The 54,379-nt window shown below is 65.1% G+C and carries 57 protein-coding genes and 4 pseudogenes; 36 read left to right on the plus strand and 25 right to left on the minus strand.

Annotation, left to right across the window (positions count from 1 at the left end; all coding sequences use genetic code 11):
• From ACLQI9_RS02635 to ACLQI9_RS02645, 3 genes and pseudogenes are all read right to left on the minus strand, one after another.
• Nucleotides 1–418, minus strand: a pseudogene (locus ACLQI9_RS02635) (type III polyketide synthase); the annotation flags it as partial.
• Between the two features lie 2 nt (nt 419–420).
• Nucleotides 421–2,211, minus strand: a complete 1,791-nt coding sequence (locus ACLQI9_RS02640; RefSeq protein ID WP_442390931.1) for a fatty acyl-AMP ligase — start codon at nt 2,209–2,211, stop codon at nt 421–423.
• Nucleotides 2,208–2,435, minus strand: a complete 228-nt coding sequence (locus ACLQI9_RS02645) for an acyl carrier protein (protein ID WP_442379491.1) — start codon at nt 2,433–2,435, stop codon at nt 2,208–2,210. Before ACLQI9_RS02645 ends, ACLQI9_RS02640 begins: the two co-directional genes overlap by 4 nt.
• Before the next feature lie 528 nt (nt 2,436–2,963).
• Here ACLQI9_RS02645 and ACLQI9_RS02650 point away from each other — a divergent pair.
• Nucleotides 2,964–4,229 carry a glycosyltransferase gene (locus ACLQI9_RS02650; RefSeq protein ID WP_442390933.1) on the plus strand — a complete coding sequence of 422 codons (1,266 nt, stop codon included), beginning with the start codon at nt 2,964–2,966 and terminating at the stop codon, nt 4,227–4,229.
• 248 nt (nt 4,230–4,477) lie between these two features.
• Here ACLQI9_RS02650 and ACLQI9_RS02655 read toward each other — a convergent pair.
• Nucleotides 4,478–5,098: pseudogene (locus ACLQI9_RS02655) on the minus strand (amidohydrolase family protein); the annotation flags it as partial.
• 8 nt (nt 5,099–5,106) lie between these two features.
• Between ACLQI9_RS02655 and ACLQI9_RS02660 the strand changes: the two are divergent.
• Nucleotides 5,107–5,223 (plus strand): annotated as a pseudogene (locus ACLQI9_RS02660) (DNA-binding response regulator); the annotation flags it as partial.
• 20 nt (nt 5,224–5,243) lie between these two features.
• Here ACLQI9_RS02660 and ACLQI9_RS02665 read toward each other — a convergent pair.
• Entirely contained in the window at nt 5,244–5,786 is a 543-nt protein-coding gene (locus ACLQI9_RS02665; protein ID WP_442379621.1) for a hypothetical protein, read from the minus strand.
• 52 nt (nt 5,787–5,838) lie between these two features.
• Nucleotides 5,839–6,906, minus strand: coding sequence for a 2Fe-2S iron-sulfur cluster-binding protein (locus ACLQI9_RS02670; RefSeq protein ID WP_442379623.1), 1,068 nt, complete (start codon nt 6,904–6,906; stop codon nt 5,839–5,841).
• Between the two features lie 155 nt (nt 6,907–7,061).
• Here ACLQI9_RS02670 and hsaA point away from each other — a divergent pair, with 155 nt between their 5' ends.
• The 8 genes from hsaA to ACLQI9_RS02710 all read left to right on the plus strand — a co-directional run bounded on the left by hsaA (nt 7,062) and on the right by ACLQI9_RS02710 (nt 14,327).
• Nucleotides 7,062–8,246 carry a 3-hydroxy-9,10-secoandrosta-1,3,5(10)-triene-9,17-dione monooxygenase oxygenase subunit gene (gene hsaA / locus ACLQI9_RS02675; RefSeq protein ID WP_442379495.1) on the plus strand — a complete coding sequence of 395 codons (1,185 nt, stop codon included), beginning with the start codon at nt 7,062–7,064 and terminating at the stop codon, nt 8,244–8,246.
• 100 nt (nt 8,247–8,346) lie between these two features.
• A complete protein-coding gene (gene hsaD, locus ACLQI9_RS02680; RefSeq protein ID WP_442379497.1) occupies nt 8,347–9,219 on the plus strand; it encodes a 4,5:9,10-diseco-3-hydroxy-5,9,17-trioxoandrosta-1(10),2-diene-4-oate hydrolase in 873 nt (290 codons plus the stop codon).
• A complete protein-coding gene (hsaC, locus tag ACLQI9_RS02685; protein ID WP_442379499.1) occupies nt 9,220–10,122 on the plus strand; it encodes an iron-dependent extradiol dioxygenase HsaC in 903 nt (300 codons plus the stop codon).
• A 37-nt stretch (nt 10,123–10,159) separates the two neighbouring features.
• Complete coding sequence (gene hsaB, locus ACLQI9_RS02690) at nt 10,160–10,699, plus strand: 3-hydroxy-9,10-secoandrosta-1,3,5(10)-triene-9,17-dione monooxygenase reductase subunit (RefSeq protein WP_442379625.1); 540 nt, start codon at nt 10,160–10,162, stop codon at nt 10,697–10,699.
• Between the two features lie 70 nt (nt 10,700–10,769).
• A complete protein-coding gene (locus tag ACLQI9_RS02695; protein WP_442379501.1) occupies nt 10,770–11,222 on the plus strand; it encodes a helix-turn-helix domain-containing protein in 453 nt (150 codons plus the stop codon).
• A 10-nt stretch (nt 11,223–11,232) separates the two neighbouring features.
• A complete protein-coding gene (locus ACLQI9_RS02700) occupies nt 11,233–11,664 on the plus strand; it encodes a VOC family protein (RefSeq protein WP_442379503.1) in 432 nt (143 codons plus the stop codon).
• An 81-nt stretch (nt 11,665–11,745) separates the two neighbouring features.
• Complete coding sequence (locus tag ACLQI9_RS02705; protein WP_442379505.1) at nt 11,746–13,347, plus strand: FMN-binding glutamate synthase family protein; 1,602 nt, start codon at nt 11,746–11,748, stop codon at nt 13,345–13,347.
• A 50-nt stretch (nt 13,348–13,397) separates the two neighbouring features.
• Complete coding sequence (locus tag ACLQI9_RS02710) at nt 13,398–14,327, plus strand: C1 family peptidase (RefSeq protein ID WP_442379507.1); 930 nt, start codon at nt 13,398–13,400, stop codon at nt 14,325–14,327.
• Nucleotides 14,328–14,342: 15 nt separating this feature from the next.
• Here ACLQI9_RS02710 and ACLQI9_RS02715 read toward each other — a convergent pair whose 3' ends face one another.
• Entirely contained in the window at nt 14,343–15,611 is a 1,269-nt protein-coding gene (locus ACLQI9_RS02715; RefSeq protein WP_442390935.1) for a hypothetical protein, read from the minus strand.
• Nucleotides 15,612–15,624: 13 nt separating this feature from the next.
• On the minus strand, nt 15,625–16,068 hold the full coding sequence (locus ACLQI9_RS02720) for a YybH family protein (protein WP_442390937.1): 444 nt from the start codon (nt 16,066–16,068) through the stop codon (nt 15,625–15,627).
• Nucleotides 16,069–16,279: 211 nt separating this feature from the next.
• Between ACLQI9_RS02720 and ACLQI9_RS02725 the strand changes: the two genes are divergently transcribed.
• From ACLQI9_RS02725 to ACLQI9_RS02735, 3 genes are all read left to right on the plus strand, one after another.
• Entirely contained in the window at nt 16,280–17,479 is a 1,200-nt protein-coding gene (locus tag ACLQI9_RS02725; protein WP_442390939.1) for an FAD-dependent oxidoreductase, read from the plus strand.
• Entirely contained in the window at nt 17,479–18,570 is a 1,092-nt protein-coding gene (locus ACLQI9_RS02730) for a methyltransferase (RefSeq protein WP_442379514.1), read from the plus strand. Before ACLQI9_RS02725 ends, ACLQI9_RS02730 begins: the two co-directional genes overlap by 1 nt.
• 69 nt (nt 18,571–18,639) lie before the next feature.
• Nucleotides 18,640–20,109 carry an HNH endonuclease signature motif containing protein gene (locus ACLQI9_RS02735; protein ID WP_442390941.1) on the plus strand — a complete coding sequence of 490 codons (1,470 nt, stop codon included), beginning with the start codon at nt 18,640–18,642 and terminating at the stop codon, nt 20,107–20,109.
• On the opposite strand, the gene ACLQI9_RS02740 is transcribed toward ACLQI9_RS02735, so the two are convergent.
• The 5 genes from ACLQI9_RS02740 to fadD3 are packed head-to-tail and all read right to left on the minus strand — an operon-like array spanning nt 20,088 to nt 25,854.
• A complete protein-coding gene (locus tag ACLQI9_RS02740) occupies nt 20,088–21,269 on the minus strand; it encodes a pyridoxal phosphate-dependent aminotransferase (protein ID WP_442379518.1) in 1,182 nt (393 codons plus the stop codon). The two genes, ACLQI9_RS02735 and ACLQI9_RS02740, sit on opposite strands and share 22 nt — an antisense overlap.
• Before the next feature lie 10 nt (nt 21,270–21,279).
• A complete protein-coding gene (ipdE2, locus tag ACLQI9_RS02745) occupies nt 21,280–22,221 on the minus strand; it encodes an acyl-CoA dehydrogenase IpdE2 (protein WP_442379520.1) in 942 nt (313 codons plus the stop codon).
• Nucleotides 22,218–23,177 carry an acyl-CoA dehydrogenase family protein gene (locus ACLQI9_RS02750; RefSeq protein WP_442379522.1) on the minus strand — a complete coding sequence of 320 codons (960 nt, stop codon included), beginning with the start codon at nt 23,175–23,177 and terminating at the stop codon, nt 22,218–22,220. Before ACLQI9_RS02750 ends, ipdE2 begins: the two co-directional genes overlap by 4 nt.
• Complete coding sequence (locus ACLQI9_RS02755; RefSeq protein ID WP_442379524.1) at nt 23,174–24,307, minus strand: acyl-CoA dehydrogenase family protein; 1,134 nt, start codon at nt 24,305–24,307, stop codon at nt 23,174–23,176. The genes ACLQI9_RS02750 and ACLQI9_RS02755 overlap by 4 nt, the downstream gene beginning before the upstream one ends.
• The gene (gene fadD3 / locus ACLQI9_RS02760; protein ID WP_442379526.1) at nt 24,307–25,854 is read right to left on the minus strand and encodes a 3-((3aS,4S,7aS)-7a-methyl-1,5-dioxo-octahydro-1H-inden-4-yl)propanoate--CoA ligase FadD3; all 1,548 of its coding nucleotides are present in this window, start codon (nt 25,852–25,854) and stop codon (nt 24,307–24,309) included. Before fadD3 ends, ACLQI9_RS02755 begins: the two co-directional genes overlap by 1 nt.
• Before the next feature lie 73 nt (nt 25,855–25,927).
• On the opposite strand from fadD3, the gene ipdE1 reads away from it, so the two are divergent.
• The 4 genes from ipdE1 to fadA6 are packed head-to-tail and all read left to right on the plus strand — an operon-like array spanning nt 25,928 to nt 29,626.
• Complete coding sequence (gene ipdE1, locus ACLQI9_RS02765; protein ID WP_442379528.1) at nt 25,928–27,073, plus strand: acyl-CoA dehydrogenase IpdE1; 1,146 nt, start codon at nt 25,928–25,930, stop codon at nt 27,071–27,073.
• Complete coding sequence (gene ipdF / locus ACLQI9_RS02770; protein WP_442379530.1) at nt 27,070–27,858, plus strand: (5R,7aS)-5-hydroxy-7a-methyl-1-oxo-2,3,5,6,7,7a-hexahydro-1H-indene-carboxyl-CoA reductase; 789 nt, start codon at nt 27,070–27,072, stop codon at nt 27,856–27,858. The genes ipdE1 and ipdF overlap by 4 nt, the downstream gene beginning before the upstream one ends.
• Nucleotides 27,855–28,481, plus strand: a complete 627-nt coding sequence (gene kstR2 / locus ACLQI9_RS02775; RefSeq protein WP_442379532.1) for a TetR family transcriptional regulator KstR2 — start codon at nt 27,855–27,857, stop codon at nt 28,479–28,481. The genes ipdF and kstR2 overlap by 4 nt, the downstream gene beginning before the upstream one ends.
• A complete protein-coding gene (fadA6, locus tag ACLQI9_RS02780) occupies nt 28,478–29,626 on the plus strand; it encodes a steroid 3-ketoacyl-CoA thiolase FadA6 (protein ID WP_442379534.1) in 1,149 nt (382 codons plus the stop codon). Before kstR2 ends, fadA6 begins: the two co-directional genes overlap by 4 nt.
• Here the strand turns inward: fadA6 and ACLQI9_RS02785 are convergent.
• The gene (locus tag ACLQI9_RS02785) at nt 29,610–30,215 is read right to left on the minus strand and encodes a TetR/AcrR family transcriptional regulator (RefSeq protein WP_442379536.1); all 606 of its coding nucleotides are present in this window, start codon (nt 30,213–30,215) and stop codon (nt 29,610–29,612) included. The two genes, fadA6 and ACLQI9_RS02785, sit on opposite strands and share 17 nt — an antisense overlap.
• 83 nt (nt 30,216–30,298) lie before the next feature.
• Between ACLQI9_RS02785 and ACLQI9_RS02790 the strand changes: the two genes are divergently transcribed.
• Nucleotides 30,299–31,012, plus strand: a complete 714-nt coding sequence (locus tag ACLQI9_RS02790) for a DUF899 domain-containing protein (protein ID WP_442390943.1) — start codon at nt 30,299–30,301, stop codon at nt 31,010–31,012.
• Nucleotides 31,009–31,398 (plus strand): VOC family protein, encoded by a 390-nt coding sequence (locus tag ACLQI9_RS02795; RefSeq protein ID WP_442379540.1) that lies wholly within the window; start codon nt 31,009–31,011, stop codon nt 31,396–31,398. The genes ACLQI9_RS02790 and ACLQI9_RS02795 overlap by 4 nt, the downstream gene beginning before the upstream one ends.
• Nucleotides 31,399–31,412: 14 nt before the next feature.
• Here ACLQI9_RS02795 and ipdC read toward each other — a convergent pair whose 3' ends face one another.
• The 4 genes from ipdC to echA20 are packed head-to-tail and all read right to left on the minus strand — an operon-like array spanning nt 31,413 to nt 34,862.
• A complete protein-coding gene (gene ipdC, locus ACLQI9_RS02800) occupies nt 31,413–32,474 on the minus strand; it encodes a (3aS,4S,5R,7aS)-5-hydroxy-7a-methyl-1-oxo-octahydro-1H-indene-4-carboxyl-CoA dehydrogenase (protein ID WP_442379542.1) in 1,062 nt (353 codons plus the stop codon).
• Nucleotides 32,471–33,226: a cholesterol ring-cleaving hydrolase subunit IpdB gene (ipdB, locus tag ACLQI9_RS02805; RefSeq protein WP_442390945.1), complete on the minus strand. Its 756-nt coding sequence runs from the start codon at nt 33,224–33,226 to the stop codon at nt 32,471–32,473. Before ipdB ends, ipdC begins: the two co-directional genes overlap by 4 nt.
• Nucleotides 33,223–34,107 carry a cholesterol ring-cleaving hydrolase subunit IpdA gene (gene ipdA / locus ACLQI9_RS02810; RefSeq protein WP_442379546.1) on the minus strand — a complete coding sequence of 295 codons (885 nt, stop codon included), beginning with the start codon at nt 34,105–34,107 and terminating at the stop codon, nt 33,223–33,225. Before ipdA ends, ipdB begins: the two co-directional genes overlap by 4 nt.
• Complete coding sequence (gene echA20 / locus ACLQI9_RS02815; protein ID WP_442379548.1) at nt 34,104–34,862, minus strand: (7aS)-7a-methyl-1,5-dioxo-2,3,5,6,7,7a-hexahydro-1H-indene-carboxyl-CoA hydrolase; 759 nt, start codon at nt 34,860–34,862, stop codon at nt 34,104–34,106. Before echA20 ends, ipdA begins: the two co-directional genes overlap by 4 nt.
• Before the next feature lie 94 nt (nt 34,863–34,956).
• Here echA20 and ACLQI9_RS02820 point away from each other — a divergent pair, with 94 nt between their 5' ends.
• The 3 genes from ACLQI9_RS02820 to ACLQI9_RS02830 are packed head-to-tail and all read left to right on the plus strand — an operon-like array spanning nt 34,957 to nt 37,368.
• Entirely contained in the window at nt 34,957–35,715 is a 759-nt protein-coding gene (locus ACLQI9_RS02820; protein ID WP_442379627.1) for an SDR family oxidoreductase, read from the plus strand.
• Between the two features lie 14 nt (nt 35,716–35,729).
• Nucleotides 35,730–36,635 carry an SDR family oxidoreductase gene (locus ACLQI9_RS02825; protein ID WP_442379550.1) on the plus strand — a complete coding sequence of 302 codons (906 nt, stop codon included), beginning with the start codon at nt 35,730–35,732 and terminating at the stop codon, nt 36,633–36,635.
• A 22-nt stretch (nt 36,636–36,657) separates the two neighbouring features.
• Nucleotides 36,658–37,368 (plus strand): MBL fold metallo-hydrolase, encoded by a 711-nt coding sequence (locus tag ACLQI9_RS02830; RefSeq protein ID WP_442390947.1) that lies wholly within the window; start codon nt 36,658–36,660, stop codon nt 37,366–37,368.
• Here ACLQI9_RS02830 and ACLQI9_RS02835 read toward each other — a convergent pair.
• From ACLQI9_RS02835 to ACLQI9_RS02850, 4 genes are all read right to left on the minus strand, one after another.
• A complete protein-coding gene (locus ACLQI9_RS02835; protein ID WP_442379554.1) occupies nt 37,343–38,317 on the minus strand; it encodes a histidine phosphatase family protein in 975 nt (324 codons plus the stop codon). The genes ACLQI9_RS02830 and ACLQI9_RS02835 overlap by 26 nt on opposite strands.
• Before the next feature lie 78 nt (nt 38,318–38,395).
• Nucleotides 38,396–38,857 carry a nitroreductase family deazaflavin-dependent oxidoreductase gene (locus ACLQI9_RS02840; protein WP_442390949.1) on the minus strand — a complete coding sequence of 154 codons (462 nt, stop codon included), beginning with the start codon at nt 38,855–38,857 and terminating at the stop codon, nt 38,396–38,398.
• A 10-nt stretch (nt 38,858–38,867) separates the two neighbouring features.
• On the minus strand, nt 38,868–39,245 hold the full coding sequence (locus ACLQI9_RS02845; protein WP_442379558.1) for a hypothetical protein: 378 nt from the start codon (nt 39,243–39,245) through the stop codon (nt 38,868–38,870).
• Nucleotides 39,245–40,405: a steroid 3-ketoacyl-CoA thiolase gene (locus ACLQI9_RS02850; protein ID WP_442379560.1), complete on the minus strand. Its 1,161-nt coding sequence runs from the start codon at nt 40,403–40,405 to the stop codon at nt 39,245–39,247. The genes ACLQI9_RS02845 and ACLQI9_RS02850 overlap by 1 nt, the downstream gene beginning before the upstream one ends.
• Before the next feature lie 119 nt (nt 40,406–40,524).
• Between ACLQI9_RS02850 and ACLQI9_RS02855 the strand changes: the two genes are divergently transcribed.
• From ACLQI9_RS02855 to ACLQI9_RS02865, 3 genes are read left to right on the plus strand one after another with little or no spacing between them, the layout of a single operon-like run.
• Nucleotides 40,525–41,787 (plus strand): cytochrome P450, encoded by a 1,263-nt coding sequence (locus ACLQI9_RS02855; RefSeq protein WP_442390951.1) that lies wholly within the window; start codon nt 40,525–40,527, stop codon nt 41,785–41,787.
• Between the two features lie 21 nt (nt 41,788–41,808).
• Complete coding sequence (locus ACLQI9_RS02860) at nt 41,809–42,822, plus strand: alcohol dehydrogenase catalytic domain-containing protein (RefSeq protein WP_424072989.1); 1,014 nt, start codon at nt 41,809–41,811, stop codon at nt 42,820–42,822.
• Between the two features lie 14 nt (nt 42,823–42,836).
• Entirely contained in the window at nt 42,837–43,391 is a 555-nt protein-coding gene (locus ACLQI9_RS02865; RefSeq protein ID WP_424072991.1) for a YceI family protein, read from the plus strand.
• Here ACLQI9_RS02865 and ACLQI9_RS02870 read toward each other — a convergent pair.
• Nucleotides 43,364–44,452 carry a DUF7159 family protein gene (locus ACLQI9_RS02870; RefSeq protein WP_442390954.1) on the minus strand — a complete coding sequence of 363 codons (1,089 nt, stop codon included), beginning with the start codon at nt 44,450–44,452 and terminating at the stop codon, nt 43,364–43,366. The genes ACLQI9_RS02865 and ACLQI9_RS02870 overlap by 28 nt on opposite strands.
• 609 nt (nt 44,453–45,061) lie before the next feature.
• Between ACLQI9_RS02870 and ag85B the strand changes: the two genes are divergently transcribed.
• A complete protein-coding gene (gene ag85B / locus ACLQI9_RS02875; RefSeq protein ID WP_424076344.1) occupies nt 45,062–46,054 on the plus strand; it encodes a diacylglycerol acyltransferase/mycolyltransferase Ag85B in 993 nt (330 codons plus the stop codon).
• Between the two features lie 59 nt (nt 46,055–46,113).
• Here the strand turns inward: ag85B and ACLQI9_RS02880 are convergent, their stop codons facing one another.
• Nucleotides 46,114–46,668: a hypothetical protein gene (locus ACLQI9_RS02880; RefSeq protein ID WP_424076345.1), complete on the minus strand. Its 555-nt coding sequence runs from the start codon at nt 46,666–46,668 to the stop codon at nt 46,114–46,116.
• Between the two features lie 42 nt (nt 46,669–46,710).
• Here ACLQI9_RS02880 and ACLQI9_RS02885 point away from each other — a divergent pair.
• The 6 genes and pseudogenes from ACLQI9_RS02885 (at nt 46,711) to ACLQI9_RS02910 (ending at nt 50,952) form a co-directional block, all read left to right on the plus strand.
• Nucleotides 46,711–47,277, plus strand: a pseudogene (locus tag ACLQI9_RS02885) (chorismate mutase).
• Between the two features lie 123 nt (nt 47,278–47,400).
• A complete protein-coding gene (gene rpfC / locus ACLQI9_RS02890; RefSeq protein WP_442390957.1) occupies nt 47,401–47,814 on the plus strand; it encodes a resuscitation-promoting factor RpfC in 414 nt (137 codons plus the stop codon).
• Between the two features lie 24 nt (nt 47,815–47,838).
• Nucleotides 47,839–48,312 carry an SRPBCC family protein gene (locus ACLQI9_RS02895; RefSeq protein WP_442390971.1) on the plus strand — a complete coding sequence of 158 codons (474 nt, stop codon included), beginning with the start codon at nt 47,839–47,841 and terminating at the stop codon, nt 48,310–48,312.
• Nucleotides 48,309–49,145 carry an SDR family oxidoreductase gene (locus tag ACLQI9_RS02900; protein WP_442390959.1) on the plus strand — a complete coding sequence of 279 codons (837 nt, stop codon included), beginning with the start codon at nt 48,309–48,311 and terminating at the stop codon, nt 49,143–49,145. The genes ACLQI9_RS02895 and ACLQI9_RS02900 overlap by 4 nt, the downstream gene beginning before the upstream one ends.
• A 1-nt stretch (nt 49,146) precedes the next feature.
• Nucleotides 49,147–49,572: a lipoprotein LpqH gene (locus ACLQI9_RS02905; protein ID WP_442390973.1), complete on the plus strand. Its 426-nt coding sequence runs from the start codon at nt 49,147–49,149 to the stop codon at nt 49,570–49,572.
• A gap of 54 nt (nt 49,573–49,626) precedes the next feature.
• The gene (locus tag ACLQI9_RS02910; RefSeq protein ID WP_442390961.1) at nt 49,627–50,952 is read left to right on the plus strand and encodes a cytochrome P450; all 1,326 of its coding nucleotides are present in this window, start codon (nt 49,627–49,629) and stop codon (nt 50,950–50,952) included.
• 96 nt (nt 50,953–51,048) lie between these two features.
• On the opposite strand, the gene ACLQI9_RS02915 is transcribed toward ACLQI9_RS02910, so the two are convergent.
• Entirely contained in the window at nt 51,049–51,957 is a 909-nt protein-coding gene (locus tag ACLQI9_RS02915) for a dienelactone hydrolase family protein (RefSeq protein ID WP_442390963.1), read from the minus strand.
• A gap of 61 nt (nt 51,958–52,018) precedes the next feature.
• Between ACLQI9_RS02915 and ACLQI9_RS02920 the strand changes: the two genes are divergently transcribed.
• The 4 genes from ACLQI9_RS02920 to ACLQI9_RS02935 all read left to right on the plus strand — a co-directional run.
• Nucleotides 52,019–52,480, plus strand: coding sequence for a nuclear transport factor 2 family protein (locus tag ACLQI9_RS02920; RefSeq protein ID WP_424076351.1), 462 nt, complete (start codon nt 52,019–52,021; stop codon nt 52,478–52,480).
• A 69-nt stretch (nt 52,481–52,549) separates the two neighbouring features.
• The gene (locus ACLQI9_RS02925; protein ID WP_442390965.1) at nt 52,550–53,449 is read left to right on the plus strand and encodes a tyrosine-type recombinase/integrase; all 900 of its coding nucleotides are present in this window, start codon (nt 52,550–52,552) and stop codon (nt 53,447–53,449) included.
• 487 nt (nt 53,450–53,936) lie between these two features.
• Nucleotides 53,937–54,191: a hypothetical protein gene (locus ACLQI9_RS02930; RefSeq protein WP_442390967.1), complete on the plus strand. Its 255-nt coding sequence runs from the start codon at nt 53,937–53,939 to the stop codon at nt 54,189–54,191.
• On the plus strand, nt 54,188–54,379 hold a 192-nt coding region (locus tag ACLQI9_RS02935), incomplete at its 3' end, for a hypothetical protein (protein WP_442390969.1). The genes ACLQI9_RS02930 and ACLQI9_RS02935, both read left to right, overlap by 4 nt.

Consider the following 54,379-nt stretch of genomic DNA (forward strand, 5'->3'; position numbering starts at 1 on the left):
GGCCGGGATTGATGTAACCGGTCGAGCAGGCCATCACGAAGCTGCCGACGCGGGCCTTATCGAAACCCTCGATCGCTTGGCTGATCGAACGCGAGGCCACATCTATGGCGGCATCGGCATGGGCTGCCATTCGGTCGCCGGTCAGCATGGTACAGACTTCCGGCAGCGTATCCGGATCCCACATGATGTGGCGCTTCTGCACTGCAGTCGACTCAACGATTCGCTGCCCGAACCGAACCTGCGGCGACATGTGCGCAAACAAGCGCTCCCAGCTCTCCTGCATGGTGATCTCAAACGGCGGATGCGCCGACGCGATGCCCAGCAGGGTGGGCCGCAGGCGCACGGCATTGGCCGTCCGGTGCGCCGGCGACGGCGCGCTTCCTGAGTGTGAATCAATGGTTGTGTCTGTCCGGTACATGGCTATCGTTCCCTACTGCTCGGTGTAAGCGACGGTGTGTTGTCCGCCCGCCGTGCGAACCTCGCGCGCGCGTGCGACAGCTCACCGTGGGCCGCGGCGGTCAGTAGCCTTGCGGCGGAGACCTTTTTGGGCGGCGAGAGCGTGCCTGCCAGCCACTGGGTGCGCGCCTCGCGCCGTCGCAGCTTTCCGCTGCTGGTGCGCGGCAGCGTGCCCGGCGCCAGCAGCTCCACGCGTGCGGGTCGGATCTGCGTGTGCTCCTGGACTCGCGACGCCACCTCGTCCGCCAGGGTCGAGGGGGCGTTGTTAGTAGTCTCGACGAGCATGGCCAGCGCCTCGTCATCCTGGCCAGCGGGGACGAATCCCACGGCGACGGCGCATCCGGTACGAACGCCGGGCAGCGACTCCAACGCTGCCTCGAATTCCTCGGGCGCGTGGTTCGCGCCGCGCACGACGATGATGTCTTTCTGGCGTCCGCACACAAAGAGCTCGCCGTCCTCGGTGAACCCCAGGTCGCCCGCATCCAGCCAGCCGTCGTGGATCGCCTGATCGGTCAGGTCGGTTCGGGCGAAGTAGCCGGCCATGACGCTGGGTCCGCGAACGAAGATGTGACCGACGCGGCCGGGAGGCAACGACACCCCGGCCGCGTCGCGGATCTCTACCTCCACACCGGCCAGCGGGCGGCCTACGCTCACCAGTTCTTTGGTGCCCGGTGCGACGACGCCGTCGAGGGCCAGTCTCTCGGCGTCCACGCCAAGGGTGCGAAACGAGGTGCCGGCCGGCTTGAACGTCACGGCCAACGAAGCCTCTGCCATCCCGTAGCACGGCGTAAGCGCCGACGCGCGCAACCCCCAGCGCGCGAATCGCTCCTCGAATCGCCGCTGTGCCGCGGAGCTGACTGCCTCCGCTCCATTGAGCGAGACCCGCCATGAAGACAAGTCGACCCCGTCGAGTTCCTCGTCGCGAATACGTTTCAGGCACAAACCGAAGGCGAAGTTGGGTGCCGCCGTGACCGTGCCCCGGTGTCGTGAGATGGCGCGGAGCCATGCACCCGGTACCGCGACGAACAGCTCCGGCGGCAGCAAGACCAACTTGCGCCGCATGTAGAACGCGCAGAGCAGGTTTCCGATCAATCCCATGTCGTGGTAGAGCGGCAGCCACGTGACGCCGACCCGGTTCGGCGCTCCCTCGTCTATGAGGTAGCCCTCAATCGCGGCAAGGTTCGACAGCAGATTTGCATGCGTTAACGCCACCGGTTTGGGGTCGTTGGTTGTGCCCGAGGAGAATTGGATCAATGCCACGTCGTCGGGGGCAACTTCGACCTCTTCCCGGTTCGGGCCGCCCAGGCCGGATGCCGTCACGCATCCCAGGCGAGGAGCCGAGTCCGCAACGGCGATCCCTAGAAAACGCCGGATGCGTTCGTCGGTGACGACCATGGCCGCATCGACCGCCTTCAGCATGGCCGCTGTCCGCCGGTGATACTCGTCGAGTTTGCCGAGCCGGAGCGGTGGATACAGCGGAACCGGGATGGCTCCCGCGCAAAGCGCGCCGAACAAGCACTCCACGAACTCCGGGCAGGTCGGCAGCACGAGCGCGACGCGATCGCCCTTGCGCACTCCGCGAGCCATCAGATCCGCAGCGATCGACAGCGCGCGCTCCCGCACGCGAGCCATCGGGACTTCATAGTCTTGCTCTTTCCGGTTGACGAAGAACAGGCTCACCTGAGTCTGCGCCGCCGCGGCGAGCATCTCGGTCAGAGTCGCATCCTTTGGACGGATCGCGGGAGCACCTCTCATGGTTGTTCCTCAACTCGCCGAACGACTAAAGCCGCTAGATCGCCGACGGTCCGCAGATCGTCCGCGTCCGCCTCGTCTAGGACGATGTCGTAGTGCTCTTCTATCTTGAAGACGAGTGACATGACCTTCAGCGAATCCAGCCCCTGACTCTGCAACGACGTATCGGCCGTGAGATCAGCGGCTGCCACGTCTTTTTCGACGAGGTCGATGATCTGCTGGGTCACAGCGTTAAGGGTTACGACGGAGTTTCTTATCGACATGTCCCCCAGTGTCGGGCACGAAACGTTCCGTGTCGGCACCGCTGGCAACCATATGGATTGGATGCCAGCACTACCTGCCACCCGCGACAATCGCCCCACGAGCAGTGAAAGCCGTTGTAAGAGAACGGCCGCGTCGCGCAGTTGAGTACTGCTTGCAGATAGTCGATGACGCGCTCGGTGTGCCAGCGCCCACGGGCAAAGCCGTCATCGCAGCCGCGCCGTAGCGCTCGAGCGGTACCAATTCTCGTACTGCGGTGGATACGTGTTCCGCCATCTCCGGTGACTGCTAACCGCTACTGTTCCCGATCGGCGGGACCCAAGGTGAACACCGTTCTTCTATAATGGCTTTCATTGGTCTCGAGGGATTTGCAGCGGCTGGCCGTAGTGCTGGCACCCAATCCATATGGTTGCCATCGGTACCGACACGGAACCGTTCATACCCAACAATGTGAGGTGCCAGATGCTCAAGCTCCAAGAGAAGACGTGAAAACAATGGCAACGATCTTGGCCTACACTTCGCCGGCACTCGGCCATCTGTTCCCGTTCAGCGCCCTCCTGCTGGAATTGTCCGCCCGCGGCCACGAGATTCATCTTCGGACCTTATCCACGGGTGTGGAGATGGGGCGAAAGCTGGGTTTCACCACCGACATCATCGATCCGCGAATCGAGGCGATCGCCAACGATGACTGGAAGGCTTCAAATCCTCGCGGCGCCCTGAAGAGGGCGGTGGACGTGTTCTGCCGACGCGCCGCCTACGAAGTCGCCGACTTCGCCGATGCGGTCGAGCGAACGCGCCCCGACGCGTTGCTCGTCGACGTGAATTGCTGGGGTGCGCTGTCGGTCGCCGACGCGCGTGACATTCCGTGGGCATGTTTCTCCCCCTATACGCCGGCTCTGCAATCACGTGGAGTGCCGCCTTTCGGACTGGGTCTGGCTCCACTACCGGGCCTGCGCGGCCGGCTCCGCGACGCCGCGCTGCGGCCGATCGCGATCGGCATGATGGAGAGGGCGGTGTTGCCGGCAGGCAACAAGATTCGTGCGATCGCCGGTGCGCCGCCGGTTGCTTCGGCGGATGAATTCATGCGACGGGCCCCGCTGATGCTGGTGGCAAGTGGGAAGCCGTTCGAATATCCGCAGACTGACTGGGGCGATGCCATACAGATGATCGGCCCCTGCATGTTCGAACCGGCCATGGATACTGTTCCCGACTGGCTCGCGGCGATTGACCGGCCGATCGTCCTTGTCACAACGTCATCGCAGCAGCAGGCCGATGAAAAGCTCGTCAAGACCGCGATGACCGCGCTCGCGGACGAGCCGGTACACGTGGTTGCGACACTACCCGCCGGGCTACCAAGCGACATCGCACTGACACAGAACGCGACAGTGGTCCAGTTCGTACCGCACGGCCCCGTATTGGACCGCGCGGTGTGCGCTATCACCCACGGTGGCATGGGCGGCACCCAAAAGGCCCTCGCCCGAGGGGTTCCGGTGTGCGTGGTGCCATTTGGGCGCGACCAATTCGAGGTTGCGCGGCGGGCAGAGGTGGCGCGCTGCGGAACCCGTCTACCGGCGAAGAAGCTGACGGCGGCTCGGCTGTCGGCTAAAGTTCGACAGGCGATGACCATGACAGACGGTGCACGACGGGTCGCGGCGGGTTTCGCAGCGACCGGCGGGGTCGCCCGAGGCGCCGACCTCATCGAGCAGCGCGTGCTCAGAAGCGCGTTCAGCTTCAGTACATCAGCCGGCGTGAACGCGTGACTGAGATCGGCACGCTGCCCATACGGTCGTTGTGATTCGACACCGAATCACAGCGTGATCCGGGAGTCGGAACACATGGCACCAGGGACGATCCTCGACTCGTGCTGATCGCGGTTGCGGCGTTGACCCCACAAGTGACTGACGATAATCAACCCAACTGCTCGATCGACGAGTCGGCCCAATGCGCGTTAGACCAGTGAAGCCAGCCGCGAATGACCAATTCCGACCATTTACATAGTTCTACGTTGTTACCTGGTGGTGATGAGTCGAGCGATTCCGCGCATTACCGCCCGGCTTGCGACGTGGCGGGCGGTCTCGATGTGCGATCTGGGCGCGGGAAGCGCCGTGCCCAATCGAGGGAACAGTGCGAGGGCGTTGTGATGGTCGATGGCGTCGCGCGTTTCGGCGTTCATGCGCGAGTAGGTTTCCAGTCCGGCGGCAAAGAGCTTGGCCGCGGCGATGGGTGCAAACGGCCAGTCGGACCCGAAGGTAATGTGTCCGGGTTTGGCGAAGGCAAGCAGCGTGGGTAACGCAGCGGCGCTGGACGAGAGTGCGGTGTCGAAGTAGAAGCCGGCGAAGTCGTCGAGGCTATCGGCGGGGCTGCGGCCGGTGTCGCCCGTAATCGCCACCGCCATGCGGTGACTGGCGTAGGGGACGAACCCGCCGGCGTGGCTGAGGATGAATCGGATGTTCGGATACTTGCGACGGATGCCATTTCGCACCAACAGGTACGCCGCGCGAGTGGTGTCAAGCAGGAAGTCAGCGGCAAACGGCGCGACACCGGGCACGGTCGGGCCGGGCAGATCGGCGGGATGGATGAACACCACCGCCGAACGCTGCTCCAGGGCGGAGAACAGGTCGTCCTGGCCCTGTGGCTACCGAAGGCACCGTCGAGAAGCACGTGCGAAGCATTCTGAGCAAGCTGAACCTGCCCGAGACCGCTGACGATCACCGCCGCGTCCGAGCGGTGATCACTTTTCTCGAGTCTCGTTGACAACGCCACGCAATGGTCGCTCAGGAGAAGTTGGCTTGTGCGCAGGTGCTCGGTGAGGTGATATTGACCCCGCTGTAGACCACCTGGATGTGCGTGCAGGCGATGACGTTGACGTCAAGACGAGGTTGCCCGGTCCGCCAGTCCGTCGAGTCGATCCGGCCGACGGTTTGATACTTCTCCAGCGGACCTTCACCCATGTTGATCGTGGTGACTTCGTCGGAACCGCCGTCTTTGTTGACCCGGTCGTATTGGGCGGTGGCGTGCACGTCCAGGTACGCCAGTCGGTCGGTGGGGCGGATCGTGGTGCTCTGCCGCGACCACAGATCGTTTGGGAACCCGGTCACGCCGTCGGCTGTCTTCCGGTCGGCCCCCACGGTGAAGTCGCAGCTGCCGTTCGCGTGATGGCAATCGAGCCGGGCGTAGGTCTCCAACTGGTTCGGCCCGTCGAGCGGAAACGTCGTGGTGGCATTGTTGCTGGCGGCTGACGAATCCGCAGGATCGACGAGAGACGACGAAGCCAGCACCAAACCGACGCCCGCCACCGCCGCCGCCAGCCGCATCATCGCCATTGCCCTTCGCTTCCCTCGCGCAGCCTGAGCGGAACTTACGCTGCGGCTACTCGTCGTAGGTAACTTCGACCGAATCGGTTTCCGGGTGAGACTGGCAGGCCAGGATCAGCCCGTCGTCGAGGTCCTGCTGTTCCAACACGTCGTTGACCTCCATGCTCACTTTGCCGCCGCGCAGGGTGGTGGCGCAGGCGCCGCAGTGGCCCTCACGGCAGGAGAAAGGCGCGTCCAGGCCGGCGTCCAGGAGCACGTCCAGCAGCTTGGCCCCGCGCGGCCACGACACGGTATGTGTCTGCCCGTCCAGCTCGACCACCGCGGTCGCAGGTGGCTCGTCGCCGGCGTCCTTGACCTTCACCGCGGCGAACGGATCGGTTTCCAGCGACCGGAAGACCTCGATATGTACTTGCTGCGCAGGCACATTCAGCGCTTCGAGGGCTTCGCGTGCAGCCGCCATGAATGGCCCGGGCCCGCAGATGAAGGCCTGCCGGTCGGTGAAAGGGGAGGCCAGTTGGGCCAGCGCGGTGGCCGATGGCAGTCCTTGCAACGACTCCAGCCAGTGCACCACGGTCAGCCGGTCGGGGTATTTGGCGGCGAGCTCACGCAGGGCGTCGCCGAAGATCACCGAGCGCTCGTCGCGGTTGGCGTAGAGCAATACCACCTGCCCGCTGCCCTCGGACAGCGCCGATTTGCAGATCGACATGACGGGCGTGATCCCGCTGCCGGCGGCGAGCAGCAGGAAGTCGTCGTCGAGCGTCTTGGGCACGAAGGTGCCCGACGGAGCCAGCACGTGAATCCGCATGCCGGGATGGGCGTGGTCGCACAGCCAGTTCGACGCGTACCCGTCGGCGGTCCGCTTGACGGTGACCGTGAGCGCGTCGTCGGTGAACGGCGAGCTGCACAACGAATAGCAGCGCGCGACCGATCCGGTGCGATCGCTGGGCACTCGCAGTGTCAGAAACTGGCCGGGCGCATACCGCAGCCGGTCGCCAGGGATCTCGGCACCGTCCGGGACCCCGAAGACCAGCGACCGCGCTTCGTCGGTCTCGGCGAGAACATCGGCGACCTCCAGTTCAAGGACATGGCTGCCGAGCGGCTCGTCGGGAACCCCATCGGTCACGACTTCCGGCACTGCGAAGTCCTCTCCTCTATCATAACTAGAACAGGTTACAGAAAACTCGATTGATGGCGCTACCAGTCGCAGGAATAGCGTGCTCGACACAAATCGGAACGTGTTCTAGTCTCTGTCTAAGTGAGGCACCTATGGAGGAACCCGTGACGTCCATTGAACAACGTGACGCCCAGTCGGTCCTAGACGGCATCGACGAGCTGCTGCCCAAATTGCGGCAGCGGGCACAGGAGACCGAAGACCTGCGCCGGTTGCCGGACGACACGGTGAGCGAGCTTCAGGAAATCGGTTTCTTCCGGCTGCTGCAGCCCAAGCAGTGGGACGGTCTGGAATGTGACCCCGCGCTGTTCTACGAGGCGGCTCGTCGCCTGGCCAGTGCTTGTGGGTCTACCGGCTGGGTGAGCTCGATCATCGGCGTGCACAACTGGCACCTGGCGCTGTTCGACCAGCAGGCCCAAGAGGAGGTGTGGGGCGAGGACACCAATGTGCGGATTTCGTCGTCGTACGCCCCGATGGGTGCGGGCGTCGTGGTCGACGGTGGCTATCTGGTCAGCGGCTCGTGGAACTGGTCGTCGGGCTGTGACCACGCGACGTGGGCATTTCTCGGTGGCCCGGTCATCAAGGACGGCCGGCCGGTGGACTTCGGCAGCTTTTTGATCCCGCGCAGCGAGTACCGCATCGACGACGTCTGGCATGTCGTTGGCCTGCGCGGCACCGGCAGCAACACCGTCATCGTCAAGGACGTCTTCGTACCCCGGCACCGGTTCTTGTCGTACAAGGCGATGAATGACGGCACCGCGGGCGGCTATCAGACCAACACCGCTCCGGTTTACAAAATGCCTTGGGGCACCATGCATCCCACTACCATTTCGGCGCCGATCGTCGGCATGGCTTACGGCGCGTACGACGCGCATGTGGAGCACCAGGGCAAGCGGGTGCGCGCGGCGTTCGCCGGGGAGAAGGCCAAGGACGACCCGTTCGCCAAGGTTCGTATCGCTGAGGCGGCCAGCGACATCGACGCGGCCTGGCGCCAGTTGAGCGGCAACGTTGCCGACGAGTACACGCTGCTGTCCGCCGGCAAGGAGATCCCGTTCGACCTGCGCGCCCGCGCCCGCCGCGATCAGGTGCGTGCCACCGGGCGCGCGATCGCTTCGATCGACCGCCTGTTCGAGGCTTCCGGGGCCACAGCGCTGGCCAATGACACACCGGTGCAACGTTTCTGGCGCGACGCACACGCCGGCCGGGTGCACGCGGCCAACGACCCCGAGCGGGCGTACGTGATCTTCGGTAACCACGAGTTCGGGCTGCCGCCCGGCGACACCATGGTTTAGGTATGACCGCGCCGGCGACGATGCAGATTGGAGTAGCGATGAGGTGGGGGCACGCCCCCAGAGGGGGGACCCCCACCCGCTTGAGAAGGGGCGGCGCCAGGTGACCGCGACTGATGAGCTGACCTTCGAGTCGACCTCGCGGTTCGTCGAGGTCGACGTCGACGGACCGCTGAAGCTGCACTATCACGAAGCGGGCGTCGGCAACGACCAGACGGTGGTACTGCTGCACGGGGGCGGTCCCGGAGCGGCGAGCTGGACGAACTTCTCGCGCAACATTCCGGTGTTGGCCGAGCGTTTTCACGTGCTGGCCGTTGATCAGCCTGGCTACGGCCATTCCGACAAACGCGCCGAACACGGCCAGTTCAATCACTATGCGGCTAGGGCTCTCAAAGGGCTCTTCGACCAACTCGGTCTGGGACGCGTTCCGCTGGTGGGCAATTCATTGGGTGGAGGCACCGCCGTCCGGTTCGCGCTGGACTACCCGGACCACGCCGGACGCCTGGTGCTGATGGGTCCCGGCGGGCTGAGCATCAACCTGTTTGCGCCTGATCCGACCGAGGGCGTCAAGCGGCTTGGGAAATTCTCCATCGAGCCGACCCGAGAAAATCTCGAGGCGTTCCTGCGGGTGATGGTCTACAACCAGAAGCTGATCACCCCGGAGCTTGTTGATGAGCGTTTCGCGTTGGCCAGCACGCCGGAGTCACTGGCCGCGACGATGGCGATGGGAAAGTCGTTCGCTGGGGCTGATTTCGAACTCGGCATGATGTGGCGCGAGGTCCACCGGCTGCGTCAGCCGGTGCTGTTGATCTGGGGCCGCGAAGATCGGGTCAACCCGCTCGACGGCGCGCTGGTCGCGCTGAAGACCATCCCGCGGGCGCAGCTGCACGTGTTCGGGCAGTGTGGACACTGGGCGCAGGTGGAGAAGTTCGACGAGTTCAACAAGCTGACCATTGATTTCCTGGGAGGTGCGTAAATGAGCATCCGTTCGCTGGGCTACCTGCGCATCGAGGCCACCGATGTGGCGGCGTGGCGGGAATACGGCCTGAAAGTCCTCGGCATGATCGAGGGCAGTGGAACCACCGACGGCGCGCTGTACCTGCGCATGGACGATTTCCCGGCCCGGTTGGTGATCGTGCCGGGCGAGCACGACCGGCTATCGGAGTCTGGTTGGGAATGCGCGAATGCCGAAGGCCTGCAGGAAATCCGGAATCGACTCGACGTCGAGGGCACGCCGTGCAAGGAGGGCACCGCCGCTGAGCTGGTCGATCGGCGGGTAGACGAGATGATCCTATTCTCCGATCCCTCGGGGAATCGCCTGGAGGTGTTCCACGGCGCCGCGCTCGAGCACCGCCGCGTCGTCAGCCCGTATGGGCACAAGTTCGTCACCGGTGAACAGGGCCTGGGACATGTGGTGCTGTCCACCCGCGACGACGCCGAGGCGCTGCACTTTTACCGCGATGTGCTCGGCTTCAAGCTGCGCGACTCGATGCGGCTGCCGCCGCAGTTGGTGGGCCGCCCCGCCGACGGGCCGCCAGCGTGGCTGCGCTTCTTTGGCTGCAACCCGCGCCATCACAGCCTGGCCTTCATGCCGGCACCAACGCCCAGTGGGATCGTGCACCTGATGATGGAGGTCGGGGAGGCCGACGACGTCGGTCTGTGCCTGGATCGCGCATTGCGCCGCAAGGTGCCTATGTCGGCCACCCTGGGTCGGCACGTCAACGACCTGATGTTGTCCTTCTACATGAAGACACCTGGTGGGTTCGATGTCGAATTCGGTTGTGAGGGCAGGAAAGTCGACGATGACGACTGGATCGCCAGGGAAAGCACCGCTGTGAGCCTGTGGGGCCACGACTTCACCATCGGCTTCAAAAGCTAGCCTCAACACTGTGTCTGCTGCGCCGATAGACCCGCGAATGTTCCGCAGCGTGCTGGGTCAGTTCTGCACCGGGATCACGATCATCACCACCGTGCACGACGACGTCCCGGTCGGTTTCGCCTGTCAGTCGTTCGCGGCGCTGTCGCTCGAGCCGCCGCTGGTGCTGTTCTGCCCCACCAAGGTCTCGCGCTCATGGAAAGCCATCGAGGCCACCGGGAAGTTCTGCGTTAACGTGTTGACCGAGAGCCAAAAGGATGTGTCGGCGCGGTTCGGCTCCAAGGAACCGGACAAGTTCGCCGGTATCGACTGGAGCGCTTCGCCTTCGGGTTCGCCAGTCATCGACGGATCGTTGGCGTACATCGACTGCACGGTGGCGTCAGTGCACGACGGCGGCGACCATTTCGTGGTGTTCGGCTCGGTGCAGTCCCTTTCGGAGGTGCCCAAGATCAAGCCACGGCCATTGCTGTTCTACCGCGGCGATTACACCGGCATCGAGCCGGACAAGACCACGCCGGCGCAGTGGCGTGACGACCTCGAGGCGTTCCTGACGACGACCACTCAGGACACCTGGCTGTAGCGGATTTGCGCCGAATGTATGACGGAGCTGGCTTAATGGCCTACCTCCCGCGAGAGGCGATACTGATTTCATGCCGCAGGTGCCCCCCGCCCGTTATCTACTGAGGGCGAAGGATTTCGTCGACGCGCGCTACGGGGAGCCGATCACCGTGGCGGACCTGGCTGCGGCGGCGGGGTTGTCGCGGGCGCATTTCAGCCGGATGTTCACCAAGACGTTCGGCGAGTCGCCTCGCGCCTATCTTCAGAGCCGCCGGCTGGAGCGGGCGGCGGCGTTGCTGCGTTACACCGACCGCTCGGTGGCCGAGATCTGCGTGATGGTCGGGCTGCAGAGCATCGGATCGTTCACGACTAGCTTCGCGCGGGTGTTCGGCAAGCCCCCGGCGGCATACCGGGCGAGCATGCCGCCGGCCTCGGTGCACGCCCGGGTGCCGAGCTGCATTCTGCAGCGCGACACGCGGCCGGCGCGGGATAGTCGCATCAAGACAGCACACGGGGAGAAGACGGGCGGGCGCGGCGGACCGTAGCGTCGGCCTCATGTTGAAGATCGCCAGCGCCCACCTGTGGGTGCATGACCAAGAAGTCTCGTTGAAATACTGGACCGAAAAGGTGGGCATGGAGGTCCGCCAGGATGTCAGGCTGCCCGAATTGGGCTTCCGGTGGCTTACCGTCGGCCCGCCCGGCCAGGACGACGTGTCGATCGTGCTGATGGCGGTCCCGGGCCCACCGGTGATGGATGACGCCACCCGGAAACAGGTGATGGAGGTCGTCGCAAAGGGCTTCGCGGGCACCGTATTCCTCACGACCGGCAACTGCCAGGCCACCTACGAGCAACTCAAGGCTCGCGGCGTGGAGTTCACCGAGGTGCCGCATGAAATGCCATATGGCATTGACTCCGGGTTCCGCGACCCGTCCGGCAACAGCGTGCGGCTGACGCAAGTGACCATGGTCCCCGACCACGCTGGCTGACGGCGTACGGATTCCGGCGTCATATTTCGCGCTAACGCTACGCTCTGCGATGAAGATCCTGCTGCAGGAGACGGGGCTGCGTTGATCCGGTTTGGCTTTGTCGCATTGTTGACGGCTCTTGCGGCGGCATTGCTGTCCTTGGCCGTCGTGGGGCCATGGGGCTGGTGGATTCCCGCAACGGTGGTCGCGGTCGTCGCGGCCGTGGGCGTCTACGACCTGGTGCAGCGTAACCACTCGGTGCTGCGCAACTACCCGGTCCTGGGGCATATGCGGTTTCTGCTGGAGGCGCTGCGCCCCGAAATGCAGCAGTACTTCATCGAGCGCAACTTCGACGGCCGCCCCTTCGACCGTGACGTCCGCTCGTTGATCTACGAGCGGGCGAAGGGCACCGCCGCCGAAGTGGCTTTCGGTACCGAGCGCGACATCGACCAGGTCGGCTACGAGTATCTGGTGCATTCGGCGCGCCCGGTTGATCCCCCTGACGAGCCGTTCCGGGTGCGAGTCGGTGGGCCCGATTGCGCGCGACCGTATGACATGGCGCTGATGAACGTCTCGGCGATGAGCTTCGGCGCGCTGTCGGCCAACGCCCTCCGCGCGCTGAACAACGGCGCCCGCAAGGGCCGGTTCGCCCACGACACGGGCGAAGGGGGGCTGACTCCGTATCATCTCGGCGGCGCCGACGTGGTGTGGGAGATCGGCTCCGGCTACTTCGGCGCTCGCGCAGCAGACGGCACGTTCGATCCGGATCGGTTCGCGGACAAGGCGGCTCACGATCTGGTGAAGTGCGTTTCGATCAAGTTGAGCCAGGGCGCCAAGCCCGGCATCGGTGGCGTACTCCCCGCCGCGAAGGTCAGCAAGGAGATCGCCGAGTATCGAGGCGTGCCGGTCGGCCAGAAGTGCGTCAGCCCGGCGTCGCATTCAGCGTTTCACACCCCGCGCGAACTGATCATGTTCGTCGCGAAGCTGCGTGAATTGGCTGGCGGGAAACCGGTCGGCTTCAAGCTGTGTGTCGGCTCCCGGGTCGACGTGCTGGCGGTCTGCAAGGCGATGCTCGCCGAAGGGGTGACGCCCGACTTCATCATCGTCGACGGAGCCGAAGGTGGAACCGCCGCGGCGCCGCTGGAATACGAGGACAACGTCGGCCTTCCGCTCACCGACGGGTTGATGACCGTGCACAACGCCTTGGTGGGAACGGGGCTGCGGGACAGGATACGGATCGGGGCGAGCGGCAAGGTCGCCTCCGGAAACGACATCATCAAGCGCCTGATCCAAGGCGCGGACTACACCAACTCGGCCCGATCCATGATGATGGCGGTGGGCTGCATTCAATCTCAGCGGTGCCACACCAACCACTGCCCGGTCGGCGTCGCAACCCAGGACCCGTATCGGGCCCGCGCTCTCGACGTCGCCGACAAGAGCGAACGCGTGTACCGCTACCAGCGGGCCACCGTCGCCCAGGCCATGCGGATGATGGGCTCGATGGGCGTCTCCGACCCGTCGATGCTCAACCCACACATGCTGCGCAAGCGCGTATCGGCCACCTCGCAACGTTCGTACGCGGAGCTTTACGAATGGCTGGCCCCGGGAGCGCTGCTCGACCATGCGCCGGCCACGTGGCGGTCGGATTGGGAAGTCGCCGACCCGGACTCGTTCAGTCCCGTCGGCCGCGGGCTCAGCGCGTAGGTGGTTTCGGTGTTGGCGTCCTGGAACATCTCGCGACCCAGGGGAAACTCATGAACGCACGGTTCGACAGGCGCTCGATACTCGCGCTCGCGGCTACCGGCGCCGTGGGGCTGGCGCTTCCCTCCTGCTTCAGCGAAGCGAAAGGCTACGAGCCGGACGAGCTCACCGAATATGGATACGATCCAGACGTTCCCGAGCCGGGCACAGTGGAGGCGCCGGGGCGCCTCGCGAAAGTACCGCCGGCCGCGTCCGTTCGGGCCGAGTGGTTACCTCCGGTTGGTCGGCAGACCATGCCGAACTGTTTCGTATGGGCCTCCGTATACGGCCTGGCCACGTTCTACGCGGCCCGCAAAAGCCAGACACCGCCGACCAGCCCCGCCCGGCAGGCCGGCCCCGGCTACGCCTACATTCGATCGGAAACCGCAAACAACATCGCCGCCAAAACCTGCCAAGGCGGCCAAATCACCAAGTGTCTCAGCTGGCTTCAATCCAATGGTGGCACTCCGTCGCTGGCTGCGGCCCCCAACTACTTGAGGCGGGGATCCACAACATCGTGCCACGTGAACTGGTCGGGGTATGGTTCGCGGACCATCCCACCGGATCCGAGCTTCCACATTCCCGACTACAAGATGACAACGATCACCGGGCAGGGCGGATTGAACAATCTGCGTACCGTCATCGCGTCCGGCGTGCCAATCGCTTACGGTACGTCGCTCTACACAGACTTCGCGCGCTACCACGGCTCACCGTCGCCCTACGTTGGTAATGGACAGTGGGCGCAGAACCGCAACGGCAAGAAAGTCGGCCACGTGATGCTCATCGTCGGCTACAACGACGCATACACGACGACAACCGGTGCGGTTCGGGTTCAGAACAGTTTCGGAACAGGGTGGGGCGATAACGGATTCGTGTGGATCGCTTATAACGCTCTCGAATCAATGGCACAGGGGCGAGGGGTGTACGTACCGGCGTCTGCCTGACGCTGCGCGTGCGCGTTAATGCCAGCGGCCCTGGTGATCGGCGTGCGTGGGCAGGTAGGCGCCCGCGCCGAAGAACTCGTCGTAGAAGTCAACGTCGAGATGTTGCGCCTGCAGGTACATCAGCACGTGCACGGTCGGCACGGTGCCGGGCAGCTTTCCGAAGGCATCGTAGATGTAGGACGCTTCGACCGTGACGAGCTCCTGAATGCCGTCCGGCGGCAGCGCGGAGGCGCGCACCTTCGGCGTATCCGACCATGGCCCTTGGGTATCGGGGTGAAACGGCCCGCCTGGACCGTATTTTCGCGTGACCAGCTTGTCCACCCCGGCCGCTACCGACGGCACATGCGGTGGGCTGAGCGTCTCGAAGTATCCGGGCAGCCCGGTGACGTTGGGGAAGGGCCAGCGCTCGTCGTCGTCGGCGACGAAGCCCAGCCCGGGTGCGCTCGGGTCGCCGGAGCCACCCAACACCGACAACCGATTGAGCCCGTCGTAGGTCCAGCCGCCGAGACCTATTGCCTGCAGCGCCAGCACTCCGTTGTTGGTGGCGATCGCGAGTTCCGCGCTCGTCTCGGTGAGCGTGTACTGCTCGACGAACGACAACGGGATCGGGTCATCGGCGTGGGGTAGCGCGGAAAACCGTTCCAGGCCAGCGATGTTGCGGCCGCTGATGTCATCGAAGATCGGGTAGCCGTTGGCCGCGAAGAACCACAGGTTTTCCATCAAGTGTTCGGCGAGATCGGCTACCGGGAATGCCAGCAGGCTGCCCGGATGGTTGCCAATCCAGATGTTGTGGCCCTCCATGTGCGGTTCCGCGCGAGGCAGTTCGAGACGTGTATCCGAGATACGCACATAGGACTCGGCGGTGTGACTGATCCACTCCTCGATGCTGTCGAACTCGCGCGGATGCTCATCACGGCTGGGCAGCAGATAGGTTCCGGTGTCGTCAGTGAAGAACAGCTGGCTGGTGTGGAAGCCTGCGGCCGACGGGAACGTTCGACCCGTCGCGCTGCCCGAGTAGTTGGGAAACAAGGGCGCATAGCTAGGGTTGTGGGTGATGCCGAAGTTCCAACCGGTGACGCCGCCGGTGGCCGAAACCAGCAGTGCACGTTCGACTTCCGACAACGGCTGCACCGGTCGACGGCTGGTATAGGCCAGTGCTCCGGCAGGGATCTGGCCGCCGACCGGGAATCGGCGCGATCGTCGCCCGGTGATTGCGGCGAACAGTGGGAAGTTCGCAAGCTCGGCCAGCGCGGCCCGCTCGTGATCGGAAATAGCCAGGCTCACCGTGCCGGCTTCCTCATTGCGCGTAGGTGGTTTCGGTGTTGGCGTCCTGGAACATCTCCGACACGATGACCCACGATCCGTCGGCCTGACGCTGCAATGCGCGAAGCGAGAAGTTGTCCCGGTCAAGCGTTCCGCCGCCGACCAGCCCCTGACCTTTGATCCGCAGGTGTGCTGACACCAGAACGACCTCGGGTGTCAGCACCCGGAAACTGGTCTCGGGCGGCCCCTCGGGTTCGCCGCGGTTGAAGTTGTCATCGGCGAACAAGCCCCTGAGGTAGTCGACGATGTCCTCGCGCCCGCGTTTGACCGTGCCGAAGGCGTTGACCCAGTCGGCGTCGTCGGAATACACCGCGTGCAGCGCCTCCGCATCGCGGTCGCGGAAACCTTTCAGCAACGTCAGAAGTGTTTTGCCGATCGCCTGCTGATCATCGGCCGGCAGATCCGAGAAGTCGGTCATGTCGGGATGCTAGGCGCCGCGGTGAACTTTTGGTCGAGGTATCGCGTGGTAGCAGCAGTAGGTTCTAGAGAGGTTTGTGAGATGAGTCCGCTGCTGATGGTCTACTTCTCGGTCGGCACACCGTTCGCCGGATATGGCCTATTGAGGCTGCAGGCACGGCTCGAGCGGTGGGACTACGATCGGCACGCCGAGGACTAGGGCGGGTCGTCGATTGAAACTTCGAATCCTGGTCATCGGCGCGGGTGTGAGCGGCATTTCCGTCGCCCGCGGATTACTGCGCGACGGACACGACGTCACCGTCTTCGACCAGCGACCGAACGTGACGCCAGGCGGTGGCGCCGTCACCATCTGGTCCAATGGCGCGACGGTGCTCCAGCAGCTGGGTGTCGACATGGACGGAGCCGGGCAGCTGTTGTCCACCGTGCGGGTCATGACATCCACCGGTCGCCCGCTCGCCACCATGGACCTCAACGCAATGGTGAACCGGCTGGGCGCGCCCGTCCGGATGGTCCCACGTCGAATCCTGCTGGAACGATTGCTCAAAGGCTTTCCGATCGATCGCATCCGATGCAACTCCCGTGCTGAAGGGGTGGTCCGTACCCGCAATGGTGTGCGGGTCGACTTCGAAGACGGTAGCTCGGTCGACGGGGATCTGTTGATCGGTGCGGACGGCCTGCACTCGGTGGTTCGCAATATCGTCGGCGGGAAACCCGCGAAGCCGACCGGGTGGTGCAGCTGGCAGGGACTGGTCACACTCCCGGGCATCTCCGACCCGCACGTCGCGACGATGATGATCGGCGAGCACGGAAACCTCGGCTTGTGGCCGGCTGGAGGCTCTGCCCTGCAGTGGTGGTTCGACTTGCCCTGGTCGTCTGACTTTGTCAGACCGCAACACCCGATCGAGATGATCCGGTCCCACTTCACCGGATGGTCCGACACGGTCGATCAAGTACTCGCGACCCTGACGGACGACGATCTGGCACCTTCACCGTTCCCGCATTTTCGGCACCCGATTCCCCGCGCCGGCGCGGGCGCGCTGACGTTGCTTGGCGATGCCGCACACGCGATGCCACCCACGCTTGCGCAGGGGACTAATCAGGCGCTGCTCGACACGATGGTGTTGCGCAAGGCTCTGTCAGAATTGCGAAATGGCCACAACCGCAACAACAGTGAGCTCGGAAGCGCCCTGCGCTGGTACGAGAGCACCCGACGGCGCAAGGTCAAGGCCGTGTCCTGGTTGACCACGCAGCAGGTGTCGCGCCCGGAGTCCGTGCTACGACCGGCGGCGCTGATCTCAGACCGGTTCATGACGTGGGCGTTGACGATGTTCCTGCGTTGGGTCAGTCACCGCGACATCTCGGCGGAGTTCAGCCGTGACCTTGGGCCCGCGCTCCCTGTGGACGTGACGTGATGTCGACGACCGCCAGGGTGCCGCCCGCCAAACTGGCCCGCGTTGTGGAGTGGATTCGCCACCACCTGTATCGGCTCAATCAGCGGCTGGTGCCCGCCCCGGCGGCGATGATGGAGATGATCATTGCCACCTGGACATCCCAGGCGGTCACGGTGGCGGCCGAGTTGGGTGTTGCCGACGCCCTCGCCGACGGGCCGTTGCCGATCGACGAATTGGCGGCCCGGGTCGGTGCAGACGCCGACGCGCTGCACCGGCTGTTGCGGGCGTTGATCGGCCGGGGCGTGTTTCGTCGCCGCCTCGACGGCCGCTATGAGCTGAATCCCCTTGCCGACACGCTGCGTTCCGACGCGCCGGTGTCAATGGCGTGGGCGGCCCGGTTCTACGGCTCGCGTGAGCAACGCGAACGGTGGACCCGGCTGGTGGATTCGATCCGAACCGGACGATCTGTCGTCCCGGTGTTGCATGGCAAGGAGAGCTTCGACTATTTCGCCGAGGAGCCCGAGCACGCCGCACTGTTCAATCGGACAATGACGGCCATTTCGGCGTTAACCGATTCGTCGGTGGCCGCCGGCTACGACTTCAGCGTGTACCCCACGATCGTCGACGTCGGCGGTGGGCAGGGCCCGTTGCTGGCCACCATTCTGGCGGCGGCGCCGGACTCGCAGGGTGTCTTGTACGACCTGCCGCAGGTCGTCGGGAGCGCCCCGAGCCTGCTGTGCAAGCACAAGGTCGCCGATCGGGTGCGTATCGAGACGGGATCTTTTTTCGACAGCATTCCCGACGGCGGCGACGCGTACGTCCTGAAGAACATCATGCACGACTGGTCTGACGAGAAGGCGGTGCAGATCCTGCGCAATGTTCGCACCGCAGCCGGCCCCCGAGCCACGGTGTTGCTGATCGAATTGGTGATACCCGACCACGACCGCGACTTTCCGGGGAAATGGGCGGATCTAGAGATGCTGCTGAACCTGGCGGCCCGCGAACGCACCACCGCCGAGTACCGAGAGCTGCTCAGCCAAGCGGGATTCCGGATGACGCGCGTGGTGCAGACCGCTTCTCCGCTCAGCGTGGTGGAGGCCCGAGTCGCCTGACCCGGTCGTGGTTGAGTCGACTCGCCGCGGTCGAAGCGCTTGTCGTAGGTGCGGTGTAACATCGAAAGTATGTTCGATATCGGCGCATCACCGCAGGTCAGAAGGACCTTCGCTGATGTGGATGACGCCGGTGTGGTGGAGGCCATCACAGCCGCGGCGCACGAGCGGAACGCGATGTGTGGGCGGGAGTTGGCCGCGATCGGCGAGTTATATGCGCGTCGCGCACCCGAGAACCGTGTCGATCGGCTGAACTGGGCCATCGACGGCCATGAGAATGTGGTCGCCGAGGTAGCCGCTGCGTTGGGCCTCAGCCGCGGTCGGGCCCGGGGACGGTTGCGCTATGCGATCGCGTTGCGCGAGCGGCTGCCCCGAGTCGCTGAAGTCTTTGCTCGAGGACTCATCGATTTTCGTCTGGTGGCCGCGGTCGTATCCCGCACCGAGTTGGTCGAGGATCCGGTGTTGATCGCCAAGCTGGATGCGGCAGTGGCCAGGCATGCGCCGAAGTGGATGCGGCTCTCCGAGCCCAAGCTCATCGAGCGCATCGACTTGTGGGTAATGCGGTTCGACCCGGCTGGCACGCGGGTGCCGGGACAGCGCAGCGAAGACCGCTATGTCGAAATCGAGCCCACGGATTCTGGGTTGGCAGGGATTTGGGCGCAGTTGCACGCTACAGACGGCGCGGCTTTGGACCAAAAGCTTGACGCACTTGCCGAAACGGTCTGCCAGGCAGATCCGCGAACCAAGAAGCAACGTCGGGCGGACGCGTTGGGCGCATTGGCCGCCGGACTGCCGGCCATGCGTTGCCAATGCGGGTCGCCGGCCTGCTCGGCAGCACAACGACGTCCGGCCACCGACGTGGTGGTCCATGTCTTGGCTGAGCAGGCGACGATCAGCGGAGACTCTGAAGCCCCTGGCTACTTGCCCGGATTCGGGCCGGTGCCATCAATCACCTTGCGTGACATGGCCGCAACCGCGAAGGTCAAGCCGTTGGTCAAGCCCTCGACCAATCCGGAACCCGGTTGTCGACCTTCGGCGGCGTTGGCCGAATTCGTGCGCCTTCGGGATTTGACGTGTCGGTTCCCCGGATGCGATGAGCCGGCTGAGGTATGCGACATCGACCACACCGTCCCGTTCCCGCTTGGTCCCACGCACCCATCGAATCTGAAGCTGCTCTGCCGCTATCACCACTTGTTGAAGACGTTCTACACGGGGTTTGACGGCTGGGCAGATCGTCAGCTACCGGACGGCACCGTGGAGTGGATCGCTCCCAGCGGTCACACCTACGCCACTACCCCTGGCGGGAGCATCTTTTTCCCAATGTTGGCCACGTCAACGGGTGAGCTGACGATTGCCAGGAGGACCGGACCACCCAATATCGGTAGGACACTGATGATGCCGCGGCGGAAACGTACGCGTGTGGCAGATCGTCACTACCGCATCACCTCGGAACGACGTATCAACGAAGAGCGACTTGCCCAGGATCGACTCGCCGAAAAACTCCGAAAACACGCGCCACGCTACGAGCCACCGCCTTTCTGACCTGGCAGCCATGCGCCCAACCGGCGCAACGCCTCTTCGATGTCACTCGTCGGCCCGGCAAAGGACAGTCGGACGTACGAACCGCCGCGCTCAGGATCGAAATCGATACCCGGCGCAATCGCTACCCCGGTGTCGGCCAACAGCTTTGAGCAGAAAACCATCGAGTCGGCGGTGAAGTCCGAGACGTCGGCATAGACGTAAAATGCGCCGTCGGTGGGCGCCAGTCGGTCGATCCCGATTTCACGCAGACCCTCGAGCAGCATCGTGCGATTGACGGTGTATTGGTGCAAATGCCCGTCGGCTTCTTCGACGGCTTCGGGGGTGAACGCCGCGACGGCGGCGTACTGCGCCAACACGGGAGGGCAGATGGTGAAGTTTCCGGTCAGGCGGTCCACCGCCCGGCGCAGTTCGTGCGGGACCAGTAGCCAGCCCAGCCGCCACCCGGTCATGGCGAAATACTTGGAAAAGCTGTTGACTACCATCGCATTTCGCGACGTGCTCCAGGCGCAGCTGGTCTGCGGTGCGCCCGGGTAGACCAGCCCGTGATAGACCTCGTCGCTGATCAGCCGCACCCCCGAGTCATCACACCAGGATGCGATCGCCGCAAGCTCCGCGGGCAGGATGACCGTTCCGGTCGGGTTGGCCGGGCTGGCTACCACGACGCCCTGCACCGGCGGGTCGAGCTCGGCGAGCATCTGCACGGTGGGCTGAAACCGGGTCTCCGGCCCGCATTCGATCACCACGACTTCGCACCCGAGCGCCGCCAAGATGTTCCGATAGCACGGGTAGCCGGGACTGCTGACCGCCACCCGGTCACCGACGTCGAAGCAGGACAGGAAGGTAAGCAGGAAGCCCCCCGATGAGCCCGTCGTCACCACTACGTCGTCCACATCGACCTGCAAGCCATGACGATCCAGATACGACGCTGCGATGGCCGCGCGCAGCTCTCGAATACCCAACGCCACCGTGTAGCCGAGCTGATTCAGATGTAGCGCCGCCGCCGCGGCAGCGCGCACCGGCTCAGGCGCCCCGGCACTCGGCTGGCCCGCCGATAGGTTCACCAGATCACCGTGGCTGCGCTGGCGCTCCGCGGCTGCCAGCAAGACGTCCATCACGTAGAAAGGCGGGACCCCGGCGCGCAGTGCGACGTGATCGCTCATGTCCCCAAGGCTAGAACACTTCAGATTCCAGCCGGCGCAAGTCTTCGCGCGCCGGACCCAGCAGCTGCGAACTGCCGTGCGCCCGTTTGAAGTACAGCTGCATGTCGTGTTCCCAGGTAATCGCGATACCACCGTGCAGCTGAATGCCTTCGGCGGCCACCGTGCTGAACGCCTCGGTGGCAGCGACACGGGCCAACGCCGCCGACGTTGCCGAAGGCGCATCTAGCGCGTCGTTGACGACCGCACGCGCGGCCTGCACGGCGACGTAGAGATCGGCCATCCGGTGTTTGAGCGCCTGGAAGCTGCCGATTGGCCGACCGAACTGCACCCGTTCCTTGGTGTATTCGACGGTCAGCTCGAGGCAGCGGGCGGCGGCGCCGATCTGTTCGGCGGCCAGCAGGATCGCGGCGACATCAGCGATGCCGGGATCGGCGCCCACTGGTGCGGTGCTCTGCGGCGTCAGGTGGGCCAACCGGCGGGTGGGGTCCATGGTGGCGACAGGCTCGGCGCCGAACGCCGTCCATCGGTCGAGTTTGCCGTCGTTGGTCGCGATGACGATGTCGGCGATGTCGCCGTTGACCACATAGTCGGGGTCGAACACCACCGCGCCGATCGCCGCGCCTTCGGCCAGCGATCCCAGCGCGTCGGCGTCGGGATCGTCTGCGGCCAGCAGCGCCAGTTCGGCGAGCGTGGTGCCGAGCAGCGGGCTGGGCACCAGCCCCTTGCCGAGTTCTTCGAGAACGACAGCCGCGTCACCGAGACTGCCGCCGGCGCCGCCGTATTCCTCGGGTACCACCAGCGCGGCAGCGCCGACCTGCTCACACAGCAGCCGCCACAGCGATTCGTCGTAGCCATGCTCGGATTCCATCGCCTCGCGCACTGCGGAGGGCGAGGCATGCTTGGCCACCAGCGCGGCCACGGTCTCGCGCAACAGCTCCCGTTCTTCAGTCACGTCAGCGCCTCCAATACCCGTCGCCGGTGCGTGGCCGGGTCACCCCAGGCTGACCGCAACGCCTGCACCCGCAACAGCCAGAGCGACAAGTCGTGCTCGGCGGTGAAACCGATGGCACCGTGGGTCTGCAGCGCCGACCGGGCTGCCAGCAACGCGGCGTCAGACGCCGCAGCCTTGGCCGCACTGACGTCGCGCGGGGTGTCGGGGGACTGATCCGCCACCGACAATGCGGCCCCGTAGACCAGCGGACGGGCCAGCTCGAGCGCGATATGTACATCGGCCAGCTTGTGCTTGATCGCTTGGTACGAGCCGATGACCCGGCCGAATTGGGCGCGCTGCTTGGCGTATTCGACCGCGGCGTCCAGCAGCGCCTGGCCGGCCCCGACCAGTTGCGCGGCGGTGGCCAATGCGCCGAACTCGTAGGCGCGGGCGACATCGGCCTGCCACGCTTCGCAGACCGCGTCGGTGTCGAACAAGTGACGGCTCGGGTCGACGGACTCGTGCCGGTCGCCTACGTGCGCTTCACTCACCCAGCCGTCCGCTTCGGCGGCCAGTACCAGCCCGGCCGCATCGGCGTCCACCGCCCGGGGCACCTGCGGTGGAAGCGCGACAGTGACGATCAGCTCGCCAGCCGCCAGCGCGGCGCACCGGTCATCCTCGACGAGCAGGATCGGTGCTACCGCAATGGATTCGGTGACCGGACCGGGTACACACCAGCGTCCCAGCCGCTCCAGCGCGACAACCAGGTCGACCGGATGCGCGTCGAGGCCGTCGAACCGCTCCGGCACCGCCAACGCGGTGACTCCCAGGTCGGCCAACCGCGCCCAGACCTTGCGGCCGGGCGCAGTGTCACCGTCGGCCCAGGCGCGCACCGCGCCCGGAACATCGGCCGCGGCGAGTGCCGCGTCGATACTGGCTGCGAAATCGCGCTGTTGCGCGTCAAGATCGAATCTCATTTAGTCTTCTCCCGGGGCAGCCCCAATAGCCGCTCGGCGATGATACTGCGCTGAATCTCGTTGGTACCGGCGTAAATCGGGCCGCCGAGTGCGAACAGCAAGCCGTCGGTCCAGGTGCCGGCCAGCTCGGCGTCGGCGCCGCGAATGTCCAGCGCGGTCTGGTGCACGGCCACATCCAAGTCGGACCAGAATACCTTGGTCACGGAGGATTCGGCGCCCAGTTCACCGCCGTTCGCCAGCCTGGTCACGGTGCCGAAGGTGTGCAGCCGATAGGCCTGCGCTTTGATCCACGCATCGGCTACCTGATCACCGAAGGCGCTGTCGCCGTAGGTCTTCCACAGCTGCGCCAGACGTTCGGCGGCGGCCAGGAAGCGCGCCGGACTGCGCAGCGACATGCCGCGTTCGTTGCTCGACGTGCTCATCGCGGCCCGCCAACCGTCATGCACCTCGCCGATCACGTCGGCGTCGGGCACGAAGACATCGTCGAGGAAGATCTCGCCGAACCCGGTGTCGCCGCCGAGTTGGGCGATCGGCCGCACGGTGATCCCGTCGGCCTTCAGGTCGAACATGAAATACGTCAGCCCCCGGTGGCGCTCCGCTTCGGGATCAGAGCGAAACAAGCCAAAGGCTCTGTCGCCGAACGGTGCTCGCGAGCTCCAGATCTTCTGGCCGTTGAGCAGCCAACCGCCGTCGGTGCGGGTGGCTGTCGAGCGCAGCGAGGCCAGGTCGCTGCCGGACTCCGGCTCTGACCAGGCCTGCGCCCAGATCTCCTCGCCGCTGGCCATCTTCGGCAATATTCGATCGTGCTGTTCCTCGGTGCCGTGCGCGAACAACGTCGGCGCCAGCATCGAGGTGCCGTTGGCGCTCGCCCGCCCGGGGGCGCCGGCGCGGAAGTATTCCTCCTCGAAGACCACCCACTGCAGCAGGGTCGCGTCGCGGCCACCGTACCTGCGCGGCCAGGTGATCACCGACAAACCGGCATCGAAAAGCACCTTGTCCCAACGCCGGTGCTGCTCGAATCCTTCGGTCGTGTCATAGGACAGCGTCGGGAACGCGTCCCGGTTCACCGTCAGGAACTCGCGCACCTCCTGCTGGAATGTCTGCGTGTCGTCGTCGAAATCAAGGTCCATCACGGCATCTCTCGCAGTAGCGGTTTGACCACCTTGCCGCCCGCGTTGCGCGGCAGCGTGTCGACAAACCTCACCGAACGGGGGGCTTTGAAGTTGGCCAAGCACTTACGGGTGTACGCGATCACCGCCTGCTCGTCGAGACCGGATCCGGGCCGCGTCACCACGAAGGCTCGGCCGACCTCGCCCAGCCGCTCGTCGGGCACGCCGATCACCGCACAGTCCAACACACCGTCCAGGCGGGCGAGTACCTGCTCGATCTCGGCCGGGTAGACGTTGAAACCACCGCAGATGTACATGTCCTTGAGCCGGTCGGTGATCTGGAGATTGCCTGCGCCGTCGAGCTTTCCGATGTCACCGGTGTGCAGCCAGCCGTCGGCGTCTATGGTGTCCGCAGTGGCTTGGGGGTCGTCGAGATAACCGAGCATCACGTTGGGGCCACGCAGCAGCACCTCTCCTGTTTCTGCACCGTGAGCCCCGTTGATTCGCAACTCGAAATCGGCGATCGGGCGTCCGCAGGTGGTGGCCACCGTGACGGCGTCGTCGTCGGCGCGGCACATGGTGCCGAACCCGTTGCATTCGGTCAGGCCGTAGGCGGTGAGCACGATGTCGATGTCGAGTTCGGTCTGCATCCGCTCGATCAGCACCACCGGCACCGTGGCCGCGCCGGTGACCGCGAACCGCAGTGAGCTCAGGTCGTAGCGACCGCGGGCGGGATGGTCGAGCAGCGTCTGGTAGATGGTCGGCGGTCCGGGCAGCACGGTGATCCGGTGCTCGGCGACCGCGCGCATCGCCTGCTCGGCGTCGAAGGTCAGCTGCGGTATCAGCGTGGCGCCAGTCTGAAGGCAGGCCAGGATTCCGGCCTTGTAGCCGAAGTTGTGGAAGAACGGATTGATGCACAAGTAGCGGTCGCCGCTCGTGATCTTTCCGCAGGCCGCCCACGCCGCCGAACCGCACAGCGACTGCCGGTGCGCACACAGGACGCCTTTGCTGCGGCCGGTGGTGCCGGAGGTGAAGAGGATGTCGGAGAGGTCGTCGGGACACACGGCGGCGGCGCGGGCATCGGCGGCCCCGAGGTCGGTATCGCCCGCGATGAACTCGTCCCATGTCCCGTCGTCGAAACGCGCGCTGCTTTCTACGGGCACCCGCACGATATGACGCAGCTCGGGCAGTGCACCCCGGTCGAGATCGGCGATCCTGTCCGTGCCGAGGAACTCACCCATCCCCACCAGCAGCGGAGCGCCGGTGCGGGCCAAGATGTCGGTGGCCTCGGCCGCGGTGTAGCGGGTGTTCAGCGGTACCACGGTGGCGCCGGCGTAATGGGTGGCCAGGCAGGCGACCACCCAGTGCCAGGTGTTCGGCGACCAGATCGCCACCCGGTCGCCGGTGTTTACGCCCAGCGTGATCATCGCCGCCGCGGCGTGGCGCACCTCGTCGCGCAGCTCGGCAAAAGTGAGGGTGCGATCCGGCGTGACCAGCGCATTGTGGTCCGGGAGCTCGCGCGCGATGCGGTCCAACGCCGCAGGAATGGTCTGCGGATGGCTCGACATCGAACTCCTCTTGCACGACGCACATCGCCGCCGGGGCTAACAAAGCAAGTGCTTGGTAGGTTAGCCTACAGGGGTGCAGGGCGTCGAGGAGTTCCGGGCCGAGGTACGCGACTGGCTGGCCGAGAACCTGGTCGGTGAATTCGCCGCGCTCAAGGGGCTTGGCGGGCCGGGCCGCGAGCACGAGGCGTTCGAGGAGCGGCGGGCCTGGAATCGGCATCTCTCGCAAGCGGGCCTGACCTGCTTGGGCTGGCCGGTCGAGCACGGCGGCCGCGGCCTGTCCGTCGCGCATCGGGTCGCGTTCTATGAGGAGTACGCGATTGCCAACGCGCCCGCAAAGGTCAACCACTTCGGCGAGGAACTGCTCGGGCCGACGTTGATCGCCTTCGGCACGCCCGAGCAGCAGCAGCGGTTCCTGCCCCGAATCCTCGACGTCACAGAGCTGTGGTGTCAGGGGTACTCCGAGCCTGGTGCCGGCAGCGACCTGGCCAATGTGTCCACCACCGCGGTGCTGGACGGCGACGCGTGGGTGATCAACGGCCAGAAGGTGTGGACGTCGCTGGCACACTGGGCACAGTGGTGCTTTGTGGTGGCGCGTAGCGAGAAGGGCTCGAAGCGCCACGCCGGGTTGTCCTATCTGTTGGTACCGCTGGACCAGCCCGGGGTGGAGGTCCGCCCGATCGTGCAGCTGACGGGGGACTCGGAATTCAATGAGGTGTTCTTCGACGATGCCCGCACCGATGCCGACTTGGTGGTCGGCGCACCGGGCGACGGCTGGCGGGTCGCGATGGGAACGCTGACCTTCGAACGCGGCGTATCGACACTGGGTCAACAGATCGTCTACGCGCGCGAGCTGAACGCCGTCGCGGAACTCGCGAAACGCACTGGCGCTGCCGACGATCCGCTGATCCGCGAACGCTTGACCCGGTCGTGGGCCGGCCTGCGGGCGATGCGCTCGTACGCCTTGGCGACGATGGACGTCGAGCAGCCCGGACAGGACAACGTCTCAAAGCTGTTGTGGGCCAATTGGCATCGTGAGCTCGGCGAGATCGCGATGGACGTGCGGGGTAAGGCCGGCCTGGTGTTGGACAGCGGAGACTTCGACGAGTGGCAGCGGCTTTATCTGTTCACCCGCGCGGACACCATCTACGGCGGCTCGAACGAGATTCAGCGCAACATCATCGCCGAGCGGGTGCTTGGCCTACCCAGGGAGGCTAGATGACGTTAGCGGTCGCGCCGAAAGAGGTTGCCGGACACGGACTTCTGACCGGCAAGGTCGTGATCGTCACGGCAGCCGCGGGCACCGGCATCGGGTCGGCCACCGCTCGACGGGCACTGGCCGAGGGTGCTGACGTCGTCATCTCCGACCACCATGAGCGGCGCCTCGGGGAGGCGGCCGAGGAACTGTCGGCGCTGGGCCAGGGTCGCGTCGAGCACGTGGTCTGCGACGTCACCTCCTCCGCCCAGGTCGACGCGCTGATCGCGTCGGCCCACGCGCGGATGGGCCGGATCGACGTGCTGGTCAACAACGCCGGCCTGGGCGGACAAACCCCGGTGGCCGACATGACCGACGAGGAATGGGACCGCGTCCTCGACGTCACGCTGACGTCCGTCTTTCGCGCGACCCGCGCGGCGCTGCGCTACTTCCGCGACGCCGACCACGGCGGAGTGATCGTCAACAACGCCAGCGTCCTCGGCTGGCGCGCCCAGCACTCGCAATCCCACTATGCGGCAGCCAAAGCCGGAGTCATGGCGTTGACTCGGTGCAGCGCAATCGAGGCCGTCGACTACGGAGTGCGGATCAATGCGGTATCGCCGAGCATCGCCCGGCACAAGTTCCTGGACAAGACCACCTCGGCAGATCTACTCGATCGGCTCTCGGCCGGTGAGGCGTTCGGACGAGCGGCCGAGCCGTGGGAGGTGGCGGCCACCATCGCGTTCTTGGCCAGCGACTACTCCAGTTACCTGACTGGAGAAGTGATCTCGGTGTCGAGTCAACACCCATGAACCGGCGCGACGAGCTGTTGGCACTGGCGGCGACAATGTTCGCCGAACGCGGCCTGCGCGCAACCACGGTCCGCGACATCGCCGACGGTGCCGGCATATTGTCGGGCAGCCTCTACCACCACTTCGCGTCCAAAGAAGAGATGGTCGATGAGGTGCTGCACACCTTCCTGGACTGGCTGTTCGACCGCTACCAGGAGATCATCGACACCGAGTCGAATCCGCTGGAGCGGCTCAAGGGGCTGTTCATGGCGTCGTTCGACGCGATCGAGCACCGGCATGCGCAGGTCGTCATCTACCAGGATGAGGCCAAGCGGTTGCTGTCACAGCCACGGTTCTCCTACATCGAGGACATGAACAAGCAGCAGCGCAAGATGTGGGTCGACGTGCTGCACCAGGGTATCGAGGAAGGCTATTTCCGTCCCGATCTCGACGTCGACCTGGTTTACCGATTCATTCGCGACACCACCTGGGTGTCGGTGCGCTGGTATCAGCCCGGCGGACCGCTCACCGCCGAACAGGTGGGTCAGCAGTATCTCGCTATCGTTCTAGGCGGAATCACCAAAGAAGGAGATCAGAAATGGCACGTGTCGGAGCGAAGCGACGAGGAGGAGCGACACAAATGACAGAGGCGTACATCGTCGAGGCCGTCCGTACCGCCGTTGGTAAGCGCAACGGATCGCTTGCCGGCGTGCACCCGATCGATCTGGGCGTGGCCGCATTTCACGGGCTGTTCGAACGGGTCGACGTCGACCCGGCCGCCGTCGACGACGTGGTGGTCGGATGCGTGGACGCGATTGGCGGGCAGGCCGGCAACATCGGTCGCAATGCCTGGCTGGCGGCCGGCTATCCCGAGGAGGTTCCCGGGGTAACCGTCGACCGGCAGTGTGGCTCCAGCCAGCAAGCTATTTCCTTTGGTGCGCAAGCGATCATGGCCAACACCGCTGACCTGATCCTGGCCGGCGGCATGCAGAACATGAGCCAGATCCCGATCGCGTCGGCGATGGTGGTCGGCAAGGAGTTCGGGTTCACCTCGCCGACCAGCGAGTCGAAGAACTGGCTGCACCGCTACGGCGATCAGGAGATCTCCCAGTTCCGCGGCGCGGAGTTGATCGCCGAACGCTGGAACCTGTCCCGGGAGGAGATGGAGCAGTTCGCGCTGACCAGTCACGAGCGGGCGCTGGCCGCGATCCGGGGCGGACATTTCGACAACGAGATCGTCGCCGTCGACGGGTTCCGGATCGACGAGGGGCCACGCGAGACGTCGCTGGAGAAGATGGCCGGGTTGAAGACGCTGTCGGAGGGCGGTCGGTTGACCGCTACGGTGGCCAGCCAGATTTCCGACGGTGCCAGCGCGGTGCTGCTGGCGTCCGAGCAGGCCGTCAAGGACCACAAACTCACACCGCGAGCCCGCATCCATCACATCAGCGCCCGCGGCGCCGACCCGGTATTCATGCTGACAGGACCGATTCCGGCCACCCGCTACGCACTCGAGAAGACCGGGCTGTCCATCGACGACATCGACACGGTCGAGATCAACGAGGCGTTCGCCCCGGTCGTGCTGGCCTGGCTCAAGGAGATCAAGGCCGACCCCGAGAAGGTCAACCCCAACGGCGGCGCGATCGCCCTCGGACATCCGTTGGGCGCCACCGGGGCAAAACTCTTCACCACCATGCTCAACGAGCTGGAGCGCACCGGCGGCCGCTACGGCCTACAGACGATGTGCGAAGGCGGCGGCACCGCCAACGTCACCATCATCGAACGGCTGTAACGCCGGCAATGATGTCGTCGACCGTGCGCTGAGCCAGCGACTCCACCTCACGGCGCCTCGCGCCGCGCAGTGGTCCGCGCAGGGCCAGTTCGGCGAACCCGTGCACGGCAGACCAGCACGGCCACTCGGCGCCGTCGCGTCGTTCGGGCGGCAGCACTCCGGCATCCGTCATGGCGTCGAGTGCCTCGACCAATGCGACATACGGTGGGGCCATGGCCGTTTCGTCTGGGGCGTCAGATCCAAAGAATGCCACCGTGAACCAACCAGGCTCGTCCACCGCGAACCCGATGTAGCCAAGCCCGACGGCTCGCAGCCGATCGCGCGCCTGCTGCCCCGTTGAGCCGCGTCGGCGCGGCGAGCTTTGCATCCGTGCCGCCATCCGGGATTGGATGGCCGTCGCAACCGCGCTGAGCAACGCTTCGCGGTCGGCGAAGTGGCGATACGCCGCGTTAGGCGAAACTCCAACTCGCCGAGTCGCTTCCCGGATGGTCAGCGCTTCCGGCCCACCGGCCCGGGTGAGTTGAAGGCCGGCGTCGATCAATGCCGCGCGCAGATCACCGTGGTGGTAACCGGTCTTCGAGTCAACCAACCCTTGACCCTCCTCTGGGCCGAAGTGTACGGTGTGAACATTACCAATGTTGACAGAGTGAACATCGCAACGGAGGATTTTTCGTGAAAACCGCAGAATTGCCACCCGTCGTCGACCAGGAGGTCTGGCAGCGCGAATTGGATGCGCTTCGGGTCCGGGAGAAGGCGGCCACCCGCGAGCTCGACGCGATCGCCGCGCAGCGACGGCGGCTGCCAATGGTCGAGATGCCGGACTACATCCTGGAAGGCGAGAACGGACCTGTGCGGTTGGTCGATGTATTCGACGGTAAACGGCAGCTGATCGTCTACAACCACATGTGGTTCCCGGGTGAGGACTGGCAGTGTCCGGGCTCCACCGGGTTCACCGCGCAGTTCACCCGCCTGGAGTTTCTGGACAACTATGACGCCCGATTTGTCATCGTCACACAGGGACCTATCGACGAAGCACTCGCATACAAGCGGCGCGTCGGGAACCGGATGACCTGGTACTCCACCGCCGACAGCTCGTTCGGCGCTGATGTCGACGCTCCACCGGGCGGCGGGTTCGCGGTGAATGTCTTTCTGCGCGATGGCGATCGGGTGTATCGCACCTGGCATACCAACGGGCGCGGCACCGAACAGCTGAGTCACTCTTTCGCATTGATCGACGTGCTGCCGTATGGGCGTCAAGAAGAGTGGCAGGACTCACCGGACGGCTGGCCGCAGTCGCCGACGTATAGCCGCTGGGCCGGCTCAGAGGACATCGCGCGGGCGTACGGCGCTGATGCAAGAACCGACCAACCAGGAGGGGCGAGATGACCACCACGATGACCGGCCTGACGACGATTAGCCTGGTGTGCCTGCCGACAACCGAACAGGACAAAGCGGTCGCGTTCTACGAATCGCTCGGGTTCGAGAAGCGAACCGACCAGCCGTTCGGTGGCGGCTACCGGTGGATCGAGGTCTACCTACCCGAGGGCGCGACCGGCATCGCGCTTGCTCCACCCCCGCCGGATAGCGGACCGGTGCAGCCGACCAACACCGGTGTCACGTTGACCACCAGTGACATCGACGCCACCGACACGGCGATGAAGGAACTCGGCGTCGACGTCGATGCGCAGGTGGCGCGAATGGGCGAGCCGGTGCCACCGATGTTCTGGTTCCGCGACCCGACCGGGCACACACTGATGGTCGTGGAGTCCTGATTGCGGGCGACCTTTTAATCCTGGATGAACGCGGATGCCGACTGTAGGTGTTTGACGGCCTCGGCGACGATTGTCTCGATCAGCTCTGCGCACGACAGCAGGTCCTCGACGATGCCGGCCACCTGACCGGATGCGAGCACTCCGGCGTCGGTATTGCCTTCGACCAGACCGGCTTTCAGCAGCATCGGGGTGTTGGCCGCCATCACAACCTGCGACCAGCTGAGTTCCTTGCCGTGCCGCATCGCCAGGCCGTCGCGAATCATCGACGCCCAGGTCATCTGTGACATTTTCTTGAACTTCGCGGCGTTGCGCACGGCCGTGGTGAAACCTCTTGCCCGCGAGCCGCTTTCCAGCTTCTCGACCAGCCCGGTGCGCAACACGCGGTGCGGCATGCCGTCGACGCGGGTAGTGACGACGGTGCCGTCCAGTCCGGCCTGCAGATAGCGTTGCTTGACCGCGTCGGGCACGGTGGAATCCGACGTGAGCAGGAATCGGGTACCCATGGCCACCCCGGCCGCGCCATAGGACAGCGCTGCGGCTAGGCCGCGACCGTCGAAGAAGCCGCCCGCCGCGATGACCGGGATGCTCACCGCGTCAAGCACCGACGGCAACAGCAGCGTGGTGGCGATCGGCCCGGTATGACCTCCGCCTTCGCCGCCTTGGACGATGACCGCGTCGGCGCCCCAGGAGGCCACCTTGCGCGCATGCTTCGCAAGACCGACCGACGGAATCACCACCGCAGCGGCATCTTTCAGCTTGCTGATCAACTCTTGCTTGGGTGCCAATGCGAACGATGCCACCCTGACGCCTTCGCGGATCATCATGTCCACCCGGTCGGCGGCGTCGCCAGCATCGGCGCGGATGTTGACACCGAACGGCTTGTCAGTAGCCGCCTTGACCTTCCCGATCGCGGTGGCCAGTTCGTCGAGTGTCATGGTGGCCGAGGCCAAAATGCCGAGGCCGCCCGCATTGGCCGTCGCCGAGACCAGCCGGGCGCCCGCTACCCACCCCATCCCGGTTTGCACCACTGGATGCTCGATACCGACCAGCTCGGTCAGCGGCGTGCGCAATCTCATGAACGTATCTCTCGGTCGCGCAATGCTTTCGGGTCGATGACTTCCCGAATCAGGCGTGATTCATCGTCGGATGGCAGCCTGGTCTCTTTCGCCTCGTCGAGACCGTGCACCTCGAACGAGGTGTTCTCGTGGACGTCATCGGGCGAAACACCCGGGTGCAACGTCAGCGCCCGCATCGTATGGTTCGGCCCGCTGAAGTCGAACACGCCGAGATTGGACACGACGCGGTACGTGTTGGCGAACCGGAACGCCGGGTTGTCGGTGTCCACCTTGTCCCAGCCGACACCGCAGACCACATCGACGGCGTCGCAGAACACCCGCTTGGAATGGCTACCCACCCAATAGCTGGTCGCGTGGTTGATCGCGTTGCCGGGCGCGCCCCGGAGGCCGAACATCTGGCGGGTCGGGTGCTGCAGCGGCCCGAACGCCGAGATGTTCTGATTGCCATAGCGGTCAACCTGATTGGCGCCCATCACGACGTGGCGCCGTCCCCACGAGAGCGTCTCGAACACCCGACCGAACGGCATCCAGCCCTCGACGGCTCCCGACCCGCCCAGCGCCGGGGTGTCTGCCAGAAGTTGCGCCTCGCCGTCGGTCAACAGAATGTCGGGGGAGAAGGTCAAGCGCGCCAGCCGCGCGCCGACCGAGGCCATGTTGGTCATCGGGCTGACCATGATCTCGCCGGCGTCTCTGAATAATTCGGCGCAGGCGACCGCACAGACCTCGGCTCGGGTGCTTGCGGTGTCAGTCACGAAGCCGCCTCCTCTGCGAACTTGCGCACGGCCGCCTGGTATTCGGCTTCGCCGCCGGACAGGTAGGTCTGCACGAATTTCTGCCAACCCTCGTCTGTTGAGGCCGCTTCGGCGTAGTGGCGCTGAAACTTCTCGTCTCGGCCGTAATCGGGTGCTGCCGTCGTGAAATGTGCACCGCCGGGCGCTTCCACCACGGCGTCGACCATCATCCGGTTCACCAGCAGCGCCTGCGGCGGCACCGCTTTGATGAGTTCATCGGTTGAGACGACGTGCTCCACGGACAGGTAGCGCGTGTCGGCGGCCATCAAAAACAGGTCGTCGAAGTAGGGGTCGATGCCGGTGTACGCGGCATTACCTTGAGAGTCACCGAGATTGAGGTGGACAAAGGCGGCGTCCAGACGCAGCGCCGGCATCGCGATCAGCGTTTCGTGTCCACCGCCTGGAGCCGGGTAAGGGCTGGTGACCGTTCGCAATTCGCCCTCCCAGAAGTCCGGGACCGAGCTGCCCAGCCCGGCGCGGATCGGCAGGAACGGCAGCCGCTGCGCGGCGGCTTGCAGACCGCAACGCAGCATGCCCTCGTCCATTTCTCGGGCCTCGATGGATCCGGTGGTGCGGGCTTTGCCGAACCAGGGGTCATAGAACGGCGGCGAGTCCAGCGAGACGAAGCCGTAGTAGACGCGTCGCACCTTGCCGGCCGAGCACAGCAGTCCCAAATCCGGGCCGCCATAGGTGACCACGGTCAGGTCCGTGACGTCGGTGCGCAGCAGGGCGCGCACGAACGCCATCGGTTTGCGTCGCGATCCCCAGCCGCCGATGCCGATGGTCATGCCGCTGCGCAGTTGGGCGACGGCGTCGTCGAGGGTGGTCCGTTTGTCGCTCACTCTTTCTTGCCCTTCGCCGTACCGGCGAACGCGTCGCGGTGCTCGTCGGAGACCCCGGCGAGATTGAGCTCGAAGGTAAAGCCTTGCTCCATGCGGTAACTGGAGTTGACGCGCTGGACGTCGATCAAGTTCAGGGCCTCCTTGGCGGCGCGGATCACCCGGGTGTCTTTGGCGGCGATATCGCGCGCCACCCGCAGCGCGGCTTCATCGAGTTCGTCTCGCGGCACGACTTCGTGCACCGAGCCGAAGTGGTGCAGGGTGGCGGCGTCCACGGTGGCCGCCGTGAAGAACAGTCGCCGCATCAAGTGCTGTGGCACCAACCGGGACAGATGGGTGGCCGCACCCAACGCGCCACGCTCGACCTCGGGCAGCCCGAAGGTCGCATCTTCGGAGGCCACGATCACGTCGGCGTTACCCACCAGGCCGATGCCGCCGCCGACGCAGAATCCGTTGACCGCGGCGATCACCGGCACCGCGCACTCGTAGACCGCGCGGAAGGCGGCAAAGCAGCCGCGGTTGGCGTCGATCAGCGCGGTGAATCCTTCGGTGCGCTGCATTTCCTTGATGTCCACCCCGGCGTTGAAGCCGCGGCCCTCGGCCCGCAGGATCACCGCGTGCGTGTCTGGGTTGTCGCCGGCGGCGGTCAGCGCGTCGGCGAGGTCGAACCAGCCGCGCGATGGGATGGCGTTGACAGGGGGAAAGTCGACGGTCACCGCGACTATCCCGGGTTCGGTGATGCGTGACGTGATTGTCATCGAGATCCTCGGCCACTTCCTTGGGGGACGATTACCTAAGCAAGCACTTGCTTGGTACGCTAGCACAGTGACCCACGCCGGAGGAGTCCCCGAGATCAGCCTCGGGCTCGCCGGCCGGGTCATTCTGGTGACCGGCGGCGTTCGGGGGGTCGGCGCCGGCATCAGTTCAATCTTCGCCGGACAGGGTGCCACCGTGGTGACTTGTGCCAGACGCGCGGTCGAGGGCCTGCCCTACGAGTTCCACTCCTGCGACGTCCGTGACGACGACGCTGTCAAGGCGATGATCGACGCGGTCGTCGATCGGCACGGCCGCCTCGACGTCGTCGTGAACAATGCCGGCGGTTCGCCCTATGTGCTGACCGCGGATTCCAGCGCGAAGTTCAACCGCAAGATCATCGAGCTCAATTTGATTGGTGCGCTGTCGGTTTCCCAGCACGCCAACGACACGATGCAAAAGCAGGAGCGCGGCGGGTCGATCGTCAATATCTGCAGTCTCAGCGGCCGGCGACCCTCCCCGGGCACCGGCGCATATGGGGCGGCCAAAGCTGGGCTGGAGAGCCTCACGCAGACGCTGGCGGTGGAATGGGGGCCCAAGGTGCGGGTAAACGCCTGCGTGGTCGGCATGGTCGAAACCGAACAATCGGAACTGTTCTATGGCGACGCCGAGTCGATCGCCGCGATTTCGAAGAACGTGCCACTGGGCCGGCTGGCCACACCTGCCGACGTCGGTTGGGCCGCTGCATTTCTGGCCTCGGACGCAGCGTCCTACATCAGCGGCGCCTCGTTGGAGGTACACGGCGGAGGCGAGCCCCCGCACTATCTGGCGACAACGAACGCCAGCGCGATCAAGTAGAGGAGACGAGAAATATGGGCGTGGTCGACGGCCGTGTCGTCATCGTCACCGGTGCGGGCGGCGGTATCGGGCGCGCTCACGCCCTGGCCTTCGCCGCCGAAGGTGCGCGCGTCGTGGTCAACGACATCGGTGTGGGCCTGGACGGGTCACCAGCAAGCGGCGGCAGCGCTGCGCAGAGCGTGGTCGACGAGATCACCGCCGCCGGTGGCGAAGCCGTCGCCAGCGGATCCAACATTGCGGACTGGGATCAAGCGGCCGCCCTGGTCCAGACCGCCGTCGACACGTTCGGTGGCCTCGACGTCCTGGTGAACAACGCCGGCATCGTGCGCGACCGGATGATGGCCAACACCATCGAGGAAGAGTTCGACGCTGTTATTGCGGTGCACCTCAAGGGCCACTTCGCGGCGATGCGGCACGCCGCGTCGTATTGGCGGGGACTGTCGAAAGAGGGCAAAACCGTTGACGCGCGGATCATCAACACCAGTTCCGGTGCCGGACTGCAGGGCAGCGTCGGGCAGGGTAACTACAGTGCCGCCAAGGCCGGCATCGCGGCACTGACTCTCGTCGGCGCAGCCGAAATGGGTCGGTACGGCGTCACCGTCAACGCGATCGCGCCGTCCGCCCGCACCCGGATGACCGAGACGGTTTTTGCCGAGATGATGGCCACGCAGGACGACGATTTCGACTCCATGGCGCCCGAGAACATCTCGCCGCTGGTGGTCTGGCTGGGCAGCGCTGAATCCCGGGATATCACCGGGAAGGTGTTCGAGGTCGAGGGCGGCAAAATCCGCATCGCTGAAGGCTGGGCACACGGTCCGCAGATCGACAAGGGTGCCAAGTGGGATCCGGCGGAATTGGGCCCGGTAGTCAGCGAGCTACTCGCCAAGTCTCGGCCTGCGGTGCCGGTGTACGGCGCCTAGCAACAGCCGCCGCGGGGTCGGTGTGCACTTCGACTGGGAGCGGCTGACCGACAGCGTGCATCGTTGTCGGCTATCGTTTCTCGATGTCACCGTCGGTCTGGTGCAGGGCCGAACGGGCGCGCTGCTCGTCGACACCGGAACCACGCTGACGGAAGCAGCCACGATCGACGCCGATGTGCACCAGATCACCGGACACCGTGTGACGCATGTGGTGTTGACCCACAAGCACTTCGATCACGTATTGGGTTCCGGAGTCTTCGCGGACGCTGAAATATACTGCGCACCAAAGGTTTTCGACCACCTCACGGTGACCATCGAGCAGCTTCGTGACGACGCCTTAGGTTACGGTGCCGACGTCGATGAGGTCGACCGGGCAATCGCTGCCCTTCGACCGCCGCAACACGCCATTGACCACGCGGTGATCGACCTCGGCAACTTTCACGTGACGATCGCGCACCTGGGACGCGGCCACACTGACGCGGATCTAGTCGTGGTGGTGCCGGGTGATGACGGCGAGCGGCTGGTGGTCTTCAGTGGTGATCTCATCGAGGAATCCGGCGACCCGGCGATCGATGCCGACTCCGATGTGGCGGCGTGGCCGGACACGCTTGACCGGCTGCTTGCCGTCGGCGGACCCGACGCCATCTACGTGCCGGGTCACGGCGGTGTCGTCGATGCGGAATTCGTTCGCCGTCAACGAGATTGGCTTAGATGGCGCCACCGAACGCGCTGACGATGTCATCCAACACCGCGACCGGGAATTGGGTGAGCGCCGTGTCGATTTGGCTGACTCCGGCCTGAATCGCGGTCTCGATCGTCGCCGAATTGCCGGACAGCAGAGCCTCGTAGATGTCGTAGCCGGCGAACTGCGGCGCCGTGATCAGATCACGCCAGTCGACGAACAGGTCCGTCGGCAATCCCAGGTCCTGTGGCACCGGAGTCCCGTCCCAGCTGACCAGTGTCCAATCCCCGGGTGAGCCGTCGACCACGACTTGGCCCGTGTAGGGCAGCAGTTCGCCGGTGTTGAGGAATTCCTGGAGCACGAGCGCGAAATCGGGGTTGTTCACGTTCATCAGTGTCCAGATCGCGATGGCGCCTTCATGCGAGAACACCGCATCGGTGATGTTGCCCGTGTCTGACCCGACGCTGCCGTCGTAGATGTATTGCACCGCGCCGCTGAAGCTTTCGTCGAAGGCGATTCCATTGGGGTCGACGGTGGAACCCAGCTGTGGAACGAAGTCCAAACCGAGGGTCCAGGCGAGCGGGGCGAGCAGATAGAGGGCGCCGCCCACCGGGAGGTCTCCGATGTTCACCGGTATGCCTTCGAAGATGCCGGCGTCGATTTCGTTCAGCCCGGGCAGTGCTTGGATGGGCAAATGCAGCGCATCGGCCAGCGGCGTTGCGGTCTCCTGCGACCTGATCATCGTCGACGCATAGATGTCGTCTATTCCGTTGCCCGACAGTACCTTAACGAGGTCGTCGGCCTGTTGGTCGCCGGTGTCGGTGAGCTCGGGGCCGGGCACCACCGTGTTGACCACGGTCATGTCGCCGGATTCGCCGTGCCGGACAAAGTCCAGCACGATCGACCCGTCGTCGGCCCAGGCCAGCGCCGAACCGATGGACAGCAGGCCCGTTGAGAGCAGCCCGACGGTAGCAACGCGGAGCCGGTTTCGATTGCTCATCACTTCTCCCGTTGCCGTGGATTGTGAGGGCAATTTACCGCATCCTACCTCGAAGTTTAAGACAAATCACAGGTAGATTTAAGCCGGTTCACACACCACCAGCGGGATGACCCGATCGGTCCACGACTGGTAGTCCTCGTAGGTCGGGTACATCTTCACCAGTTGCGGCCAGTAGTTGGCGCGCTCTTCGTCGGTGGCATCCCGCGCCGTCAGGTCGAGCACTTCTTTTCTGATCTGAACGGAAACTTTGGGATTGGCCTTGAGATTCAGGTAACACATCGGATTCTTGTCGGTGCCGCTCCTAGATGCGGCCACGATGACACGATCGCCGTCGCGCAGGAAATACAGTGGGCTGACCCGCGGCTGCCCGGTCTTCCGGCCGGTGGTGGTCAGCAGCGCGACGGGAATCTTCTGGAATGTGGTGCCAAGTCCCTCCCCGCCGCCACGGCGGTACATGAAGGTGTTGATGCGCGACATCCACTTGAGGAAGATGTCGAGCAGCGGCGAGTTCAAATACCGAGGTCGCGGTTTGGCGGGCATGACGCCGATTCTAAATTCGCTTGAAGAACGGGCGCATCCGAACCCCGATGTGGTGGATCGCTGTACCCCCGACCGGGATCACGAACGTCTCGTCAACATGCGCCGCGAACCGCCGCCCGCCGAGCTGGACCTTGGTCACGACGTTGTACACCGCGCGGATCTCGTCGCCGTTGATCGTGTACTCCGGCGGCGTTGTCGCAGCGATGATCCGGAATTGCGGACCGCGGTTGAGGCTGCGCCGCAGGTGATTTCCGGAAAAGCCGGTTTTGATGCCCTGCTCGATCCGAATGCAGTCCGGCGCGAACGGGACCGCATCGCCGTCGTGACTGACCAGTGCGTCGATGTAGGACTGGGCCGCGGCGATGCGATCGTCGTCGGAAGCGCCCACTAGATGCGCTCGATGATGGTGCCCGTCGACAGCGCGCCGCCGGCACACATCGTGATCAGCGCCGTGCTCTGATCGGAGCGCTCCAGCTCGTGCAATGCGGTGGTGAACAGCCGGCTGCCGGTACAACCCACCGGATGCCCCAGCGCGATCGCTCCGCCGTTGACGTTGACCCGGGCCATGTCGGCGTCGTGCACCCGCGCCCAGGACAACACCACCGACGCGAACGCCTCGTTGATCTCGACGAGGTCGATATCGCCCATCTTCATACCGGCCTTCTCCAGCACCTTCGCGGTGGACTGCACCGGCCCGTCCAGGTGGTAGTAGGGCTCGGCACCGACCAGCGCCTGGCTGACGATCCGCGCCCGCGGGCGCAAGCCGTGCGCTTTTGCCACGGACTCATCCATCCACAGCACCGCCGCCGCCCCGTCGGAGATCTGCGACGACGTGCCCGCGGTGTGGATGCCACCGTCGAGCACCGGCTTGAGCTGGCTTAATCCCTCCAACGTGGTGTCCCGCAGACCCTGGTCACGGCTGACCATGTGGCGCTCGCTGGTGGGTTGCTTCTGCTCGTCGAGCACCGGCGCCTCGATCGGGGAGATCTCCCGGTCGAAACGGCCCTCGTCCCACGCCCGCTTGGCATGCCGCTGGGAGGCCAGGCCGAACTCGTCGATGTCCTCGCGGGTGATGCCGCGGCGCTTGGCGATGCGCTCGGCGGCGGTGAACTGGTCGGGCAGATCGATGTCCCAGGACTCGGCGCGCCAGTTGCGGTCGGGACCGGCGTTGGCGCCCAGGCCGACCCGGCTCATCGCTTCGATCCCGCAGGCGATGCCAATGTCGATGGCGCCCGCCGCGATCAGCCCGGCGATCAGGTGGTTGGCCTGCTGCCCGCTGCCGCATTGGCAGTCGACGGTGGTGGCGCCAACCTGCTCGGGCAAACCCAGCGTCAGCCACGCCGTCCGGGTGATGTTGTTGGACTGCTCGGCGTACTGCGTCACGCAGCCGCCGATGAGCTGCTCGACGTCGCCGGCATCGATACCGGCCTTGTCCACAAGCGCCTTCTGCACCGAGCCCAGCAGTTCGGTGGCGTGCAGCCCCGACAACCATCCGGCGCGTTTGCCGATGGGGCTGCGGGTGGCTTCAACAATTACCGGGTTACCCATGAGGTCAGGCTAGAACACGTTTCATTACCCTGACAAGCGACGATGCTCTGACGCCTTTTGGTCTGCGGCGGAGGCATGTTTTACTGGCACTAGAACACGTTGCATTGAGGAGCGCACTGATGCCTACCCCCAATCTTCCCACAGGGTTCGATTTCACCGACCCTGACATCTATACCGAGCGGCTGCCGATGGAGGAGTTCGCCGAGCTGCGCGCCTCCGCGCCGATCTGGTGGAACGAACAGGCTCAGGGTAACGGCGGCGGTTTCCACGACGGTGGCTTCTGGGCCATCACCAAACTCGAGGACGTCAAGGAGGTGTCGCGGCGCAGCGACATCTTCTCCAGCTACGAGAACGGGGTGATCCCGCGCTTCAACAACGACATCGCCCGTGAGGACATCGAGGTTCAACGGTTCGTCATGTTGAACATGGACGCCCCGCACCACACCCGCTTGCGCAAGATCATCTCTCGCGGCTTCACGCCCCGCGCCGTCGGGCGGCTGCACGACGAGCTGCATGAGCGTGCCCAGAACATCGTGAAGACGGCGGCCACCGCCGGCTCCGGCGACTTCGTCGAGCAGGTGTCCTGTGAGCTGCCGCTGCAAGCGATCGCGGGTCTGCTCGGCGTGCCTCAGGAAGACCGCGACAAGCTGTTCCGCTGGTCCAACGAAATGACCGGCAACGACGACCCCGAGTACGCCGACGTCGATCCCAAGTCCTCTTCCGCGGAGCTGATCATGTACGCGATGAAGATGGCCGAGGAAAAAGCCAAGAACCCCGGCGACGACATCGTGACTCAACTGATCGAGGCCGACATCGACGGGGAGAAGCTCACCGACGACGAATTCGGATTCTTCGTGGTGATGCTCGCCGTCGCGGGTAACGAGACCACCCGGAACTCCATCACGCAGGGCATGATGGCCTTCGCCGACCACCCCGACCAGTGGGAGCTGTTCAAGAAGGACCGCCCGGAAACCGCCGCCGACGAGATCGTGCGTTGGGCCACCCCGGTCACCTGTTTCCAGCGCACCGCGCTGGAGGACTACGAGTTGTCCGGTGTGCAGATCAAGAAGGGTCAGCGGGTGATCATGTTCTACCGCTCGGCCAACTTCGACGAAGAGGTCTTCGACGACCCGTACAAATTCAACATCCTGCGCGACCCCAACCCGCACGTTGGATTCGGCGGCACCGGCGCGCACTACTGCATCGGCGCCAACTTGGCGCGGATGACCATCGACCTGATGTTCAACGCGATCGCCGACGCCATGCCCGATCTGGAATCGATCGGCAAGCCCGAGCGGCTGCGATCTGGCTGGCTCAACGGCATCAAGCACTGGCAGGTCGACTACCACACCAACGGGGCGAAATGCCCCGTCGCGCACTGAGATACGACGCGGGTAAATAACGTGCCCACGCATCAAGCGGTCCACGTAAAATCCGCAAACGCGCCGTTGGAGCTGGTCGAGGTCGAAACCACGCCACCGGCGCGCGGCGAGGCACGCATCAGCGTGCGCGCCTGCGGCATCTGCGGCACCGACGCGCACTTCGTCGCCGGCGGATTCCCCGGCATGACGTGGCCGCTAACCCCGGGGCACGAAATCGCCGGAAAGATAGCCGAACTCGGCGAGGGCGTCGAGGGTTTCGCGGTCGGCGATCGTGTCGCGGTCGGCTGGTTCGGCGGGTGCTGCTACCACTGCGATCAGTGCCGCAAGGGCCAGCTCATTCACTGCGAAAACGGCAAAGTCCCGAGCTACCAGTACCCCGGCGGATACGCGGAGTCGGTCACCGTGCCGGGTAGCGCTTTGGCCCGGATTCCCGCCGAACTCTCCGACGCGGAAGCCGCCCCGCTGGGCTGCGCCGGCGTCACCACGTACAACGCCCTGCGTCATACGAAGGCCGTGCCCGGCGACCGGGTCGCGATCCTCGGCGTCGGCGGGCTGGGTCACCTCGGTGTGCAGTTCGCCCGGGCGATGGGTTTCGAGACCATCGCGATCAATCGCGGAACCGGCAAAGCCGATGACGCGCGAAAGTTGGGCGCTCACCACTACATCGACTCCACCGCCAGCGACCCGGCCGAAGCGCTGAAGGCTCTGGGCGGTGCGGCGGTTGTGTTGGCGACCGCGGGCAACTCGGGGGCCATGGCAGCCACGGTCGGCGGGATATCACCCCAGGGTGAGCTCGTCACCGTCGGCGTCACGCCGGAACCGTTACCGATCAGTCCCATCCAGCTCATCACGCCAGGCGTCAGCATTGTCGGCCATCCCTCCGGGACCGCCAAAGATGTCGAAGACACAATGCATTTCGCGGTCTTGTCCGGGGTGCGGGCGTGGATCGAGGAGTTGCCGTTGTCGCAAGCCGCGGAGGGCTACGCGGCGTTGGAGCAGGGCCGCGCGCACTACCGCACTGTGCTCACCACGTGAATGCGACAACGGCCATGGTGTGGACGCTCGACGCGTCCGACGGCGAGTTGCAGCTTCGCACCGGTGTCACGGGTAGAGCCGCGCGGATGGGCCACCGGCTGACCATCGCCATGACGCGGTGGCGGGCCACGGTGAACTGGGAAGCCGGCGAACCCGTCACGGCGGAGCTCGTCGTCGACACCGATTCGCTCGAGGTGCTGCGCGGCGAGGGCGGGGTCAAAGGATTGTCCGGACCAGAGAAGGCCGTGGTGCGCTCGAACGCATTGAAGTCGTTGAACGCCAGCCGCTTTCCCGAAATCCGCTTCGCCGCCGACGTCATCGACAGAACCGACGACGGGTATCGCCTCAGCGGGACGCTGCAGATCCGGAAAAAGTCGCGAGAGCACGTAATCGATTTGCACACAGAAGACCTCGGCGACTCGTGGCGAATGTCTGCCGAATCCACGGTTCGTCAATCGGATTACGGCATCAAGCCGTTCTCGCTTCTGATGGGGTCGGTGCAGGTCGTCGACGAGGTGGCGGTGTCTTTCACCGCGGTGCGCTACGGCTGTGAGTCCGAATCGCCGTAGGCGCCGGGTATGTGCTCGAGCACCCTGGCGTTCTGTTGTTCGATCGGCTCAGCGGGCAGCGCGCCCGGCGCGGCGGCAGGGCCGGCGGGCGGTTGCGCCTGCCACATGGGTTGTACCGCCTCCCGGGGCGCAGGTGGCGGCGCGGGCTGCGGCGCGACAGCTATTTCGACGGGTGGCGTCGACGGGCGCACCGGGTGATTTGCCGTTCCGGAAGCGTTGTCGGGCACCAGCTGCAGGCCCACGGCCAGCGACAACGATGTGACGAAGGTGACCGCACCGGCGGCCAGTGCGGTCATCGCGCCGGCGTAGGAGAACTGCAGCGGCCGGGCAGCGGGCTCAGGGGCGGGCTCGCCGACCGCCGCGACCAGCAGCTGCTCGTCGGTGAACTCGGTGCTGGCCGCCGCCGCCAGCGCCGCGCCACGTGCGACCGTTACCTGCGCCATGCTTTGCGCGAAAACCGGTACCGGCAAAGTCTTTTCGAGCTGCCATGACAGGGCGTTGATGTCGAGGTCCGAACCCACCACGAGTACCCCCGACGGACGCCATCCGTCGCGGTCGAACATTCCGCTCAGCCAGGAAGTCAGCCCGTCGAAACCGCCGCGCACATGCTTGACGGCTGTACGCGTCTCGCCATCGTGGGCGTCGACCATGACGACGTTGGCCCACTCGTGCTCGAGAATGCACACCGCGGTCTGCTCGTAGCCGATGACCGGTGCGATGGCTCGCGCAAGCGTCTCGAGTGCTTCGAGGTAGGGAACCGGCACCACGTTGTCGAAATCCGCGCCGGTCAATGCCTCCAACAACAGCGCGGCTTCCGCGGACGCATCGTCGTTCCAGGTCACTCCGACGACCCGCACACGGTGATCGCTCGCGCCCGCCAGCGCCTCTACCCGCAACACCTCGTCTGCCACCTGCTCCGCGGTGCTCACCGCGCGCACGCCGCGTCCACCGTGCAGCTTCAACTCGTGATGGTCCAGGATCGTGCCGTCTGCGCCGTGTCCTTCCGCGAGGACCCACCCGACGGTGGTCGGCGTGACTGATACCCCTAGTACCGTGTCCAAAATTTGCACCTCAATCGGCCCCGGAACTCCGATGCCCCCAATTACACCGCCGCGCACCATGAAGCCCGCGGGTGCGGTGATTCGTGAGAGCCGGAACGGACCGGGCTAGCGTGGTCTCTCGGCTTGCTTCGTGTGAGCCTACGCGGTCGGCGCAAGTTGGGGAGCCCCGGTGGCGCAGACCAGCCGAAGGCCCAGGTGACCCACAGCGATATGCGCAGCGCGCAGTTGCGGCTCAGTTCTGGCTCAGTTGCGTCCAGGGCGGGTCAACACGGCTAAACCCGCACGCGGATTGCGCCGGCGAACGGTTAGGCCAAGAACGGAAACGCCATTTGCTTAGTGACACTTTGTAGCTTTTGGCGGTGCGTTGCGGGCTGCTGGATTCGGGTGCGCAGATCCGGCTGCTAGCTGGCGATTCTCGCTCCGTGAGGGGGCGCCGAGGTGCTGCGGGCACGCCCTGTACCGCCGTCGGCGCCCGGATATCACAGTTGCTGTATTCATGGCGGTAACCGATACAAAACCGAGATTGGTTCGCGTCCCGATCGACATTTGGGCTATTCGCACGGTAAATTCCTGCCGAGAGTACAGCCACGACATTAGACAGGGGCAGGTATGACAGACGTGAGCGAGAAGGTCCGGGCCTGGTGGCGCCGGCTTTTGGTCGGTGCTGCGGCGGCTATCACGCTGCCGGGCCTGGTCGGTCTTGCCGGCGGAGCGCCGACCGCGGGGGCGTTCTCGCGGCCAGGTCTGCCCGTCGAGTACCTGCAAGTGCCGTCGGCCGGGATGGGCCGCAACATCAAGGTCCAATTCCAGAGCGGCGGAAACGGCTCCCCCGCCGTGTACCTGCTGGACGGGCTGCGCGCACAGGACGACTACAACGGCTGGGACATCAACACCCCGGCGTTCGAGTGGTACTACAAGTCGGGGCTGTCGATCGTCATGCCCGTCGGCGGGCAGTCCAGCTTCTACGCCGACTGGTACCAACCCGCCTGCGGTAAGGCCGGCTGCTCCACCTACAAGTGGGAGACCTTCGTCACCAGCGAGCTGCCGGGCTACCTGTCGTCTGAAAGGCAGGTCAAGTCCACCGGCAGCGCTGCGGTCGGCATCTCCATGTCCGGCTCGGCAGCGTTGATCCTGGCTATCAACCACCCCGGCCAGTTCATCTACGCCGGCTCGCTGTCGGCCCTGATGGACCCCTCCCAGGGGATGGGACCCTCCCTGATCGGCCTGTCGATGGGTGACGCCGGCGGTTACAAGGCCGACGCCATGTGGGGGCCGTCGAGCGACCCCGCCTGGCAGCGCAACGACCCGACGCTGCAGGTCGGCAAGCTCGTCGCCAACAACACCCGGGTGTGGATCTACTGCGGTAATGGCACCCCGTCCGAGTTGGGCGGCGCCAACATGCCCGCCGAATTCCTGGAGAACTTCGTGCGCAGCAGCAACCTGAAGTTCCAGGACGCTTACAACGCCGCCGGTGGCCACAACGCGGTGTTCAACTTCAACGCCAACGGCACGCACAGCTGGGAGTACTGGGGTGCGCAGCTCAACGCGATGAAGGGTGACCTGCAGGGCACCTTGGGCGCTACCCCCGGGGGCGGCGGCTAACCTCCCCTTTTCGGAGTCACTACTGCGCTTGACGGCAGCGTGTCAAGCGCAGTAGTGCGTTAAGGGCCCGGGAATTGATTGGTGATGTCGATCCACCCGGATGCGTCCTTGCGATGATCGTTCACGTCGCGACACTCACCGTAGGCGCGCAGGACTCCCAGGCCCGGGTCGTCGCCGTGCGGATAGATGATGGCGGTGACGGCGTCCTTGGAGACGGTCTCGCCGAACATATGCTCGTTGGGCGGTAGGCCCTCCGTCCAGCCCCGGGTCACCAGCATCGCCGCGATTGTCTTGAAATAGGTGTCGGGCCGAGCCCCTGCGGGCAGTGTGAAGGTCAGATAGATCGCACCTTGATAGGGAGGGTCGTTCTGGTTCTTACAGGACATCAGCAGATAGCCGGCCGACTTCGTCTGAAGTCCGGCGAGGCTCACGATTTGTTTGGCCGACTCGACCACCTGGGCCGCGGTCGCATCGTCGCTGACCGGACTGGCTGGATGGTCGAGCTTTTCAGCCGGCGACGGACGAAGCGCGCTCACGATCAGGAAAGCCCCGCCCAGCAGCAGCGAAACCGCGAACGCGGCAGCCAGCAGCGTCCGAACCCGCGGCGCGCGCAACCAGTCTCCGCGTATAGCTATGTCAGCCAGGCTATCTCCCACATGAGGCGCGCAGCACTGGTCGCGCTGCTTGTCCTACTGCCCGCACCGCAGGCGCGAGCTGACAACACGAGCCCGCTGACGGAGTTGGTCGACGCCGCCGCGGCGCGGTTGCAGTTGGCCGAACCGGTGGCGGCTTTCAAATGGCTGGGCCAAGGGGCCTTGAAGAACCCAGTGGACCCCGTAGTAGATCCAGCGCGCGTCGAGCAAGAACTCGCTGCGTTGCGCGCCGACGCTGCGGCGAAGCGCATTGACGCGGATTATGTCGCCCGCGTCTTCGGGGACCAGATCAACGGCACCGAGGCCATCGAATACAGCCGCTTTGCGGATTGGAAGTTCAACCCGTCCGACGCGCCAGCCGCGGCACCGGACCTGTCGGCGTCACGGTCGACGATCGATGCCCTCAACCAGACAATGCTGACCCAGATCGCGCTGAACTAGGACTTTCTGCATTCGCCGGCGTGCGCTGGCGCGCTCGACGCTGCGAGCAGCGAGGTCATCGGCGCTCGCCGGCTCGACAACCTCTACCAAAGAGCCCTCGCATTGGCGACTCGGTCTTATTGCTCTTAATAGATTTCGTTTAGAAAAGCTTTCATTTGGCATCTGACGTGCCGATTTCATTGCCATAGAATTCTTATCTCGCAATTTATTCGAATCAGTAACACTTCGGACACGCCTGCCGAAAAGCTTGACATGAAAAAACTCTGCAAGCCTCTCGTCGGGTCCGTCATGCTCGGCGGCTTCGTTGCAGCGTCGATGACAGTGTCCGACGGTGTGGCCAACGCCGCCCCCGCGCCCCCGAACTGGGACGCGATCGCGCAGTGCGAGTCCGGCGGCAACTGGGCGGCCAACACCGGAAACGGCGAATACGGTGGGCTGCAATTCAAGCCGGCCACTTGGTCCCAATACGGCGGGGTCGGCAACCCGGCCGCCGCGTCCAAGGACCAACAAATCGCCGTGGCGAACCGGGTTTTCGCTGAGGATGGCCTTGACCCGTGGCCGAAGTGTGGCTCAGCCTCGGGCCTGCCGACCGCGTGGTATTCGCACCCGGCCCAGGGCATCAAGCAGATCATCAACGGGCTGATTCAGGCGGCGGTCCCGCACTGATAAGCCCTATGACCCAGCGCGAACCTGTGTTTGGATCGGGTCATGGAAGGTTCGGCAACGGTTCATATGGCGGCGCCCGCGGACAAAGTCTGGGACGTGATCGCAGACGTCCGCAACACACCGCGGTTTTCCCCAGAAGTGTTCGAGTCGGAGTGGTTGGGCGAGGCGACTGGCCCCGCGCTCGGCGCCAAATTCCGGGGGCACGTCAAGCGCAACGAGATCGGGCCGGTGTACTGGACGACATGCGAGGTGACCGCGTGCGAGCCGGGCCGCGAGTTCGGTTTCGCGGTCCTCCTCGGCGACAGAGCGGTCAATAACTGGCACTACAGATTGGCGCCCGCGGGCGGCGGTACGGACGTTACCGAGTCATTTCGGATGACCCCGTCCGCGTTCAGCAGCGTGTATTTCTGGCTCTTCGGCGGCTGGCTGCGTAAACGGCGCAACATCCGCGACATGACCAAGACGCTGGAACGCATCAAGGCCGTGGTCGAGAGGTGAAGTCCGTCTTCATCACCGGCGCGGGCAGCGGAATGGGCCGCGAGGGCGCAAAGCTGTTCCACGCCAAGGGCTGGCGAGTCGGCGCGGTGGACCGCAACGACGACGGCCTGGCCGAACTGAACCGCCAGCTTGGCACCGAGCGACTCTGGACCCGTGTCGTCGACGTGACCGACAAGGCGGCCCTGGACGGTGCGCTGGCCGACTTCTGTGCCGGCAATCCGGGCGGCGGGCTGGACATGATGTGGAACAACGCCGGCATCGGCCAATCCGGCTGGTTCGAGGACGTGCCGTACGAGGACGCCATGCGCGTCGTCGACGTCAACTACAAAGCCGTGCTGGCCGGTGCCTACGGCGCACTGCCCTACCTGAAAGAGACTCCGGGCAGCCTGATGTTTTCGACGTCGTCGTCAGCGGGCACCTACGGCATGCCGCGGATCGCTGTCTACTCGTCGACCAAGCACGCGGTCAAGGGGCTGACCGAGGCGCTCAGCGTGGAATGGCATCGCCATGCTGTGCGGGTCGCCGACGTGCTTCCCGGTCTGATCGATACCGCGATCCTGACCTCGACGCCCAATCACTCCGACGATGCCCCGTCGACGATGACCGCCGACGAGCTCCGCGCGACCGCGCCCAAGAAGGGCATGATGCGTCTGATGCCCGCGTCCAGCGTGGCCGAGGTGGCCTGGCGGGCCTACCAGCATCCGACCCGGTTGCACTGGTACGTGCCCAACAGCATTCGCTGGATCGACCGGATCAAGGGCCTCAGCCCGGAGTTGGTGCGGCGCAGCATCGTCAAAGCGCTACCCGGGCTGTTGCCGAAAGAATCGAGGTGAACTGGTGCGCTACGGGTTGGTCGTACGTGCCGCAGTTGCGTTGGTCCTTGCCGCCACCATCGCAGGGTGCGGGGCGGCCGAAACGATCCCCCGACATGCCGCACGCCTGACCATCGACGGGAACACCCACACCACACAGCCGCCCGCGTGCAGCCAGATGCAGGGCTACCGGACCATCGACATTCTCGACCACGACGGCCGGGTGGAAGCCGTGGTGCTGCTCAGTGGCGTGAGGGTCATCCCCCAATGGGTGAAGATCCGCAACGTCGGCGGGTTCACCGGAAGCTTCTGGCAAGGCGGGGTGGGTGATGCGCACGTCGACCTGGCCCAAAGCACTTACACCATTACCGGCAGCGCATACGGCATCAACAACAGCCATCCCAACAAAGTCGTGACGACGGACTTCAAGATCACCGCCGAGTGCTGAGGCGCCTAGGCTCGGTGGGGGACGCGCTGCGGCAGGCTGATCGATGGAGGAGCTGTGAAGCAGAGACTGCACTGGCTTGCGCTGCACGGGTTTATCCGTGGCGCCGCGAAGATCGGAGTCCGGCGGGGTGAACCGCCGGCCAGGCTGATCGCCGATCCGGACGTGATCGCCGACCCGGTGCCGTTCTACGAGGAACTGCGGCCGATGGGACCGCTGCTGCAAGGCCGCACCGCCTACCTGGCCGTCGGCCATTCGCTCGCCCATGAACTGCTGCGGTCCGACGACTTCCGGGTGTTGATGTACGGCGGTAACTTGCCGGCGCCGATGCGATGGCTGGAGACCCGCTTGCGCGACGATCTTCTTCATCCGCTGCGCGCCCCGTCGTTGCTGGCCGTCGAGCCGCCCGATCACACGCGCTACCGCAAGACGGTGTCGGCGGTGTTCACCTCCCGAGCGGTCGCCGCATTGCGTGACGGTGTCGAGCAGACGGCGGTCACGCTTTTGGACCAACTGGCCGACCAGTCCGGCGTCTCCGATGTGGTGGACATCGTGGGACGGTATTGCTCGCAACTCCCGGTCGCGATCATCAGCGACATTTTGGGTGTGCCCGAGCGGGACCGGCGCCGCGTTTTGGAATTCGGTGAGCTGGCCGCGCCGAGCCTGGACTTCGGATTGCCGTGGCGCCAATACCGCAGCGTGCAGGACGGGATCGCCGAGTTCAACTTCTGGCTCGCCGACCATTTGGAGCAATTGCGGCGCAGTCCGGGTGACGATTTGATGAGTCAATTGATCCAGAAATCCGAAACCGGTTCTGCCGAAACGCATCTCAGCCAGAGTGAACTTCAGGCCATCGCGGGGCTGGTGTTGGCCGCCGGGTTCGAGACCACGGTGAACTTGTTGGGCAACGGAATTCGCATGTTGCTCGATACGCCCGAACACCTCGACACGCTGCGCCAACGTCCCGAGTTGTGGCCCAACGCCGTTGAGGAGATCCTGCGGCTGGAATCGCCGGTTCAGCTGACCGCGCGGCTGGCCCTCAATGACGTCGAGACGGCGGGCACGCGGATCAACCGCGGCGAGATGGTGGTGGTCTATCTGGCCGCCGCTAACCGGGATCCCGAGGTATTCCCCGATCCGCACCGCTTCGACATCGAACGCCCCAATGCCGGCAAGCATCTTGCGTTCTCCGGTGGCCGGCACTTCTGCCTCGGGGCCGCCCTCGCCCGCGCCGAGGGTGAAGTGGGGCTGCGGACGTTCTTCGAGCGCTTTCCTGAGGTGCGGGCCGCCGGAGCGGGAAGCAGGCGGGACACGCGGGTGCTGCGCGGGTGGTCGACGCTGCCGGTGACCTTGGGGCCGGCGCGGTCGATGGTTTCCCCCTAGGAGCCGCGAGCAGACACAAAAGCCCCCATTTTGCGCCAAAATGAGGGGCTTTTGCTGGGGTATACCTCCCGCTTGCGGGGGACTGCTCGCGCAACGTTAGGTGAGGTAGCGGCCGAACCAGTCCAGCAGCCGCTGCCATGCATCGGCAGCCGCCACGGCGTTGTAGCGCGGGCCGGTGTCGTTGAAAAACGCGTGGTCGGCGTTGGGTTCGACCACCAGGTCGTTGACCAACCCGGCCCGACCAAGGGCCGCCTTGGCCGCCGCCTGGGACCCGGTGACCCGGGTGTCGAGGGCGCCGTAGATACCCAGCACGGCGGCCTTGGATCCGGTGAAGTCGGGATTGTCGGGCAACGGTCCATAGAATGGGACCGCGGCCGACACTCCCAGCGCGCCGGAGGCCAGCAGTTGCCACACCAGACCGCCGCCGAAGCAGAAGCCGACCACGGCGACCTTCTGGCCCGGAGCGCGTAACTTCAGTTGCGCGACAGCGGAATTCAGGTCATGGACGAACTGTTCCGGCGCGATCGCGCCCAACGCGGCGGTGGCCTGCGCCGGGTCGGCGAACGCTCCGGTGCCACCCTGCTCGGACAGCAGGTCGATGGCCATGGCCGAATACCCGGCCCCGGCCAGACGGCCCGCCACCGATCGCACCCAGTCGTTCAGCCCCTTGTTCTCGTGGATGACCAGCACGGCGCCCTTGGAGTCGGCCGTTTGGGACCAGGCCGCTTGCAGCCGGCTGGTGGGCCCCGGCCAGGTGATCGGCTGGGTCGGCAGCGTGTGGGCCATTCCCGGCGGTTGCGGTGCTGAGCCGGCGGTGTCGGGCGACGTCGGCGAAGGGGTGGAAGCTTCCTCGGGCTCCTCGCTGCAGGACGCGATGAGCGCGGCCGCAGTCACTGTCGTCAACCCGAGCAGGCCAAGCCGTCTCATCGCTTCGCGGCGGGTGAGGACACCGTCGACGTGATCGGTCGCGATCTCTTCGGCGAGGTAACGCTGCAGCGGGTTCACTGAGGCGAGTATGCGCCCGGGACGTTGACACCAGTGCCGCGGCCGGGTGTTATTGGCGATCATGACAGAGGTTTCTACGAATGCGGTCGAGACCGCGGCAGTGCTCGGGCTGTGGCAGGCGCTGTCGCGGCGCGATTGGGATGCGGTCAAGACGTTCTTGTCGGCGGACTGCCTTTACGTCGACATGCCGGTGCCCGCCCTTGCGGCACGCGGTCCCGACGACATCGTGAAGCGGCTCAAGATGGGTCTCGCTCCACTGGCCGGCTACGAGAACCACGACGGCGTGCTGCTGTCCAACGGCTCCGACGTGATATACGAGCACTCCGAGACTTGGACGTTCGAGACGGGCGAGCAGGGTGTGCTCCGGTTCGTCACCGTCCATCGGGTGACGGACGGGAAAATCACTGTCTGGAAAGACTATTGGGACATGAACAGCCTTGTCAGCTTCGCGCCGCCCAACCACTTCGAGAACCTTGCAAATGCGGATGTGAGCTGGGTATTTGATGCTTCGGAGCTGGTCTGATGAGATCCTCCGCGACACACGTTTGCGACACTTCACCAAGCCCATAACGTTCTATGTCACAATATTGATGTGACTGAAAGTTTGCCAGACCTTGAGGCTCTGCTGCCGTCGTGGCATCTCTACATGCGTTCCGCACGGCTCTCGCCCCGCACAATCGTGACCTACACGTCGGGCGTCAAATCTTTTCTCGACTTCTGTGAGCGCACCGGCTCTCCCCCGCAGCTGACGAAGGTTGGCGCCCAGGGTTGGGTGGTCGACCTTCTGGACGGCGGTGCTCAACCTGCGACGGCAACGACTTGGCTGGGGGCGTTAAAGCGTTACGCCACTTGGCTAGAAGAGGAAGGCGAGATCCCCGCCAACCCCCTGATCGGGATGCGGACACCGCGCGTCGACCGCAAGGTTACGAACGCGCTGACTGACGAACAGATCAAGGCCCTTCTACATACCTGCAAGGGCAAGACACTTCGCAACCGCCGTGACGAAGCGATCCTCCGGCTACTGATCGAGACCGGCATCCGGGCCTCGGAGTTGGTCGACCTTCAGACCGCCGATGTGGATCTCACCCGCGGCCTGGTCACTGTGCATCGCGGCAAGGGCGGCAAAGGCCGGTTCGCTCCGTTTGGAGCCCAGACCGCTGCAGCGATTGACCGTTACCTCCGCCTGCGTCACCAATACGCGGAGACCGGCAACACCCAACTTTTCATCGGCGCCAACATCAAGACCTTCAGCTATTGGGCCTTGGCCGCGACTCTGCGCCGCCGCGCCAGAGAGGCTGGCGTTCCGGATTTCCACGTCCATTTGACGCGCCACACTGCCGCCACGCGCTGGCTTCGAGCCGGCGGCTCGGAGGGCGGGCTGATGGCCGTGGCCGGGTGGTCTAACCGGCAAATGATCGATCGGTACACCGGGGCGACCGCTGCCGAGCGCGCCGTGGATGAGGCCCGCAACCTTGCACTCGGGGACCTCTGACGAACTTCATGTACGATGGGCCGCACAACGATCCGGCGACCCCGTCATGGCCTCATGGGAAGCGGTACGACCGGCGACATAGCGAGATATAACGATCCGGCGCACCCGTCAGTGGTCCTGAGAAGCGTGACGTCCGGCGACATACGAGACAACTGCTGCGGGCTCGCCAGCCTCCCTGGGAAATGCCCGATCAGCACTCCATACAGACAACTGCTGCACGGATCGCCGGGAGTACCCGGGTATTCCGGATCAGCATTCCATAACGTTTACGGACAATTTGTAGCCCGTCGGTCGAGCATGACTTCGCGCAGTGGTTCTCGGATCACTGGGAGGCTACATCTAAACGGCCTCGGCAGGAGTCTGCCCTCAGGCCGGTAATCCGTTTTTGAGCCGCACCCCCTCGTTCGGTGTGGCTTTTCTTTTGCCCATTTTCAGACCGGGTGCCCTTAGGCATCGCGGTCTCTTTGTCGTGCCCGGAGGAGAACCCGTGACATCTACTGAACGCTCACTGCGAGCAAAGATCGCCGCCCACCAAGGCTGGGCACAGACCGTTGACCATGCTGCCCGCACCCTCCCCGCCCGTCGTGGAGTGCTGGACAAGTTTGAACGCGAAGCCGACCCCAACAACGAGCTATTGCCGGCCGAGCGTGCTAAGCGTGCCGAGAACCTGCGCAAGGCTCACTACGCCAAGATGGCGCTGCGGTCTGTCGAGGCCCGTCGTCGTCGCGGCGGTGCGGCGTGAGCCTGCAGAACCCCTACGCCATGCACCGCCAAGCGGTATGGAAGGAGCGCGCAGCGAGCCGCGCCGCCAATCCAGAAATGCCCCTTTGGGTCCGCGTTGCCGCGCTGGCGTTCGGATGCCATCGCCGCAACGGTCATGCCAGCTTCAAGACGGGCGAGATCGCTGAGGTCCTGGGCACACCAGGCAAA

The organism is Mycobacterium sp., from assembly GCF_052143115.1.
Classification (GTDB): domain Bacteria; phylum Actinomycetota; class Actinomycetes; order Mycobacteriales; family Mycobacteriaceae; genus Mycobacterium.

Excerpts from the sequence above, each read along its gene's own strand:
- ipdF (WP_442379530.1), top strand. The coding sequence starts at position 27,070 with ATGACGTTAGCGGTCGCGCCGAAAGAGGTTGCCGGACACGGACTTCTG.
- ACLQI9_RS02650 (WP_442390933.1), top strand. The coding sequence starts at position 2,964 with ATGGCAACGATCTTGGCCTACACTTCGCCGGCACTCGGCCATCTGTTC.
- ACLQI9_RS02920 (WP_424076351.1), top strand. The coding sequence starts at position 52,019 with ATGACAGAGGTTTCTACGAATGCGGTCGAGACCGCGGCAGTGCTCGGG.
- ACLQI9_RS02750 (WP_442379522.1), bottom strand. The coding sequence starts at position 23,177 with ATGAGATTCGATCTTGACGCGCAACAGCGCGATTTCGCAGCCAGTATC.
- ACLQI9_RS02695 (WP_442379501.1), top strand. The coding sequence starts at position 10,770 with ATGCCGCAGGTGCCCCCCGCCCGTTATCTACTGAGGGCGAAGGATTTC.
- ACLQI9_RS02795 (WP_442379540.1), top strand. The coding sequence starts at position 31,009 with ATGACCACCACGATGACCGGCCTGACGACGATTAGCCTGGTGTGCCTG.
- ACLQI9_RS02825 (WP_442379550.1), top strand. The coding sequence starts at position 35,730 with ATGGGCGTGGTCGACGGCCGTGTCGTCATCGTCACCGGTGCGGGCGGC.
- echA20 (WP_442379548.1), bottom strand. The coding sequence starts at position 34,862 with ATGACAATCACGTCACGCATCACCGAACCCGGGATAGTCGCGGTGACC.
- ACLQI9_RS02700 (WP_442379503.1), top strand. The coding sequence starts at position 11,233 with ATGTTGAAGATCGCCAGCGCCCACCTGTGGGTGCATGACCAAGAAGTC.
- ACLQI9_RS02730 (WP_442379514.1), top strand. The coding sequence starts at position 17,479 with ATGTCGACGACCGCCAGGGTGCCGCCCGCCAAACTGGCCCGCGTTGTG.
- ACLQI9_RS02665 (WP_442379621.1), bottom strand. The coding sequence starts at position 5,786 with ATGATGCGGCTGGCGGCGGCGGTGGCGGGCGTCGGTTTGGTGCTGGCT.
- ag85B (WP_424076344.1), top strand. The coding sequence starts at position 45,062 with ATGACAGACGTGAGCGAGAAGGTCCGGGCCTGGTGGCGCCGGCTTTTG.
- hsaC (WP_442379499.1), top strand. The coding sequence starts at position 9,220 with ATGAGCATCCGTTCGCTGGGCTACCTGCGCATCGAGGCCACCGATGTG.
- ipdC (WP_442379542.1), bottom strand. The coding sequence starts at position 32,474 with ATGAGATTGCGCACGCCGCTGACCGAGCTGGTCGGTATCGAGCATCCA.
- ACLQI9_RS02720 (WP_442390937.1), bottom strand. The coding sequence starts at position 16,068 with ATGACCGACTTCTCGGATCTGCCGGCCGATGATCAGCAGGCGATCGGC.
- ACLQI9_RS02865 (WP_424072991.1), top strand. The coding sequence starts at position 42,837 with ATGGTGTGGACGCTCGACGCGTCCGACGGCGAGTTGCAGCTTCGCACC.
- ACLQI9_RS02755 (WP_442379524.1), bottom strand. The coding sequence starts at position 24,307 with ATGGACCTTGATTTCGACGACGACACGCAGACATTCCAGCAGGAGGTG.
- ACLQI9_RS02840 (WP_442390949.1), bottom strand. The coding sequence starts at position 38,857 with ATGCCCGCCAAACCGCGACCTCGGTATTTGAACTCGCCGCTGCTCGAC.
- ACLQI9_RS02855 (WP_442390951.1), top strand. The coding sequence starts at position 40,525 with ATGCCTACCCCCAATCTTCCCACAGGGTTCGATTTCACCGACCCTGAC.
- ACLQI9_RS02850 (WP_442379560.1), bottom strand. The coding sequence starts at position 40,405 with ATGGGTAACCCGGTAATTGTTGAAGCCACCCGCAGCCCCATCGGCAAA.
- fadA6 (WP_442379534.1), top strand. The coding sequence starts at position 28,478 with ATGACAGAGGCGTACATCGTCGAGGCCGTCCGTACCGCCGTTGGTAAG.
- fadD3 (WP_442379526.1), bottom strand. The coding sequence starts at position 25,854 with ATGTCGAGCCATCCGCAGACCATTCCTGCGGCGTTGGACCGCATCGCG.
- ACLQI9_RS02710 (WP_442379507.1), top strand. The coding sequence starts at position 13,398 with ATGAACGCACGGTTCGACAGGCGCTCGATACTCGCGCTCGCGGCTACC.
- hsaB (WP_442379625.1), top strand. The coding sequence starts at position 10,160 with ATGTTCCGCAGCGTGCTGGGTCAGTTCTGCACCGGGATCACGATCATC.
- ACLQI9_RS02735 (WP_442390941.1), top strand. The coding sequence starts at position 18,640 with ATGTTCGATATCGGCGCATCACCGCAGGTCAGAAGGACCTTCGCTGAT.
- ACLQI9_RS02835 (WP_442379554.1), bottom strand. The coding sequence starts at position 38,317 with ATGAGCAATCGAAACCGGCTCCGCGTTGCTACCGTCGGGCTGCTCTCA.
- ACLQI9_RS02740 (WP_442379518.1), bottom strand. The coding sequence starts at position 21,269 with ATGAGCGATCACGTCGCACTGCGCGCCGGGGTCCCGCCTTTCTACGTG.
- ACLQI9_RS02640 (WP_442390931.1), bottom strand. The coding sequence starts at position 2,211 with ATGAGAGGTGCTCCCGCGATCCGTCCAAAGGATGCGACTCTGACCGAG.
- rpfC (WP_442390957.1), top strand. The coding sequence starts at position 47,401 with ATGAAAAAACTCTGCAAGCCTCTCGTCGGGTCCGTCATGCTCGGCGGC.
- kstR2 (WP_442379532.1), top strand. The coding sequence starts at position 27,855 with ATGAACCGGCGCGACGAGCTGTTGGCACTGGCGGCGACAATGTTCGCC.